The sequence below is a fragment of the Telluria sp. ZB4P36 genome (assembly GCF_059685865.1).
Genome location: NZ_JCASIE010000024.1, coordinates 1 through 57,671, shown reverse-complemented (window position 1 = coordinate 57,671; position 57,671 = coordinate 1). Strand labels below are relative to the sequence as shown.

46 protein-coding genes and 2 pseudogenes (1 of these 48 running past the window's edge) are annotated in these 57,671 nt (G+C 63.6%); 10 read left to right on the top strand and 38 right to left on the bottom strand.

Translation table 11 applies throughout. The features are described from left to right. Nucleotides 1–2,165, bottom strand: the 5' portion of a protein-coding gene (locus tag AC56LK_RS22480; RefSeq protein WP_497186694.1) for an EAL domain-containing protein. Its footprint begins 433 nt before the window's first position; only the first 2,165 of its 2,598 coding nucleotides appear in the window; the start codon lies at nt 2,163–2,165; its stop codon lies beyond the left edge, outside the window. Nucleotides 2,166–2,445: 280 nt separating this feature from the next. On the opposite strand from AC56LK_RS22480, the gene AC56LK_RS22475 reads away from it, so the two are divergent. Both AC56LK_RS22475 and AC56LK_RS22470 read left to right on the top strand, forming a co-directional pair. Continuing rightward, a complete protein-coding gene (locus AC56LK_RS22475) occupies nt 2,446–3,492 on the top strand; it encodes a M35 family metalloendopeptidase (protein WP_497186693.1) in 1,047 nt (348 codons plus the stop codon). 227 nt (nt 3,493–3,719) lie between these two features. Then, nucleotides 3,720–4,808 (top strand): M35 family metalloendopeptidase, encoded by a 1,089-nt coding sequence (locus AC56LK_RS22470; protein ID WP_497186692.1) that lies wholly within the window; start codon nt 3,720–3,722, stop codon nt 4,806–4,808. Nucleotides 4,809–4,852: 44 nt separating this feature from the next. Here AC56LK_RS22470 and AC56LK_RS22465 read toward each other — a convergent pair whose 3' ends face one another. The 6 genes from AC56LK_RS22465 to flhF are packed head-to-tail and all read right to left on the bottom strand — an operon-like array spanning nt 4,853 to nt 9,848. After that, nucleotides 4,853–5,347, bottom strand: coding sequence for a hypothetical protein (locus tag AC56LK_RS22465; RefSeq protein WP_497186691.1), 495 nt, complete (start codon nt 5,345–5,347; stop codon nt 4,853–4,855). 18 nt (nt 5,348–5,365) lie between these two features. Next, complete coding sequence (motD, locus tag AC56LK_RS22460; protein WP_497186690.1) at nt 5,366–6,094, bottom strand: flagellar motor protein MotD; 729 nt, start codon at nt 6,092–6,094, stop codon at nt 5,366–5,368. A gap of 10 nt (nt 6,095–6,104) precedes the next feature. Beyond that, nucleotides 6,105–6,848 carry a flagellar motor protein gene (locus AC56LK_RS22455; protein ID WP_497186689.1) on the bottom strand — a complete coding sequence of 248 codons (744 nt, stop codon included), beginning with the start codon at nt 6,846–6,848 and terminating at the stop codon, nt 6,105–6,107. Continuing rightward, a complete protein-coding gene (locus AC56LK_RS22450; protein ID WP_497186688.1) occupies nt 6,830–7,561 on the bottom strand; it encodes an RNA polymerase sigma factor FliA in 732 nt (243 codons plus the stop codon). The genes AC56LK_RS22455 and AC56LK_RS22450 overlap by 19 nt, the downstream gene beginning before the upstream one ends. A gap of 36 nt (nt 7,562–7,597) precedes the next feature. Next, nucleotides 7,598–8,419, bottom strand: coding sequence for a MinD/ParA family ATP-binding protein (locus AC56LK_RS22445; RefSeq protein WP_497186687.1), 822 nt, complete (start codon nt 8,417–8,419; stop codon nt 7,598–7,600). Further along, on the bottom strand, nt 8,412–9,848 hold the full coding sequence (gene flhF, locus AC56LK_RS22440) for a flagellar biosynthesis GTPase FlhF (protein ID WP_497186686.1): 1,437 nt from the start codon (nt 9,846–9,848) through the stop codon (nt 8,412–8,414). Before flhF ends, AC56LK_RS22445 begins: the two co-directional genes overlap by 8 nt. A gap of 433 nt (nt 9,849–10,281) precedes the next feature. Between flhF and AC56LK_RS22435 the strand changes: the two genes are divergently transcribed. Continuing rightward, complete coding sequence (locus AC56LK_RS22435; protein WP_497186685.1) at nt 10,282–10,434, top strand: hypothetical protein; 153 nt, start codon at nt 10,282–10,284, stop codon at nt 10,432–10,434. Between the two features lie 104 nt (nt 10,435–10,538). Here AC56LK_RS22435 and AC56LK_RS22430 read toward each other — a convergent pair whose 3' ends face one another. The 3 genes from AC56LK_RS22430 to flhB form a co-directional block, all read right to left on the bottom strand. Further along, on the bottom strand, nt 10,539–11,690 hold the full coding sequence (locus AC56LK_RS22430) for an MraY family glycosyltransferase (protein ID WP_497186684.1): 1,152 nt from the start codon (nt 11,688–11,690) through the stop codon (nt 10,539–10,541). 208 nt (nt 11,691–11,898) lie between these two features. Beyond that, a complete protein-coding gene (gene flhA / locus AC56LK_RS22425; protein WP_497186683.1) occupies nt 11,899–14,019 on the bottom strand; it encodes a flagellar biosynthesis protein FlhA in 2,121 nt (706 codons plus the stop codon). Continuing rightward, the gene (flhB, locus tag AC56LK_RS22420; protein ID WP_497186682.1) at nt 14,019–15,200 is read right to left on the bottom strand and encodes a flagellar biosynthesis protein FlhB; all 1,182 of its coding nucleotides are present in this window, start codon (nt 15,198–15,200) and stop codon (nt 14,019–14,021) included. Before flhB ends, flhA begins: the two co-directional genes overlap by 1 nt. Nucleotides 15,201–15,517: 317 nt before the next feature. On the opposite strand from flhB, the gene AC56LK_RS22415 reads away from it, so the two are divergent. Together AC56LK_RS22415 and AC56LK_RS22410 are read left to right on the top strand one after the other, a co-directional pair. Further along, nucleotides 15,518–15,832, top strand: coding sequence for a hypothetical protein (locus AC56LK_RS22415; protein WP_497186681.1), 315 nt, complete (start codon nt 15,518–15,520; stop codon nt 15,830–15,832). A 131-nt stretch (nt 15,833–15,963) separates the two neighbouring features. Continuing rightward, nucleotides 15,964–17,289, top strand: a pseudogene (locus tag AC56LK_RS22410) (IS4 family transposase). 81 nt (nt 17,290–17,370) lie between these two features. Here AC56LK_RS22410 and AC56LK_RS22405 read toward each other — a convergent pair. The 19 genes from AC56LK_RS22405 to AC56LK_RS22315 all read right to left on the bottom strand — a co-directional run bounded on the left by AC56LK_RS22405 (nt 17,371) and on the right by AC56LK_RS22315 (nt 41,798). Next, on the bottom strand, nt 17,371–20,175 hold the full coding sequence (locus tag AC56LK_RS22405; RefSeq protein ID WP_497186680.1) for a YjbH domain-containing protein: 2,805 nt from the start codon (nt 20,173–20,175) through the stop codon (nt 17,371–17,373). A gap of 141 nt (nt 20,176–20,316) precedes the next feature. Further along, nucleotides 20,317–21,489 (bottom strand): glycosyltransferase family 4 protein, encoded by a 1,173-nt coding sequence (locus tag AC56LK_RS22400; protein WP_497186679.1) that lies wholly within the window; start codon nt 21,487–21,489, stop codon nt 20,317–20,319. Between the two features lie 149 nt (nt 21,490–21,638). Continuing rightward, entirely contained in the window at nt 21,639–23,606 is a 1,968-nt protein-coding gene (gene asnB / locus AC56LK_RS22395) for an asparagine synthase (glutamine-hydrolyzing) (RefSeq protein WP_497186678.1), read from the bottom strand. Between the two features lie 12 nt (nt 23,607–23,618). After that, on the bottom strand, nt 23,619–24,752 hold the full coding sequence (locus AC56LK_RS22390) for a glycosyltransferase family 4 protein (RefSeq protein ID WP_497186677.1): 1,134 nt from the start codon (nt 24,750–24,752) through the stop codon (nt 23,619–23,621). Further along, complete coding sequence (locus AC56LK_RS22385) at nt 24,721–25,998, bottom strand: hypothetical protein (protein ID WP_497186676.1); 1,278 nt, start codon at nt 25,996–25,998, stop codon at nt 24,721–24,723. The genes AC56LK_RS22390 and AC56LK_RS22385 overlap by 32 nt, the downstream gene beginning before the upstream one ends. An 18-nt stretch (nt 25,999–26,016) precedes the next feature. Beyond that, complete coding sequence (locus tag AC56LK_RS22380) at nt 26,017–26,295, bottom strand: hypothetical protein (protein WP_497186675.1); 279 nt, start codon at nt 26,293–26,295, stop codon at nt 26,017–26,019. Beyond that, nucleotides 26,292–27,200 carry a glycosyltransferase family 2 protein gene (locus tag AC56LK_RS22375; protein ID WP_497186674.1) on the bottom strand — a complete coding sequence of 303 codons (909 nt, stop codon included), beginning with the start codon at nt 27,198–27,200 and terminating at the stop codon, nt 26,292–26,294. The genes AC56LK_RS22380 and AC56LK_RS22375 overlap by 4 nt, the downstream gene beginning before the upstream one ends. An 8-nt stretch (nt 27,201–27,208) precedes the next feature. Then, complete coding sequence (locus AC56LK_RS22370) at nt 27,209–28,711, bottom strand: lipopolysaccharide biosynthesis protein (protein ID WP_497186673.1); 1,503 nt, start codon at nt 28,709–28,711, stop codon at nt 27,209–27,211. Next, a complete protein-coding gene (locus AC56LK_RS22365) occupies nt 28,702–29,289 on the bottom strand; it encodes an acyltransferase (RefSeq protein WP_497186672.1) in 588 nt (195 codons plus the stop codon). Before AC56LK_RS22365 ends, AC56LK_RS22370 begins: the two co-directional genes overlap by 10 nt. A gap of 3 nt (nt 29,290–29,292) precedes the next feature. Next, a complete protein-coding gene (locus tag AC56LK_RS22360) occupies nt 29,293–30,405 on the bottom strand; it encodes a DegT/DnrJ/EryC1/StrS family aminotransferase (RefSeq protein WP_497186671.1) in 1,113 nt (370 codons plus the stop codon). Between the two features lie 47 nt (nt 30,406–30,452). Beyond that, a complete protein-coding gene (locus AC56LK_RS22355) occupies nt 30,453–31,472 on the bottom strand; it encodes an SDR family oxidoreductase (protein ID WP_497186670.1) in 1,020 nt (339 codons plus the stop codon). 16 nt (nt 31,473–31,488) lie between these two features. Further along, entirely contained in the window at nt 31,489–32,766 is a 1,278-nt protein-coding gene (tviB, locus tag AC56LK_RS22350) for a Vi polysaccharide biosynthesis UDP-N-acetylglucosamine C-6 dehydrogenase TviB (RefSeq protein ID WP_497186669.1), read from the bottom strand. Nucleotides 32,767–32,803: 37 nt separating this feature from the next. Next, nucleotides 32,804–33,700 (bottom strand): glucose-1-phosphate thymidylyltransferase RfbA, encoded by an 897-nt coding sequence (gene rfbA / locus AC56LK_RS22345; protein WP_497186668.1) that lies wholly within the window; start codon nt 33,698–33,700, stop codon nt 32,804–32,806. Further along, nucleotides 33,697–34,791 (bottom strand): dTDP-glucose 4,6-dehydratase, encoded by a 1,095-nt coding sequence (gene rfbB, locus AC56LK_RS22340; protein WP_497186667.1) that lies wholly within the window; start codon nt 34,789–34,791, stop codon nt 33,697–33,699. The genes rfbA and rfbB overlap by 4 nt, the downstream gene beginning before the upstream one ends. A gap of 128 nt (nt 34,792–34,919) precedes the next feature. After that, complete coding sequence (locus AC56LK_RS22335) at nt 34,920–36,116, bottom strand: GumC family protein (protein ID WP_497186666.1); 1,197 nt, start codon at nt 36,114–36,116, stop codon at nt 34,920–34,922. 38 nt (nt 36,117–36,154) lie between these two features. Continuing rightward, nucleotides 36,155–38,548 carry an SLBB domain-containing protein gene (locus AC56LK_RS22330; protein ID WP_497186665.1) on the bottom strand — a complete coding sequence of 798 codons (2,394 nt, stop codon included), beginning with the start codon at nt 38,546–38,548 and terminating at the stop codon, nt 36,155–36,157. A 301-nt stretch (nt 38,549–38,849) separates the two neighbouring features. Continuing rightward, nucleotides 38,850–39,395, bottom strand: coding sequence for a dTDP-4-dehydrorhamnose 3,5-epimerase (gene rfbC / locus AC56LK_RS22325; protein WP_497186664.1), 546 nt, complete (start codon nt 39,393–39,395; stop codon nt 38,850–38,852). Nucleotides 39,396–39,528: 133 nt separating this feature from the next. After that, nucleotides 39,529–40,446, bottom strand: a complete 918-nt coding sequence (gene rfbD, locus AC56LK_RS22320) for a dTDP-4-dehydrorhamnose reductase (RefSeq protein ID WP_497186663.1) — start codon at nt 40,444–40,446, stop codon at nt 39,529–39,531. A 200-nt stretch (nt 40,447–40,646) separates the two neighbouring features. Continuing rightward, nucleotides 40,647–41,798, bottom strand: a complete 1,152-nt coding sequence (locus AC56LK_RS22315; RefSeq protein ID WP_497186662.1) for an MraY family glycosyltransferase — start codon at nt 41,796–41,798, stop codon at nt 40,647–40,649. A 211-nt stretch (nt 41,799–42,009) separates the two neighbouring features. Here AC56LK_RS22315 and AC56LK_RS22310 point away from each other — a divergent pair, with 211 nt between their 5' ends. Continuing rightward, nucleotides 42,010–43,158, top strand: a complete 1,149-nt coding sequence (locus AC56LK_RS22310; RefSeq protein WP_497186661.1) for a hypothetical protein — start codon at nt 42,010–42,012, stop codon at nt 43,156–43,158. Between the two features lie 6 nt (nt 43,159–43,164). On the opposite strand, the pseudogene AC56LK_RS22305 reads toward AC56LK_RS22310, so the two are convergent. From AC56LK_RS22305 to AC56LK_RS22270, 8 genes and pseudogenes are all read right to left on the bottom strand, one after another. Continuing rightward, nucleotides 43,165–43,662, bottom strand: a pseudogene (locus tag AC56LK_RS22305) (fumarylacetoacetate hydrolase family protein); the annotation flags it as partial. A 55-nt stretch (nt 43,663–43,717) separates the two neighbouring features. Further along, a complete protein-coding gene (locus AC56LK_RS22300; protein ID WP_497186660.1) occupies nt 43,718–44,815 on the bottom strand; it encodes a phospholipase A in 1,098 nt (365 codons plus the stop codon). A 111-nt stretch (nt 44,816–44,926) separates the two neighbouring features. Then, nucleotides 44,927–45,640 carry a pseudouridine synthase gene (locus AC56LK_RS22295; RefSeq protein ID WP_497186659.1) on the bottom strand — a complete coding sequence of 238 codons (714 nt, stop codon included), beginning with the start codon at nt 45,638–45,640 and terminating at the stop codon, nt 44,927–44,929. A 166-nt stretch (nt 45,641–45,806) separates the two neighbouring features. Further along, nucleotides 45,807–46,304, bottom strand: a complete 498-nt coding sequence (locus AC56LK_RS22290; protein ID WP_497186658.1) for a hypothetical protein — start codon at nt 46,302–46,304, stop codon at nt 45,807–45,809. A 79-nt stretch (nt 46,305–46,383) separates the two neighbouring features. Further along, complete coding sequence (locus tag AC56LK_RS22285) at nt 46,384–47,403, bottom strand: S49 family peptidase (protein WP_497186657.1); 1,020 nt, start codon at nt 47,401–47,403, stop codon at nt 46,384–46,386. A gap of 30 nt (nt 47,404–47,433) precedes the next feature. Then, nucleotides 47,434–47,808, bottom strand: a complete 375-nt coding sequence (locus AC56LK_RS22280) for a Rieske (2Fe-2S) protein (RefSeq protein WP_497186656.1) — start codon at nt 47,806–47,808, stop codon at nt 47,434–47,436. 2 nt (nt 47,809–47,810) lie between these two features. After that, nucleotides 47,811–48,470 carry an HAD-IIIA family hydrolase gene (locus AC56LK_RS22275; RefSeq protein ID WP_497186655.1) on the bottom strand — a complete coding sequence of 220 codons (660 nt, stop codon included), beginning with the start codon at nt 48,468–48,470 and terminating at the stop codon, nt 47,811–47,813. 37 nt (nt 48,471–48,507) lie between these two features. Next, the gene (locus tag AC56LK_RS22270) at nt 48,508–49,497 is read right to left on the bottom strand and encodes an RluA family pseudouridine synthase (protein ID WP_497186654.1); all 990 of its coding nucleotides are present in this window, start codon (nt 49,495–49,497) and stop codon (nt 48,508–48,510) included. A 668-nt stretch (nt 49,498–50,165) separates the two neighbouring features. On the opposite strand from AC56LK_RS22270, the gene AC56LK_RS22265 reads away from it, so the two are divergent. The 4 genes from AC56LK_RS22265 to moeA all read left to right on the top strand — a co-directional run bounded on the left by AC56LK_RS22265 (nt 50,166) and on the right by moeA (nt 57,541). Further along, the gene (locus tag AC56LK_RS22265) at nt 50,166–53,180 is read left to right on the top strand and encodes an Rne/Rng family ribonuclease (RefSeq protein ID WP_497186653.1); all 3,015 of its coding nucleotides are present in this window, start codon (nt 50,166–50,168) and stop codon (nt 53,178–53,180) included. A 67-nt stretch (nt 53,181–53,247) separates the two neighbouring features. After that, a complete protein-coding gene (chrA, locus tag AC56LK_RS22260; RefSeq protein ID WP_497186652.1) occupies nt 53,248–54,561 on the top strand; it encodes a chromate efflux transporter in 1,314 nt (437 codons plus the stop codon). Further along, complete coding sequence (moaA, locus tag AC56LK_RS22255) at nt 54,554–55,660, top strand: GTP 3',8-cyclase MoaA (protein WP_497186651.1); 1,107 nt, start codon at nt 54,554–54,556, stop codon at nt 55,658–55,660. The genes chrA and moaA overlap by 8 nt, the downstream gene beginning before the upstream one ends. Nucleotides 55,661–55,669: 9 nt before the next feature. Next, nucleotides 55,670–57,541 carry a molybdopterin molybdotransferase MoeA gene (gene moeA / locus AC56LK_RS22250; protein WP_497186650.1) on the top strand — a complete coding sequence of 624 codons (1,872 nt, stop codon included), beginning with the start codon at nt 55,670–55,672 and terminating at the stop codon, nt 57,539–57,541. Between the two features lie 47 nt (nt 57,542–57,588). Here the strand turns inward: moeA and AC56LK_RS22245 are convergent. After that, a partial coding sequence (locus AC56LK_RS22245; protein ID WP_497186712.1) for an IS3 family transposase occupies nt 57,589–57,671 on the bottom strand: 83 nt, incomplete at its 5' end.

The window sequence follows — 57,671 nt, the reverse complement described above, 5'->3', positions numbered from 1 at the left end:
GGGTCGCAGCCGGTCTCCTGGAGCAGCGCGGCGACGCGCTGGGCCACGTCCTGGCCCAGGAACTGGCGCGCCGACAGGTTAATGCTGATGCGCAGCGGGCTCAGGCCGGCGGCGCGCCATGCCACCTGCTGGCGCATGGCGGTGGCCAGCACCCAGTCGCCGATCGGCACGATCAGGCCGGTCTCCTCGGCCAGCGGGATGAAGTCCGCCGGCGACACCATCGGCCGGCCGAGCGGCTGCCAGCGCAGCAGCGCCTCGACCCCGGTCACCAGGCCGCTGCCGATGTCCACCACCGGCTGGTAGTACAGCAGGAATTCCTCGCGCTGCAGGGCGCGCTGCAGGGCGCCTTCCATGCGCAGGTGCAGTTCCGCCTGCTCGCCCATCTCGGCCGTGTAGAAGGAATACTGGTTGCCGCCCTGCCCCTTGGAGCCGTACATGGCGCTGTCGGCGCACTTGAGCAGGGTGGCGCTGTCCTCGCCGTCGCGCGGGTACATCGCGATCCCGATGCTCCCGGAGGGGAACACTTCCTGGCCGCAAAGAAGCATGGGCTGGAACAGGTTGTCGAGCAGCTTGCGCGCCACCTTGGCCGCATCGTCCTCGCCAGCCAGGTCGGGCAGCACCACCACGAATTCGTCGCCACCCTGGCGCGCCACGGTGTCGCTCTCGCGCAGGCTGCCGGACAGGCGGCGCGCGATCTCGACGATCAGGGCGTCGCCGGCATCGTGGCCAAGGCTGTCGTTGACGTGTTTGAAGCGGTCCAGGTCGATGAACATCAGCGCCACCTGGCGCCCGGCGCGGTGGGCGTGCATGATGGCCTGGCCGAGCCGGTCCTGCATCAGGATCCGGTTCGGCAGTCCGGTCAGGGCGTCGTGGTTGGCCATGCGCAGCAAGGCCTCCTCGGCCTTCTTCTGGCGCTGGATGTCCTTGATGACACAGATGAAGCGATGGTTGCCGTTCGCGTCGCGCATGCTCGAGACGTTGACGCTGACCCAGACCCGCGCGCCGTCGCGCCGGATCAGGCGCTTCTCGCGCTGGTAATCGCTGATCTCGCCGGTCTTCAGGCGGGCGTTCAGGGCCAGTTCTTCCGGCAGGTCTTCCTCGCAGGTGAGCTGCTGGAAGAAGCGCTGCAGCAGCTCGATTTCGGAATAGCCGAGGATCTGCGACATCTTGCTGTTGGTGCGCAGCACGCGGCCGTCGGCGCCCAGCAGCACGATGCCGACCGCGGCCTGGTTGAAGGTGAGGCGGAAGAATTCCTCGCTCTCCTGCAGGCGCAGCCTGGCCTTGCGGCGGAAGGTGATGTCCTGCCCGATCAGCAGCAGAATATAACCGCCGTCCTTGCGCGTGCGGCGGATGTTGAAGTCGACGTAGCGCACGCCGTCGGCGCGGCCGTCGAGCGTGACCAGCACGTTGTCGTGCGGCGCCCCCGACGCCAGCGCCTCGGCGGCCCGGTTGACCAGTTCCGGACTGGGGATCAGTTCTTCCAGTTCCAGCCTGTTCTCGTGCAGCAGGCCGTCGGGCACGCCCAGCAGGTCGGCCATCATGCGGTTCATCGAGCTGACGCGCAGTTCGGCGTCGACCACCACCAGCCCGGCCGGCATGCCGTCGATGACCTGTTCCAGGTAGTTCTGGTTCTGCAGGCTGCTGCGCTGGCTGGCATGGAAATAGGTGTCGAGCGCCAGGCCCATGTCGAAGCAGACGATCTTCAGCACCGCGTCGACGGCGGCATGGAAGCGCTCCGGCTGGCCCTGCAGGCGGCGCTCCAGCATGCCGACCAGCTCCGACAGGTACTTCCGGTAGGCGCCGATATACCACTTCGGATCGAGCCCGATGCGCTGGTGGGTGGCGCCCACGCGCAGGCGCTCGCGCATGTAGTCCTCGCCGTATTCGCCCGCCGTCAGGCTGCTGAAGTAGCTGGCCTGCAGGTGCCGCAGGCGCGCCTCGGCACCGGTGCCCAGCATGTCGCGCAGGCCGGGGAAGGACATCAGGTGCGCATAGAAGCGGTCCGAGAAGGCATCGCGGTGGCACTCGAGCAGCTCGTGCACGTCGCGCAGGGCCGCGACGTCGGTCTCGCCCAGTTCGAGGAAGGCCTTGCGTGCCTCCACCTCCTCGCGGTCGATCCCGATCTCGCGGGCGAGTTCGTCGACGAAATCATGGAGTCTGTTCATGGCCGGCCTCCTGCGCGTCCGGATTGGGATCGATGCTGGGTAATCATGGAAGGCCTGCCGAAGAGGGAGATATTTACGCCTGGATAATGTCATTGCATGATAGCAATGGCCTTGTCCTGAATCGAGCAAATAATCACGCATTATCACATCTGTTGTTTATAAGCCATATCGCCAGTGTGGTTTTGTTGCCCACAGTAAATAGACGCTTGGGATAACGCAAAGGCAGGGGCGGCATGGCGGCGCACAGTAGGCCGGTCCATCATCTTCTTGAGGAAAACCCATGCGCCGCGCTTCCGTGCTTTCCTGCCTGCTGGCCCTGACCACCCTGCCCGCGCTGGCGCAGGACGTGAGCGTGACGATCGCGCCGGTGCGCGACAAGTTTGCGCGCAGCGACGAGGTACTGGTACGCGTGACCCTGCTCAACACCAGCACCACGCCCCAGTTCCTGCTCAAGTGGCATACCCCGGCCGCCGGCGTCGAAGCACCGCTGTTCGAGGTGCTGCGCGAAGGCCAGCCGGTGCGCTACCTCGGCATCAAGGTCAAGCGTGCCGCCTCCGGTCCGGACGACTACCTGCGGCTGGAGCCGGGCGCGTTCCTGAGCAGCACGGTCGAGCTGTCGGCGCTGTACGAGATGAACGTGACCGGACCCTACCAGTTGCGCTACCGCACCGCCTCGAGCGGCCTGTTCGCCGGCGCCGGGATGCGGCCCATGCCCGGCACGCTGGCCTCGAGCCAGGTCGGGATCTGGATCGACGGCCGCCTGCCGCGCGGGGCGCGCCCGCCGGCCAAGCAGGCCGCTGGCGGCGGCGGCCTGGAATTCAGCAAGTGCTCGAACGCGCAGCAGGAACAGCTGGCGGCGGCCGTGGACGCGGGCAAGGCGATGACGGTCGACGCCCACAACTACCTGGCGGCCGGGGCCGGCGGAAACCAGTACGGCGCACGCTACGCCAACTGGTTCGGCGTGTTCGACGCCGGCCGCGCTACCACCGCCAGCGGCAATTTCACGGCCATCCGCGACGCCTTCGAGAGCAAGCCCCTGAAGATCGACTGCGGCTGCAACGAGGATTATTTCGCCTACGTCTACCCGGCCCAGCCCTACGCCATCTACGTCTGCAAGGCCTTCTGGACGGCGCCGCTGACCGGCACCGACTCGCGCGGCGGCACCCTGCTGCATGAGCTGAGCCACTTCGACGTGGTGGCCGCCACCGACGACCACGTGTATGGCCAGCAGGGGGCGGCCGAGCTGGCGCGCGTGGATCCGGCGCGCGCAGTGCGCAATGCCGATTCGCACGAGTATTTTGGTGAGAATTCGCCGCCGCAGCAGTAAGCTGGCCCCTGCCTGAATTTCTAGCACTTGTGTATACAAATTGCCAGCGCACGATTGCCGATTTTTGCGTTTTGTTGACACTTCACAAAAATTGTCACGCTCGCTTCAATTCAACTTTACACATGCCCATGTTTCCGTAAATATTCACTTAAGTTATCTCATGCCTCACGGATAACTCGATAAGGCTGGAGTAAAGCCGCATAAAAATTTTCATACGGAGAATGAGCATGAGCTTGAAAGGCAACTGGAAGTCGGCATTGGGCATGGCTGCGCTCGCGGCAGCATGCAACGCACAAGCGGCGCCGAAGGGCGTGGCGGTCACCGTGGTCCCCGAAAAGCAGGCGCTGGGGCAGAACGACGATGTGGTGGTGCGCGTTACCATCACCAATAACTCGGGCGCGCCACAGTACATCATGAAGGCGCGCACCCCCTTCGAAGGCATGGAGGAAGCGCTGTTCGACATCAAGCGCGACGGCCAGCCGGTGCCCTACCTCGGCGCCCACATCAAGCGCGCCGCCCCGACCCGGGCCGATTACTTCCTGCTCAAGCCGGGCGCCTCGCACAGCGTCAAGGTCGAACTCTCGGCCATGTACGACATGAGCGTCAGCGGCGACTACCAGATCAGCTACAAGCAGGTGTCGCCGCAGCTGTTCCTGGACGCCCCGGGCGACGCCGGCGGTGACGACGCCACCCTGGTGTCCGCGCCGGCCTCCGTGTGGATCGACGGCCGCGTCGCGCGCGGCCAGAAATCGCAGGTGATGCTCGACATCGAAGCGATGAAGCAGGCCGCCATCCAGCCGTCCGCCGCCAGCCTGAGCTTCAGCAGGTGCAGCACCACCCAGCAGACCACGATCACCCAGGCCATGTCGGCCGGCTCCGCCATGGCGAACGACGGCGACGCCTACATGCAGCGCGGCGTGATCGGCACCCGCTATACCAAGTGGTTCGGCGCCAACAACAGCACCCGCGTGGCCACCGTCAAGTCGCACTTCGCGGCCATCAAGGACGCCTTCGCGAACAAGCCCGTGACGGTCGACTGCGGCTGCAACAAGACTTACTACGCCTATGTGTATCCGACCCAGCCGTACAAGATCTACGTCTGCAAGGCCTTCTGGGCCGCGCCGATGACCGGCACCGATTCGAAGGGCGGCACCCTGGTGCACGAGATGAGCCACTTCAACGTGGTGGCGGGTACCGATGACCACGTGTACGGCCAGTCGGGCGCGGCCAACCTGGCGATCAGCAATCCGGACCTGGCGGTGCAGAACGCCGACTCGCACGAGTACTTCGGCGAGAACACGCCGGCGCTGAACTAAGCTGATACCCGCAATGACGACGGGCCGGAAATACCGGCCCGTTTTTATTTGCCGAAGCTGAACCTGACCGGCGCCGCCGGACTGCTCCTGACGGCCTCGAGCTGCGCGACATCCGCCAGCCACGGGCCGTCGTAGCGGATCTCGTAGCTGTGCTTGCCCTTCGCGAAGGCATACGAAGGCGTGATGTCGATGGTGTTCATGTGCATGGTGTGCGGCGCCACCGCCTGGTAGTCGCTGGCCGTGAGCGCGCCGCGCTTGACCATCATGCCGGTGTAGCCGACCGGCTTGCCTTTGGCATCGCGCAGGTCGAAGCGCCGTCCGGTGATCTCGTCGCCGGCGGCGACTTCGCGCGGGACGTAGATGGTGGTGTCGCCATGGTTCTCCACGATCAGGCGCACTTTGACCTTGCCCTGCGCGGTCTCGATTTCGAGCTGGTGGCGCACCTGCGCCTCCTTTTCCACCGCGCCGGCGGCGCCGGCCGTGCTCACCAGGCCTCCGAGGACCAGCAGCAGCGCTGGGGGAATACGTTTGACATGCATGGAATCTCCCGAAGTTTGTTATGGCATGGACGCCAGGATCATCACCGCCACGCGCCGGTTGCGCGCCTGGTTGGCCGGCGTGTCGTTCGGCGCCACCGGGCGCGTGGCGCCGTGGCCGATGGCGGACAGGCGCGCATCCTGTACCCCGTTCTCGATGAACAGCCGCACCACGCTGGCCGCGCGCACCGCCGACAGTTCCCAGTTCGAGGCGAACTTGTCGTTGGTGATCGGCAGGGTATCGGTATGGCCTTCGACCTCGATCCGGTGCGGGCCGTTCTTCAGCAACCCCGCCACCTCGCCCAGCACCGCGCGCGCATCCGGCTGCAGCACCGCTTCGCCCTGCGCGAACAGCACGCTGGCATTCAGTTCGATGCCGATGCCGCGCGCGTTCTGGGTCACCCTCACCTGGCCCGATTTCACCAGCGGCATCAGGGTCGAGGTCAGGTCTTTCGCCAGCACCTCCATGCGTTCGCGCTCGCGCCGCGCCGCTTCCTGTCGCTTGCGGTTGACGATGTGCGACAGCGGCAGCGCCGGCTCGACGCTGGTATGCGCCTGCGGCGCCACGCTGCGCCCGCCGAAGGCGTCGCCCAGCGCTTCGGACAGCACCGCGTACTTGCCTTCGTTGACGATCGAGATCGCGTACATCACGACAAAGAAGGCGAACAGCAGCGTGATGAAATCGGCGTAGGAGATCAGCCAGCGCTCGTGGTGTTCGCCGGGGCCGTCGTCGTAGCGTTTGCGCGCCATGAGCGGTGACCTAGTGGCGCGCCAGCAGGCTCGCCACCCGTTCGTCGACCACGCGGGTGTGGTCGCCGCTGGCGAGGTCGTGGAAGACTTCGGCGAGGATTTCGTACTGGGCCACCTTGTCGGTGACGATGGCCTTCAGCTTGTTCCCGACCGGGTAGAAGAACAGGTTGGCCAGCCCCACGCCGTAGACGGTGGAGACGAAGGCCACCGCGATGCCGGAACCGAGGCGCGACGGATCGGACAGATTTTCCATCACGTGGATCAGGCCCAGCACCGCACCGAGGATGCCGATGGTGGGCGCATAGCCGGCCGCCGACTCCCAGATGCGCGCCGCCTGGCGCTGCGAGAATTCATAGGCGCTGATCTCGCTCTCGAGCAGGCTGCGGATCTTGTCGGGGTGGATGCCGTCGACCACCAGGCGCAGGCCCTTCTGGATGAATTTGTCGGGGGTGGCCATGTACTGCTCGAGCGAGAGCAGGCCGTCGCGCCGCGCGGACAGGCTCCACAGTGCGATCTCGCGCGACAGCTTGTCGCGCCCGGACTTCGGCGGGAAGAACACCCAGCGCAGCATGCGCAGGCCCAGCATGAAGCTGCGCCGCTCGCTCTGCAGCAGGGTGGCTCCTAGCGTGCCGATCACCACGATCGCAAAGGCGGCCGGCTGCACCAGCGACGCGAACTTGCCGCCGTCCAGCGTATGGCCGACCAGCACGCCCGCGAGCGCGAGCGCCAGGCCGGCTACGCTTGCCCAGTCCACAACTGCTCCTTGAGGGCGGCGCGCAGGCGCGACACGGCCTGGGTGTGCAGCTGCGACACCCGCGATTCGCTCACGCCCATGACGGCACCGATTTCCTTCAGGTTCAGCTCTTCTTCGTAGTACAGGCCCATCAGCATCTTCTCGCGCGGCGGCAAGTTGTCGATGGCGTCGATCACGGCCTGGCGGAAACCGGTATCGAGCAGGCTGCGCAGCGGGTCGCTGTCGTCCACCGCATAGCGGTCGAGGAAGCCGTCACTGCCTTCTTCGGTGTCGTGGAAATCTTCGTAGTACAGCAGCTGGTGGCCGCCGCCGTCGCCCAGCATCTCCTGGTAGTCGGCGAGCGACATCTTGAGCGACTTGGCGATCTCGGATTCGCTGGCCGGGCGGCCCAAGCGCTGCTGCAGCGCCTCCATCGCGGCCTCGACCTTGCGCATGTTCTGGCGGGTACTGCGCGGCATCCAGTCGCTGTTGCGCAGCTCGTCCAGCATGGCGCCGCGGATGCGCAGCACGGCATAGGTCTCGAACTGGGCGCCGTGGTTGTCTTCGTAGCGGTTGATCGCATCGAGCAGGCCCATCATGCCGGCCTGCACCAGGTCATCGACTTCCACCGAAGGCGGCAGCTTGGCCTTCATGTGGTGGGCAAGACGCTTCACCAACGGCATGTGCTCCGTCAGCAAATGGTTCTTGTCCGCTTTCCCTTTGACCGTGTACATGCGCTCTGCTTATCTTTCCCGCTATTCGTGTTCTTATCAATGCCCGAGGTGAACGCTGCCTCCCCTGCTGCCCAGGCCCGGCATCGCGTGCAGCGCGAACCTGCCGGCAAGGCGGCGGAAGGCGACCGAGGCCCCCGCCAGCGGGAAGGCATCGACCACCGCCCGGCCCAGGCGCGCGGCGCGGTGCAGGTACTCGTCGGCCGGCACCGAACCCATGGCGCTCAGGCTGACCGCCAGGTAACGTGTTGCCGCGGTTGACATATTATCGTATACAAGCTTGGCCTCCGCCTCCGTCGCGCCGGTCACCAGGATGCCGAAGGGACGGCGGCCCAGCTGCTGCGCCAGGCGCTTGATCAGCGCATAGGCATTCGTGATCGAGGCGGCCGAGGTCCCGACCTGCACCACGATCTCCGAACTGGCCATCAGCGACAGCGGGAATTCCCCGCTTGGCCCGAGTTCGCCGTCGACCATTACGATGCCGGCCTGCTTGACCAGCACGTCGAAGGTCTTGGCCAGGCGGCGCATGTCCGCGCTGCCCTGCGGATGACCGAGCGAAGCGACCGAGAAGCCTTGCGGGACCTGGTGGATCACCTGGTTCAGGCCGCATTCCTGGCGCGCCACGTCCGCCAGCGTGGCGGCGCGGCTCAGGCCCAGGCGGCGCGCCACGCCGTAGTCGCGTTCGCAGGCGTCGACGATCAGGACTTCGTTCCCTAGCTGGGCCAGCGACGCGCCCAGGTTGACCAGCATGGCGCCCTTGTCGTCTTCAGGCGTCGCGGAGAGGAAGGTGACGATGCGCGGGCGCGGGCCCTGCAGCATCCGGCGCAGGCCTTCGGCCTGGTCGAAATCGAAACTAGCCAAGCTGCACCTCGCGCAGGTTGCGGTCCTGGCCAGCTGCGGCCATCATCATCGGCAGGTCGGCGTCGCCGAACTGGGCGGAGGCGTTACGGGTATTGCGGAAGGCGCGATCGATCAGCATGGCGCGGTCGGCCAGGTGCAGGTCTTCCGGGACGCGCTGGCCGTTCGAGATGTAATGCAGGTTCAGCTTCTGGCGGATGACCACGTCGAGCACGTTGCCGATCGAAGCGGCTTCGTCCAGCTTGGTCATGATGCAGCCGGCCAGGCCGCTGCCCTGGTAGGCGCGCACCACTTCGTTCAGGGTCTCGTTGGTCGAGGTCGCGTTCAGGCACAGCAGGCGCTTCACGTCGGCGCCGGATTCGGACAGCATGGCCACCTGTTCCGTCACCATCTGGTCGCGCTGCGACATGCCGATGGTGTCGATCAGGACGGTATGCTTGTTCTTGAGTTCTTTCAGGGCGATGCGCAGGTCGGCCTCGTCCTTCACCGAGTGCACCATCACACCCAGGATCTTGCCGTAGATGCGCAGCTGCTCGTGGCCGCCGATACGGTAGGCGTCGGTGGTGATCAGAGCCAGCTTGTCCGGGCCGTGGCGCATCACGCAGCGCGCCGCCAGCTTGGCGGTGGTGGTGGTCTTGCCGACGCCGGTCGGGCCGACCAGGGCGAACACGCCGCCGCGCGCCAGCAGGTCGTCTTCGTTGGCGATGGTGGTCAGGTTACGGGCCAGGACGGTCTTGATCCAGCGCAGGGCATCGGCCGCGTCCTTGGTGGCCGGCATCTTGTCGATCAGGTAGCGCGCCAGGGTGGCGGAGAAGCCGGCTGCCAGCATCTCGCGCAGCACGGCGGCCTTCTGCGGCTCGCGCTGCGCCGTGGCGTTCCAGGACAGTTCGGCCAGCTGGGTTTCCATCAGGCCGCGCATGGCGCGGATCTCGCTCATCATGCCGCTCATCTCGGCGGCGGCCGATTCCTTGGCCTGGGCGATGGCGGCGCTCATCATCTGGGTCATGGCCGCCATGTCGATCGCCGGCTCCTGGGCCGGGGCGCGGCGGTTGACATAGGTCGGCGGGACTTCCGGCTCGGCGGCCGGGGCAGTGCGGCGCTCGACGTAGGGCTGGCGGGCGAACGCATCCAGCTTCGGAGCGGCGGCGCGCGGCGCCGGCTGGCGTGGCTCGGGGGCCGCCGGGACGCGGGTGAAGACCGGTTCCGGGTCGAAGTCGCTGTCGAAGGCCTGGAAGCCCTGGAAGGACGGCTGCTGCGGCTCTTCGATGGCGGGGGAAGCCAGCGAGGCGACATCGTCGTTGTCCAGTGCCAGGATCTCGACCACGCCGTCGACCGGGCGGTTGGAGAGGATGACCGCGTCAGGGCCGAGCGCCTCGCGCACCTTGCGCAAGGCATCACGGGAAGTAGCCGCTGTAAATTTCTTCACGTTCATCATCGTTCTCCGCACTTCAACTGTACTGTTCTATTTGCGATGGGCACAATTGCCCGTCCATAGGCAGCATTATTGGCGATGCCGTGGGGAAACGATGCAGAGAACAGAAGCGGGAAAAGGACCTTATTCACTACAGCAGAAGCGCGACACCCTCCGCGGTTGTATGAGACTATGACAACTTAATTAATATCAACACCATTTATTTTCTAAATGCAACTATAACGTGGCGTGATGTCGTATATAAACGTCCCAAAAGTCTCACTAATTGTAACCAAATGCAATTTAGGTCATACTCTGTTCATGTTGTTCATGTACACGACTTCCGGCATAGATTGAGAGGCCCGCAATGAAGTTAAGATTACCGAAACGGCAGGCTGGAATCTCTGGTGGAGAAGCGCTCCTGGTGCACTGCTGCAGAACACTCGACAGCAGCATGCCAATCCTCAGGACGGCTTTCTTGATTGCGGGCGTGCTCGCGGCGGGTTTGCAACTCGGCCGCTCCGCCGACTTCCTGTTCGGCACAGGCCTGGTGCTGCAACTGTCGATCTGGTTCGAGAGCTGGTGGCTGAGGCGCCGGGCTCGTTGACCACCCTGCCCGCGCTCATCGGCAAGCTGCTTCAGTAGAATGAAACGACAACGCCGGCTGCACTACCTGTTCGGTAGTACGCGCCGGCGTTTTGCCATTGTAGATCAGGAAAGTTTTGCGTCGGTCGAAATGACGGCACTGCCGCCGGTACGGGTCTCTGCAAACCAACGCCCTCTCACCAGGCGGCCATATACGGCAACGTAGAGCAGCACCTGGGCAAGAACGATAGCAAGGCTGACCGGTGCCGAGGCTCCGACCAGTACGCTGACAGCCACGCACAGCGCCACCGCCGGCGCGATGAAGCACACCACGCCCGCATTGCGGTTCCACGGGCGGCTAGAGTCGCGGCGCACGTGTTTGAAGACCAGGCGGCGGAACACGAGCGTATGCAAGTGCAGGGCGTCCGGCTGCCCGGGGCTGACGTTCTGGATGACGCGGCGGCGGTAGATGCTGAACAGCACTTCGATGACCGGATACCCGCAGATCGCCAGCACCTGCCATGCGTTCACCTCCGGATTACGGACGAGCAGCAAGACTGCCATTTCCGACACCAGGAAACCGAGGAAGTAGGCTCCACCGTCACCCAGGAACAGCTTCCCGAACGGATAGTTAAACGCCAGGAAGCCCAGGGTCGCGCCAACGGTCAGCGCGCCCAGCGCCACGACCAGTCCGTCACCGTTCTGCATGGCGACCGCAGCCAGGCCGCCGGCCATGATGACGATGGTGCTGCCCGACAATCCATTGAAGCCGTCGATGATATTGATCGCATTCGAACCGCCCGATACGACCACGGCGGTAACGACAATCGCGAATGGCGTAAATGCCAGCAGTGCATCCACACCCCACAGGTCGAGCTCGCTGACGGTCGCGCCCAGCAAGGCACTGGCGATCATGGCGCTCAGGGCGGTGGCCACCAGGCGTACCCGAACGGACACGCGTTTCGTCACGTCCTCGATCACGCCAGCCAGGAAAGCCGGCAGGCTGGCGGCGAACAGAAGACCGAGCTCGGCCGAATGCACCAGACCCGCATCCTGCGCGAACGACTGGTATGCCAGCAGACCCAGCATGACACCGGCGATGACGCCGATACCGCCGATGCGCGGAACGGCGGTGGTATGCACTTTCTGCACGCCGCTCAAGTCATGATCGTGCGACAGCTTGCCATGCCACTTCTGCGATGCAACGATCAGCAAGCAAAACGCGAAACTGATGGCCAAAGCGGCTGAGCCGAGCTCAAGTAAATAAAATTCCGACATTGTTTAGTCAATTCGCCGAACTGTTCAAGCCAACTGAACAGTTGGTTGAGCGGATGGATGGTGATGCAACCGTGGTGCTTTTTGTTGCGCTTCAATTATTGGAGCAAGGCAAGATGTTATCACAACTGATTATCAACAGCTGAGTTCGTGCACCAAAATGGCAATGAATCTCATTTTGCTGCGATAAAACCACACGTGCTTATGCAAGCTACATTGGCACGCCAACCAGGCTGGTCACCCGGATCGTCTTGGTTTCCGGGATCTCGTTATGCGACAGCACCTTCAGGTTCGGCACCGCGCGGCGCAGGAAGCGCGACAGCAGCACGCGCAGCGGGGCCGGCACCAGCAGCACCGGGCTCAGGCCCATCTCTTCCTGCTGCGCCGCCGCATTGGCGGCCTGCTGGGCGATGGTATCGGCCAGGCCCGGCTCGATGCCGCTGCCGTCGCCACCGTTGCCCATGGCCTGCATCAACAAACGCTCGAGGCGGTTGTCGAGGGTCACCACCGACAGCTCGTTGGTGCCAGGGAAAAGCTGCTGCACGATCGCCCGGCCCAGCGCCACCCGCACCATGGCGGTCAGCTCGCCCGGATCCTGGGTCTGGTTGGCGTATTCCGACAGCGACTCGATAATGGTGCGCATGTCACGGATGTGCACGCCTTCCTGCAGCAGGTTCTGCAGCACTTTCTGCAGGGTCGACAACGACACGACCTTCGGCACCAGGTCTTCCACCAGCTTCGGCGTCTCCTTGCCCAGGTGATCCAGCAGGGCCTGCACTTCCAGGCGGCCCAGCAGTTCCGACGCATGGGTGGTGATCAAATGGTTCAGGTGGGTCGCCACCACGGTGCCGGCGTCGACCACGGTGTAGCCCATGCTCTGGGCTTCGTCGCGCAGACTGGCGTCGATCCAGGTGGCCGGCAGGCCGAAGGCAGGATCGACCGTCACCAGGCCCGGCAGCGTGCCGCTGGCCATGCCCGGGTTGATCGCCAGGAACTGGCCGTTCATGGCTTCGCCGGTGCCCACTTCCACGCCCTTGAGGGTGATGCGGTAGGCCGAGGGCTTGAGTTCCAGGTTGTCGCGGATGTGCACCGGCGGCGCCAGGAAGCCGACTTCCTGGGCGAACTTCTTGCGGATGCCCTTGATGCGCTTGAGCAGCTCGCCGCCCTGGGTCTTGTCCACCAGCGGGATCAGACGGTAGCCTACTTCCAGGCCAAGGGTGTCGACCGCCATGACGTCCTGCCAGGTCGCTTCTTCCGACTCGGCCGGGGCGGCTGCGCCGCCGGCAGCGGCCGTTGCCGCCGCTTCCGCCGCCGCGGCCGCTTCCTTGGCCGGGCCCTCCTTCTTGCGCTTGGCAATCATGTAACCGCTGCCGCACAGGGCGCTGCCCAGCAGCAGGAACACCAGGTTCGGCATGCCCGGGATCACGCCCAGCGCGAAGATGATGCCGCCGGTGATGTACAGGGCTTCCGGGCGGGCGAACAGCTGGTTGGTCACCTGGCTGCTGATGTCGTCCTCGTTGGCCACGCGCGACACCACCATACCAGCCGCGATCGAGATGATCAGCGAAGGAATCTGGGCCACCAGGCCGTCACCGATGGCCAGCAGCGTGTACACCTCGGCGGCCTCGCCGAAGCTCAGGTCGTGCTGCACCACGCCGATGATCAGGCCGCCGATGACGTTGATCAGCGTGATCATGATGCCGGCGACCGCATCGCCCTTGACGTACTTGGACGCACCGTCCATCGCACCGTAGAACTCGGCTTCCTGCGCCACTTCGTTGCGGCGCTTGCGGGCGTCGGCTTCGCCGATCAGGCCGGCATTCAGGTCGGCGTCGATCGCCATCTGCTTGCCCGGCATTGCATCCAGGGCGAAACGCGCGCCGACTTCGGCGATACGGCCCGCACCCTTGGTCACCACCGAGAAGTTGATGATGGTGAGGATGATGAACACGACGATACCGACCGTGAAGTTACCGCCGATGAGGAAGTGGCCGAAGGCTTCGACCACTTTACCGGCAGCGGCGCCGCCGGTGTGGCCTTCGGTCAGGACAATGCGAGTAGAAGCCACATTAAGCGCCAGGCGCAACATGGTGGAGATCAGCAGGATGGCCGGGAAGGCCATGAAGTCGAGCGGCTTGACCGTGTACAGGGCGGTCAGCAGAACGATGACGGACAGTGCGATGTTAAAGCTGAAGAACACGTCCAGCACGAAGGCCGGCAGCGGCAGGATCATCATCGCCAGCAGGACGATGATGAAGATCGGTGCGGCGAGCGCGCTGGCGCCCTTTGCCGCGAGGCCGCCCGCCCATGCCGGCAGTTTCATGCTGTTCATCAATGCAATGCTCCGTTATTGGTTCCTGCTCCCGGTCCCTTGTAGGCCGGGTCGTTCGGGTCCATCTCCGCCGGCACCGCCAGTCTGGTCGGGCGATCCGGGTACATTCCTTCGCCCTTCTTGTAGGCGCGCAGCTGGTAGACGTAGGCCAGGACTTCGGCCACGGCCGAGAACAGCTTCTCCGGGATCTCTTCGTCGATGTCGGTGTGCTTGTAGAGCGCACGGGCCAGTGCCGGGGCTTCCAGCAGGGTCACCTTGTGCTCGGCGCCGAGTTCGCGGATCTTGGCCGCCACGTCGTCGATACCCTTGGCCACCACGCGCGGCGCGCCCTTCTGGCCGTCGGCGTACTTCAGCGCCACCGCGTAATGGGTCGGGTTGGTGACGATCACATCCGCAGTAGGGACATTCTGCATCATGCGGCCGCGCGCCATTTCGCGCTGCATCTGGCGAATCTTGCCCTTAATCTGAGGATTGCCGTCCGACTCCTTCGACTCCTGGATCATTTCCTGGCGCGTCATCTTCATCTTGTCGTGGTAGTGATACAACTGCCACGGGCCGTCGATGGCCGCGATCACGCCCAGGGCGCCGGTGATGAACAGGAAAGCCTTGGCCACCAGCTCGCCCACGTGGGCGGTGCCGGAGACCAGCGGTTCGACCGCCAGGCCGATCACCGCTTCCTTCTGGCCCATGATGACGACCCAGGCCACGGCGCCGACCACCAGGGTCTTGGCGACGGCCTTCAGCAGTTCGATCAGGGCATTGGTGGAGAACATGTTGCCGATACCCTTGATCGGATCCAGCTTCATGAAGTTCGGGACGAAGGCCTTGGCGGAGAAGTTCCAGCCGCCGATCAGCAACGGCGAAGCGAGCGCGACCAGCATGATGAGGCCGGCCAACGGCAGGCAGGCGATCAGGACCGCCACCAGGTCGGCCGTGACGCGTTCGATCAGGACATTGGGGTTGTAGACCTGGTCGCGGCTGAGCGAGAGGCCGGACTGCATGGCCTGCTCAAGCTTGCCGATCAGCGAGCCGCCGCTCATCCACAGGCCGGCGCCCGCGGTCATCAGGACGGTGAAGGTGGCGATTTCGCGCGAACGGGGGACGTCGCCATCTTCGCGGGCTTTCTCGAGCCGCCTGGGTGACGCTGGTTCTGTCCGTTCTGCGTCGCTGTCGTCTGCCATCTTGCTTTCCCGTTCCGTGCGTGAGCTCTACCAGTCCAGCATTGTCGCTGATATTGCTCTACGCCTATAACCTGAATAGAGGAGGAATCCTCCCCGTATTCACAGGCCCGGGCAGGGCTGCCCTCTCTCGTCCGGAATAGGCCATCCCATGCCAGCCGCATAGACATCGGGGACTACATGCGCTAACGTGGGCTAGTTTGTCGGAACGACACGACTAATTCCCTCTTTTTTTAATGAGAGGAAATGTTTTGGTAATATAATGTGCTTGCAATTGATGCACTTGCACTTCTGTAATTTGAACAAATCAAGGACCCAACATGAAAAAGCTTCTCGTTGCTAGCGCTATCCTGAGCCTGCTGTCGACCCAAGTGCTCGCCCAGAGCACCACCACGACCCCGGCAACCAGCACCACCGGCGCAACCGGCACCACCGCAACCGGCACCGCTACCGGCACCACCGCTACCGGCGCCGCTGCCGGCACCGCCAGCACCGGCGGCCTGCTGGGCGGCACCGCCCTGGCTGGCCTGTCGACCACCACCCTGGTCGCGATCGGCGCTGCTGTTGCCGCCGTCGGCGTTGCCGCTTCGGACAGCGATTCGAGCACCAGCCACGCGGCTACCACCCACCACTAATCCGGTGGACGCTCGTCGTCCTGCTGTACATGAAAATGGCCGCTTCAGCGGTAATGCCGTTCAGTTAAGACTGAACGGCATTTTCATTTTGTGGTTGTAAACGTCGCACATCGCTGTTAACCTTCGTCGCCATGTTCGACGACACCCTGCATTTCCTGGCAAACCATCTTGAGTCTCCCGATTGGGCAAGGCTGGGAGAGCATTTGCCGTATGAATGGGTCGAGCAGGCCGTCCTGAGCACGGAAGCGACGAGTATCCGGCATCGGCGTCTGCCGGCTGAGCAGGTGGTATGGCTGATGGTGGCGCTGGCTTTGTACAGACACAAATCCATCAGCGAAGTGCTGGACGATCTCGGCTTGGCGATACCGGATTCACAAACACCGTTCGTCAGCAAGAGCGCTGCGGCGCAAGCGCGGCAACGTCTTGGATCAGAGCCGTTGAAGTGGCTATTCGAGCGCTCTGCAAGGCACTGGGTGGCGCAGGACAGGAAAGCCTACCTGTTCAAGGGGTTGCAGCTGTTTGCCATGGACGGAACGACCTTGCGCACCCACGACACGGCAGAAAATCGTGAGCACTTTGGAGCGCAAAGCTACGCCAGCGATACGGTCGCAAGCTATCCTCAGGTGCGAGGTGTCACCCTGACGTCACTTCCTACGCACCTGGTGCATAGCGCCGCGTTCGGACCATACTCGACCAATGAAATGCTGTATGCAAAGCAGCTTGTCGAGGCTATTCCGGACGAATCGCTGACGGTCTTCGACCGAGGCTTTCTGTCAGCCGAGATTCTATGCGGCCTGACCGGCAACGGCGCCGAACGGCACTACATCATTCCGTCCAAATCGAACACTAAATGAGAAGCGCTCGAAGCCGAAAGCGATGACATGCTGGTGCGCATGCGTGTCTCGCCACCGGCCAGGTCCAAGTGTCCAGAGTTGCCCGAGTTCTGGGAGGCGCGTGCAATTACCGTCGTCGACGCACAGGCCCGCAAACGCATCCTGCTGCCTTCGCTGCGCGACCGTCACCGCTACAAGCCAGCCGATATCGCCGCCTGTTATGACAAGCGCTGGGGAATCGAAACGAGTTACCGGGAGCTCAAGCAGACAATGCTCGGCACAGCGCTGACGCTGCGCTCGAAAACAGTGGATGGGGTATATCAGGAAATCTGGGGCACGCTCATTGCCTACAATCTGATCCGCCTCGAAATCGCCAAGGCCGCACTGGTGGTTAAATGCGGGCCGACCGAGGTGAGCTTCATTCGGGCCTTTCACCTGATCCAGTTCGAACTGCCTTGGGCAGGCGTCACCAGGTCATACGGAAAATTGCCCGCCTCGATGAAGCATTTGCGAGAAAGGCTGGTTAGCCTTCTGAAAGACGAACGGCCCGGCCGCAAATGCGACCGGGCCGTCAAGGCAATGCCGAAACGTTATGCCGTCCGGAAGGTCAAGAAACTACCTTAACTGAACGGCATTACCGCTTCAGCGGCCATTTTTTTTGTTCCACCACTGGAACCAGCTGTGGCGCCGACGGCGCCACCAGCATCAGTAGCTGCCGCTCCAGGTGACGGCAATCTGTTTCGCCCCCGGTACGACAGCAAAGCTCGACCTTGCATCGTCCCGCTGGGCCTGCCACAGCCAGCTGCCGATCGCATACCCCACCACCCCGCCGGCGACGACGTCCGACACCCAGTGCTTGCGGTCCGCCACGCGTCCCAGCGAGCCGACCGCCGCCAGGCCGTACAGCCATGGCGCATCGTATTCCTGGGCGAAGGGCGTGACGGCGGCAAAGGCAACGGCCGCGTGGTTGGACGGGAAGGAAGCGTCGGAGCGCTTGCCGCTGCGGCTGAAGGCGCCCAGCTCTTCGTCGGGTCGTGCGCGGCCGACGATGCGCTTGCTCACCATCGACACCCCGGCAGCGCCGGCGATCGACTGCAGCGAGATGATGCCCATGTTCTGCATCCGGCTGTCGCCGAAAGCGACTGCGGCGCCAGCGGCGCCGGCCAGCAGCACCGGCGCGGCCTTGCCAACATTACCCCATGCATCGACAACCCGTGACTCCTGGCGCGGACGCATCAGGCGGTCCACTGGTTTGTCGAGCAGCGCGCCGGCAGCGACGGCGCCACCGGCCAGCAAAGTCCCCTGCGCCCACTGCGGCAGGGTCGGCGTGGTCGATGCCGCCTGCTCGAGGCGCCAGCGGAAGTGCTGCCAAGCGCTCGGCAGCGGACGTACCGGCTGCGCGATGACGTCGAGGTGCTGCTCGTCCTTGCGCTCCGCGAAATTACCCAGACCATCATAGGCACTCAGGTCGCGGCGTGGATCCTCGAACAGCTCGTACAGGTCACCCGGGCTGCCCACCATCTGGCCGACGTCGCGCGTCCATGGCGAGATCGCAAACCCGGCGATGGCCTGGCTGTCCGAAGGCAGCATGATGTTCAGCGGGATCGACAGGAAGATACCCTTGTCGTTGTAGGGATCGGACGGCGTGCCGGGATTGGTGATGTCCTTGCCGTTGGTCTTGGTAAACCATGCGCCGACTTCCACGCCCGAACGGAAGCGCCGCTTGAATTCCAGGCGCACACCCTCGTCCTTCGCCAGGAAGCGGCCGGCGCGGCCGGTGACGGTCACGCCGTAGGGAAGCTGGTAATGCAGGGCGCCCAGCGCGGTCACGGTCTTGTAGTCGCGCGCACCGAGCCAGCCCTTGACGTCGCGCTGCTGGAGCGCGTCCACGGTCAGGTCGGCGGCCCAGCGGCGGTCCTTCGGCAGGTACAGGACCTGGCCGCCGGCGCCGCGGAACATCTCTTCGTACAGGCCGACCGAGGCACGCGCATACCAGTGCTCGTCCAGGGTCATGTACTTGTTGAGCAGGGCGCGGTTCAGCTTGAAGCGGCTGCCGCGCTTGTACTCGGCGATATCGGTTCGCACGTGCGGCAGCACGCTGTTCGACGGCTGGGTCACGCCCGATACGTTCTCGAGCAGGTTCAGCTTGAAGGCGCTGTTGAAATACAAGCCCTCCCCCACGCGCTTGTCGTAGTTCGCCGCGACCGAGGTCTCGTAGCGCAATGCGCCGCTCGGATCGTTGAAGAAGAACGACACCTTCGGCTGCAGCTTGAAGCGGTTCGCTTCGCGGTCTTCCGAGCTGACCTGCACGATGCTGCCTTCGTGGCCGACACGCACCCCAAGCGCTTCACCCTCGTCGCGCAAGGCGGCAAGCATACCTCGCTGGTCGTCCCCGACCTTGTCGCCGGGGTTGGAGTAGCGGACCAGCACGGTCTGCAGGAAGGTTTCGCGATCGCCCACACCGGTCAGGTAATCGGCCAGGCTCGGGAGATCCAGGAACTCGTAGGTCGCCAAGGGCTGTTCGAGTTTGGTGTAAGTGATATGGATCGACTTGGTCCCGGTAGGGGCAAACGCCAGTGCGGTACGGCTCGCTCGCCCTATTGCCCGCCCAAGCTCCGAAATACGGTTGTTGGTCAGCGTCAGGCGCAGCGTCGTACCGTTCATTTCGGCACGGATATGCTGGAAATTTTGCTTGACGAGAGCCTGCACGAGCTTGGCGCCGTGGCTGCCGTCCTGCTGCCACGCTTCGATGCTCACGCGGGCGGGAGCGGATTTTGCCTGGAAGTAGGCTGGCTCGAATAGCTTGGGAATGAATTCGCGTTCAGAAAACGGGAATGTGATGTAAGCATTCGCACTGAAGTGGTCACGGTGTCGCGCGATTTGGGCGCCGAGCCAACCCCAACGATACTCTGCAGCGAGGACAGGTCCCTTTCGCCTTTTCCCGGCGTCAGTGTCAGCCGCGCGGAAATCCCTGCGATAGTCGTTGGCATCGTACTCTGCAACAAGTGCCAGGGCAGGTGCCGACTCCGGCACCCAACGAACACCCGCGAACACGCCGGATGGCCGCCTACGGCCGAAACCCAGGCTGGCTTCGATGTTCTTTGCCTTGCCAAACGTCTTCGACGCTACGACATAGTGTCCCTGGAACAACTCAGTACCGAACAGGTCAGTCGCACCCACTGCGATAGCCGGCAACCATGTCGACTCGCTCAGCAGGCCAAATTTTGCGTCGACGACTTTGTCTTTGTAGCGGCCGTACTCGCTGCCATACTCGCCTTTGTTACGGTTAAAACCTGGAATGCCGGTGATCGAAACATAACGACCGGTCATCTGGAGGAACGGCAGCGGTGTCACCGTAGCCCAGAAACTGCCGTAAGGGCTGTCGTAACTATATCCAGCGGTAAAGGTCGCGTCGGTTTCGATGACGGCACTAGGCATGTTGACATACCCCGACTGGCCTTGCACGGTCGGAGCAGCTGCGAAGGCATTGGCAACGGCGAGCGTCAGCATGCCGCCCAAAGACAATTTAAATGGTGGACGAAATTGGACTTGCAATTGAAGCGACCTGTGGTGTGAATCGATAGCAAAAGCCGGTGGGCGAGCCCACCGGCCTGGTAGATATCGACAATTCTTAATCGGAGCGAATCGGGTTCAGGAATTAATCTGTTCGGGCAGGAAGTCAGCCAATTCAGACTGTGCCGTGAACGGCTTGGCGACAGCGTTCAATGCCTGCAGATACTTCTGGATGACGATCTGCTCATCGAACTTCTCTTCGACCATGCGTCGTCCCGCCGCGCCCATCGCCGCCCTGTCTGACGGAGGCAAGGCCATCATTGCCTGCATTTTTCCCGCCAGCGAGGCCGGCGATTTCGCTTCGCACAGCATGCCGGTCAGCTTGTCCTGGACCGCGTCACGGCAACCCACGACATCGGTTGCGATGATCGGGCGGGCCATGGCGGCCGCTTCCAGCAGCGAGCGCGGCACGCCTTCACGGTACGAAGGCAACACGACGCAGTCGGCTGCCGACAGATAGGGACGCACGTCGTCGGTCTTGCCGTGATAGACCACCAGGCCCTCGCTTTGCCAGGCAGCCATCGTGGCGGCAGGTATACCGTTCGGATTGTTCCTGCCATCGGCGCCGAGCAGATGGAATTCCACCGCCGGGTTCTCGCGTCGGACCAGGCGCGCGGCTTCGGCAAATTCTTCGATGCCCTTGTCCTTCAGCATCCGGGCAACCAGCAGGAAGCGGAACGGGCGCTGCGGCGCTGTGTCGACCGGCGCCGGCACATACTGGTCCAGGTTCAGACCCGACCCAGGCAGCAGGCCGATCGCGGCCTGGGGCACGAGGCCGGCCTCGGTGAACAAGTCCAGGTCGTCGGCGTTCTGGAAAAACACCTTGTGCGAGCGCTTCAGGGCAGTCTTGTACAGCGCCTTGACCACCTTGGTAATCAGGCTGTCGCGAATGAAAGTGGCCCCGAGTCCGGCGATATTGTTGACGACCGGGATGCCCAGGGCATGCGCGGCGAGCGAACCATAGATGTTCGGCTTGATGGTATAGCCAAGGAATGCGTGCGGGCGCAATGCGCGCAGCACCGAATAATAACGGGCCAATAGCAGCAGGTCGCGGCCGGGATGGGTGCCGTTGCTGTCCATCGGAAGGTCAATCACCTTGCAGCCGAGTTCCTGGAGACGCTGGGAATACTGGTCGTGGGGCGCAAGCGCAATGACTTCATACCCTGCTTCGATCAGCGCCTGGATCAGCCCGGCGCGAAAGTTATAGACATTCCAAGCAGTGTTAATCGAAATGACAATCTTGCGCTTCATTGGTTTTACCACCATGCAAGTTGCGGCATGCGCCGCCGAATGAGTACACATGAAAATCCGCGCCATGTGGACGCGGATTGTTTTCCGGGGACAACAGAATAACGCAATAGCGAGCTGTTCGCTAACGCAGCGTTATCAACTGTTGCAAATTAACGGTTCTCTTCATACCAAAGTTGGAACATCAGCACGTTCCACAACTGATGTTCCCAGTTGCGCTGGCCACTGAGGTGCTCGTTCCACTTTTGCCGGATCAGGGCCGGGTGGAAGAAACCTTCTTCACGCAGGCGGCCTTCATCGAGCAGGGCCTCCGCCCACTCGCGCAGCGGACCGCGCAGCCATCTTCCGATCGGCACGCCGAAGCCCATCTTGGGACGCTCGATTAGGGCCCGGGGCACGTGGCGGAAAAGGACTTCCCTCAGTACCCATTTGCTCTTTCCGTCGCGCAACTTGAGCGATTGAGGCAAGCGCCAGGCAAACTCGACAACACGATGGTCGAGGAAAGGCACCCGGGTCTCAAGCGAGACTCCCATCGCGGCGCGGTCCACCTTGCAAAGGATATCGTCCGGCAGGTAGGTGAGCATGTCCATCGCCATCATGCGCTCCACGCCCGACAGCTTGTCGAGGGCCGGGGCCTTGCCGTCCAGCAGGGTCGGCGGCAGTTTCGCACCGATCACCACGGAAGCCGGATCGCGCCAGAACGAGACCAGGTTCAGGTACAGCTCGTCGATCGACTTGCTGGACAGGACAGCCGCGCCCTTGTGGATCTTGTCGCCGACGTTGGCATAGCGCGGGGTGCCGCCGCTGATGCGGCGCACGCCGCCCGCCAGCTTGTTCCAGGTGTCCGGCGACAGGGCCATCAGCGAACGGGCCGCCATCTTGCGCAGCGGGACCGGGACCGCGGCAATATTGCTCCACATTTTCTCGGTCATCTGGTAGCGGTTATAGCCGCAGAACAGTTCATCGCCCGCATCGCCGGACAGCGACACTGTCACTTTCTGGCGCGCCAGCTGCGACACCAGGAAGGTCGGAATCTGCGAGGAATCGGCGAAGGGCTCGTCGTACAGCTTCGGCAGGCGCGGAATGACCGCCATCGCCTGCTCGGCAGTCACGTACAGCTCGGTGTGCTCGGTACCCAGGTGGGCCGCGACGCTCTTGGCGTGCTCAGCCTCGTTGAACTCGTCTTCGTGAAAACCGATCGAGAAGGTTTTCACCGGGCGCGCCGATTGCGCCTGCATGAGTGCCACGACGGTGGACGAGTCCACGCCGCCCGACAGGAAGGCGCCCAGCGGCACGTCCGCCATCATCTGCTGGCCGATGGCATCCTTGAGCAAGGCTTCGAGTGCATCGACCGCCTGTTCCGGCGTACCGGCGAAGGGCTCGCGCACGCCTGCCTCGGCCACCGCCGCGGCCGACCAGTAGGCCTCCACCTTCGGCTCCGGCGCCGACAGCGAGATGGTCAGCAGGCTTGCCGGCGGCAGCTTGGCGATGCCCTCGTAGATCGAGTAGGGGGCCGGAATGTAGTTGTGACGCAGCTGCAGCGCCAGCGCACCGCGGTCGATCCGGTTCTCGAAAGCCGGATGGGCGCGCAAGGCCTTCAGTTCGGAGCCGAACAGGAATACCGCATCGGCGCCCTTGCCCTGCCAGCCGTAGTACAGCGGCTTTTCACCGAGCCGGTCGCGCCCCAGTACCAGCACGTTCTGGTCGCGGTCCCAGATGGCAAAGGCGAACATGCCGATGGCGCGCCTGGCCGTCCCTTCGATTCCCCAGGCATCGAAACCGGCCAGCAGGGTTTCGGTATCCGAATGACCGCGCCATGCCGGGGCCTGGCCGGCGGCCTGCAGCTCCTCGCGCAACAGCATGTGGTTGTAGATTTCGCCATTGAAGGCAATGACATAACGTCCCGAGGCCGAAGGCATCGGCTGATGACCGGCCGGCGACAGGTCGACGATTGCCAGGCGGCGGTGCCCGAGGCCGATATGCTGTTCAGGATCGTTCCATGCGCCGCCATCGTCCGGTCCGCGTGTCACGATCGTGTCCGTCATGCGATTAAGCATGGCCTGATTGTCGGCCGACCCGTCTTTGCCATTGCCACCTAAGAAACCTACAAATCCACACATGCGCTGCCCGCTCTATCGATTATTTAAGACACGTTGATAAACTGCTTCGAATCGTTCGCGAGCACGATCGATCGTGAACTCCGCGTTGATCCGTTCCTTGGCCTGCTGCCCCAGCGCGGCCCGGTCGGCTGGCGCAAGCGCCAGCACCTTTCCCAGGCCATCGGCCAGCGCGGCCTCATTTTCCTTGGGTACGACGACTCCGGTACTTCCCACCAGCAAAGCCGCATCGCCCACATTCGTGACCACGCACGGCACGCCGACCGCCATCGCCTCGCCCACCACGTTCGGGAAACCCTCGGTGCGCGACGAGAGGCAGAACACGTCCATCGCTGCCAGGCAGGCTGGCACGTCGCTGCGTTCGCCGAGCAGCGTGAAGCGGGCAGCATAGCCGGTCTGCGCGATCCAGCCCATCAGTTCCGCATTGGCACCGTCGAGGCCGCGTCCGACCATCAGGAAGCGGACCTTCGGATGGCGCGCTGCGAGCAGTTCCGCCGCGCGGACAAAATTACGGTGATCCTTGGCTGCGTTGAAGCGGCCGACCGTCCCGACCACGATCTCGTCGCCTGCAAACGCACAGGCTGTCCTCACCTGCCGCCCCATCTGGGCGCCGGCCCGGAAGTGATCCAGATCGAAACCGTTGGGAACGACAACCATCTTGGCGGCGTCGTAGCCGACCGCCACATGAGCATCGCGCGAGGCCGCCGCCGCACAGGCAATGGCGTCGGGAATGCGGCGTGACAGCCGGGCGCACAGCCGCATGACGGCGACCGTGCTTCGGCTGTTGCCAGCGCCCACATCGGTGGTACGGATCCCCCAGATGACCTTGCGCTGCCCCGCAAGCCATGCCGCCAGCCCGCCCAGCAGGTCGGCGTGGTACATCCAGGTCTGCACGATGTCGGGCTGTCTTGCGCGGAATATGCGGATCAGCGCCAGGATGATCCGCGGGGCGTCTAGTACCGACTTCATACCCAGGGCATCGACTTCGATACCGGTCTTGCGCAGTTCCGCGCCGATCGGGCCGAGCCCGGTGAGGGACACGACCGAATGCCGCGGAGCCTGTCCTGTTTGGGGAGCCGAGACCAGACGCTTGAGCATCAGCTCGGCGCCGCCGACATTAAGCCCTACTATTATATGAATTACGCGCATTGCCCTGCCGACTCAGTAAGACCATTGCTGCGCCGGATAGCAAGAAACAGACGCGGGCAGCAAAGTTTTGATATAAAAAAGGCTCTTTGACCTCGACGATGAACATGAAGACCAGGATCGAACCGGCCAGCCAGGAAAAGCGGGGATCGATCTTCCTTAGTTTCAGCAACATATTCGCCAGCAAGCCGTACAACAACATACTGCCGATCAAGCCAACGGTCATGATCGATTTGACGTAACCGGAATCGCTTCGTGGATACAGCCGGCCATCGCCTTCGAAGTAGCCGATCCCCAAGAATAAATGGGCGACGTTGTCGGGAAGAAACAGCATGGTTCCCAGGTCGTCCGAGGACGTGGAACTGACTTCCCCCGACATCAGGCCGTCAACCCACTCGAAGGCCCAGAGGGCGGCCTCCGGATCCAGTTCGAAACTGATCGCATACTGCAGGAACAGGCCGAACGAGAAGATCAGGAGGAGCGAGGCGGTGAGGCCCTTGATCCCGCTGCGCATGAACCTGGTCAGGACCATTCCCAACAGTACGGCGAAGAAGACAAGGCCGAAGATCAAGCCTGTTCGTCCGGTGAAGATGTTGGACAACACGATGAGCAGCGCCATCAGCACCGCCGTCACCGCGCCCAATTTCCTTGAATGGAACAGGAAGATGATCAGCAGGACGCCGATGGCGTTCACGATCGACAAGGCTGCTCCACCCGCGGAAGCCAGGCCGCGCAGGCGGAACGGGTGGTCGGCATAATTGATGTTGGCCGCGGCGTCGATATACAGGAGCGACTCGATCGCGTCTTTCACTGGCGGAATGAAGTACTCGAGGGCGATGACCAGCGAGTTGAAAAAGATGGCGCTGACGATCAGGCCGATGATGAAAAAGACCAGATCCTTGCCGACCACATTGTTTTTCACGAGCAATTCAGCGAAGAACCAGGTGCAGACGATGCTGACCGTGACCGAGATGCAGATATTGACAAAATAAATCGGATCATGGTCGTAGAAAACTGCCAGCACGGCGCTGTACATGGCAAAACAGGTAAAGATAGCAAACAGGTGCAGCAAAGGCCGTGGAACCGTCAGGCTACCACGCGCCTTGATTGCCAGGACCGACACGCACAGGACGACCACCATCCCCATGCTGACACCGCCGGCGACATTCAGCCGTGGAGCAAAGAGGAAGAAAAAAACCGCCAGGAAAGCCAGAGCGGTCCTGAACGGGGACATGGAGTGACTGATCATTTCCAGCTCTCGGGCGTCTCAGGACAAACGTGCGGGCACGGCCGTCCGCTCGTAGCGTGCAAGCTGCTTACCGGACGCGGCATGACTCATCACGGACGCGTGTTCGCGCAATACGTGCAGGTGGCCTTTCGCCAGATTGCGGTAGCGCCTGGCCATGCCGGCGCTCGACGACAGACGCGGGTGGTGACTGCTATAGCAGCCCCGCACGGCCAGATGTTCCAACTTCGCTACCTCTTCTTTCGCTGCGTGTGCGCCGACTCTCCGTACTGCGTCGGACTGCGACGTCTCGTTGCTCATGTTTTCGATGGCCCTTGCAAGGGGGAGCTAAACATCCTGGCATAACGCAAGGCCGCCAGAAAGTCGATGAAACACATCGGGGTGAATACGGTGGCAAAACCGCGCATGGATTGCTTCAGGGTCGGACGGCGATAATATATGTCGCCTAGCATCAGGCGCAGCATGTGCGCCGCAATCGCCCGGCGACTGCGCGGGAAGCGCTGGGCCAGGGTCGTCAGGTTGCTCAACAGGATGCTGCGCGTTTTGAAGCCGGCACTGGATATGCCGACGTTTGCGCGGTACACGCCGTGAACACCGGGCAGGTGTCGACCGGTGCCGAAAGCGAGCTGGTGAGCGTCAATGAAATAATCGAGAAACTCCGGCTCGCTTGTCTCGTCGAATTTGTGTTGAGCACGGTACATCTTGGAACTATGGCAAGCGACCGAACCGATTGACAGCAAATCGCCTTGCGTGATCCCGGCAGCAGGAAGCAGCTTGACGTCGATCAGATCGTCGGCCAGGCGGCCCTTGCTATCGTCGAGAAACTTCATCCTATGCCAGACAATCGCGCATTCCGGATGAGCGTCCAGAAAATCGCTTTGCGCCTGCAGCTTTCCAGGCAAGGCGTAATCGTCGCCGTCGACATGCGCGATGTACTGCCCCTTGGCTTGCGCATGCACCGCCAGGTAATTCTGGTAGGGACCCAGGTTTTGCGGCGGATAGACTGGCTTGACCAGGCCGACATAGCGCTCCGTGAATTCCCGGACGATGTCGCGGGTGGCGTCGGTGGAACAGTCGTCGGCGACAAGGATCTCGAAGTCGAAATCGGTCTTCTGGTCGACTAGGCTTTGCAGGCAATCGCGGATGTATCTTTCGTGATTGTATGCAACGACGCACACCGACACTTTTGGAAAATTAACTTTCATGTTTCTCTTCAGATGGCAGGACACAGTTTTTGCATAAAGCGCTGACGTACGCTGGCGATACTCGACAGCGCGACGAACAACACGATCGTACTGATCACGGCGATTTCCAGGGCCACCAGGAGCCTGTCGGCCGGCCAGTGCGACAAGAGGCTTGCCGCCACCGTTCCGGCAATCGAACACAGGGCAGTCACACCCACGTACTTCGACAGCCATGCCGCATGCATGCCGGTAGCCAGTCGGCTATGGACCAGCGGCACCCACGCCACGAAATAGATCAGGTTCGCGCATAGCCATACATAGCCGGCGCCCGTCATGCCGTAGCTGGACGTCGCCAGCACCAGGGCAGGGATAAGGAACAGGACGAACAGCAGATTGCCGATCAGGTGCAGGCGCAGCCTGCCTTTGGCGAACTGCAGGTAATATGGAAACGCCCCGAGCGCCAGTACGCCATTTCCCAGTGCATAAAGCCGCAGGACGCCAGCGGCGCTTTTGGCGATTTCGCGGTCACCGGTCCATGCCCACAGCACCTGTTCTGGGAAGAATGCCAGCACCAGGGCCGCGGGAATGGCAATCGCGGTGACGAATTGCGTGGCTTTACAATAGAGTTCGCGCAGACCGGATTCGTCCCCTTCCGCCGCCAGTTTGGTCAAGCGCGGCAACAGCGCGCCACTGATCGGCCCACTGATGATGCTGACCCCGCTGGCGACGAGAACGGCCAGTGTGAAGTGCGCGTAATCCGATAGCGACAGGAACTTGGACAGCAGCAGTTTATCGGTTTGCGTAACAAGAATCCACACCGAGCCCGTGAACGCAATATTCAAGGAAAACCCTAGCACCTTTTTCAGCTCGGTCCATTGGGCGGCATCCGCCTGGCGCCCTGATGCTTTCGGGAACAGGGCGTAGGTTTTTTGTATCAGCAGCAGCAACTCCACCACTGCGACGGCCAGCTGGTAGCCGAAGAATTCGACGGGACTCGTTCCCACATAAATGAAGAACGGGACGACGAGGACGAAGCGCAGGGTCGCGAAAACGATGTTAAAGCCACTCAGCCATACCAGCTGCTCGAAGCCGTTGATGGCGCCACGGTACAAGCCGGCCATCCAGCGCAGGGCCACGATCAGGCCCATCAGGGCAATGGACGTCGCCACCTGGTCCATCGGCAGCGTTTCAACCTTTAGCCAGGTCGTCGCCAGCATTTGCGCGGACAACATGATCGCAATGGCGCCTAGGGCGGCCAGCGCGACGAAAATCATTTCCAGTGCGCGCAGCAGAGCACGCAGGTTATCCCCGCCGATGGCCCCGCCACGGAAGCGGGCACTTTCCCGCGACATGGTAGGCGTCAGCCCGAGGTCGAGCAGCTGGAACCACACCTGCAACATGGCGAAAAACCCGACCAGGCCATACGCCTCCAATCCCATGTAGCGCACATACATGGGCACCATCACGATGCCGATGAGGGTTACATAGATCTGGCTTGCGTAGCTGGAAAGGATGTTGCGTTTCAGAGACATTCTGTTTGCCCGGTTCCGCGTGTTTCGTGGAAACGGCGCTCCAGGTCGAGGAGATCGCGTTTTCGCTCGCGTATCCGTCTGGCCGGACTACCGGCATAGATTCCGAATGCCGCACAGTCGCGGTTGATCAGGCTGAGTGCTCCGACTGCCACGCCCTCCTCCAGCGTCACGCCGGGAAGGACGACACTCCCACTGCCGACGATGACATGCTTTTCCAGCACGACATCCGCTTGGAAAACGGCAGTGTACTCGGCCGGCAACGTCGGATTAGTCATCGCCGCGCCGGAATAATCGTCGCTACTCGAATAAATGGATACCCGCGACGACACATTGCAGAAATCGGCGAGCGAGATGCGGCCTGCGCCGATCATGGACGAATAGACAGCGATGTGGACGTGATCGCCGATGCGGATGCCGCCGGTGCCGGCCGATAGGACGCAAAAGTCGTCGATCCGTACATTGTTGCCGAGTTCAATCGCGGCGCAGTTGTAGAACGACGCACGGTCGGAAATGCGGACGTTGTCGCCGACGCTGCGAAACCCCATTTGTTCAATTGCCGCACGGCTCAGGATGGCCATCGCTTATACCTTCCTGATCAAGGACGCAATGCGTTCGACGTCTTCGAACGGCAAGGTCGGATAAATCGGCAGGCACATCACGCGCGAGGCCGCCTGGGACGCGACCGGCAAATTCTCCGGGCGTGCCGACGGCAAGCCGCGGTACATGGGGAAGTCGCTGATCAAGGGATAGAAATAGCGCCGCGCGAACACGTTTTCCTCACGAAGCCTTGCATACAGCGCGTCGCGGGACAACGGGAATTCCGAACCGACCAGGATCGGGAAATACGAATAGTTCGCCACTTTCTCGCCCGCATCGTCCAGGCATTCGATGCCCTTGATGCCGGCAAGCTGCTTGCGGTAGAGCTGGTCGATGTCGCGGCGGCGTGCGATCGCGTCGTCGACCTCGCGCAGCTGGAGCATGCCGAAGGCGGCGTTGATCTCGCTCATCTTGCCGTTGATGCCGGGCGCGACCACCGTGGTCTCGTCCACGAAACCGAAGTTCTTCAACTGGTCGATGCGCAGCTTCGTCTTCGCATCCGGGCAGATGATCGCGCCGCCTTCGAAGGTATTGAAGACCTTGGTTGCATGGAAGCTCAGCACGGACAAGTCGCCGTAGCGCAGGATGCTGCCCTTGTCGTTGTGGACACCGAAAGCGTGGGCGGCGTCGTAGATGACTTTCAGGTTGTAGTTGTCGGCGATTTTCTGGATCGCGTCGACGTCGCAGGGGTGGCCGTAGCAGTGCACCGGCATGATCGCCGTCGTCTGCGGGGTAATCGCCGCCTCGATCCTGGCCGGATCCAGGTTCAGCGTGTCTGGATGGACGTCAGCGAAGACCGGCTTGATGCCGTTCCACAGCAAGGAGTGAGCGGTGGCGACGAACGAATAAGGAGTCGTGATGACTTCGCCCGTGATGCGCAGCGCCTGCAAGGCCGTTACCAGTGCGATGGTCGCATTGCTGAACAGGGCAAGGTGCTCGACGCCGAGGTATTCGCACAGGGCTCTTTCCAGCTGCTGGTGGAAGGGCCCGCCATTGGTCAGGATCTTGTTATCCCAGATTTTTTGCAGGTAGGGATAAAAGTCTTCCAGCGGCGGCAGGCTCGGCTGGGTCACGTAGATGGGTTTGTTATCGCTCATGGTTACTCAATTCGTCGTAAGTGCATCGCTACGGGCCGGCGCGCCGCTCAGCGGTTCGCCACGTACCAGGGCATGGCTTTCTCGAGGCCACTGCGGATGTCGTGGCTCGGAGCGTAGCCGAGACGCTGCGCCGCCTTGGAAATGTCAGCCTGCGAATGGCGGACGTCACCGGCGCGGAAGTCGCCGTACACCGGCGCCTTCGCATAGTCGACGCCGAGCTCACCGAGAACCTCTTTCAGGTTCTTGACCAGGTCGTTCAGGGTGGTAATGCCGCCCACGGCGACGTTGTACACCTCGTTCCTGTCGGCGTCGTCCGCAGTCGCCGCCAGCAGGTTGGCCTGCACCACGTTCTCGATGAAGCAGAAGTCACGGCTGGTTTCACCGTCACCATTGATGACGATATCCTCGTTGGCCAGCATCGCCGCGACCCATTTCGGGATCACCGCGGCGTAGGCGCCGGCCGGGTCCTGGCGCTTGCCGAAGACGTTGAAATAGCGCAGGCCGATGCTCTTGAAGCCATAGCTGCGTGCGAAGACATCCGCATACACCTCGTTGACGTACTTCGTCACGGCGTAGGGGGACAGCGGCTTGCCGATGTGCTCCTCGACCTTCGGCAGCGCGGGATGGTCGCCATAGGTCGAGCTCGACGCGGCATACACGAAGCTCTTCACCCCGGCGTCGCGCGCCGCGGTCAGCATGTTCAGGAAGCCGGTGACGTTGACTTCGTTGGTCGTCAGCGGATCCTTCAGCGAGCGCGGCACGGAACCGAGCGCGGCCTGGTGCAGCACATGGTCGACGCCGGCGGTGGCGGCCTGGCAGGCCACCAGTTCGCGGATATCGCCTTCGATCAGCTTGAATCGCGCCCAGCGCTCGGCGCCGACGAGCGTCGCCACTTCGTCGAGGTTGCGGCGGTGTCCCGTAGCGAAGTTATCCAGGCCCACCACGACCTGGTTTAGCATCAGCAGGGTCTCGACCAGGTTCGAGCCGATGAAACCGGCGCAGCCGGTCACCAGCCAAGTACGCGGCCCTGCGGCCAGCTCTTGTCGCAGTTGTTGGTAAGGGTTCATGCTTTCACCGATCGGCTTAGAGACGGATATCCGCTTCGCCCTTCGGCAACAGATACTTGAGGTCGAACAGGATGTGTTCGTCCTTGCCGAAGGCGCGCAGGCCCGCTGCGCCGATCTCCGCGAATTCGCGGTGCGCCACGGCGAGGACGATGGCATCGTACTTGCCGGCCACCGGTGCGCTGACCGGGGTGATGCCGTACTCGTGCTGGGCGCCCTCGACGCTGACCCAGGGGTCGTAGACGTCGACGTTGACGTCGTAGTCCTTCAGCTCGTTGATGATGTCGATCACCTTGGTGTTGCGCAGGTCCGGGCAGTTTTCCTTGAAGGTCAGGCCCATCACCAGCACGTTGGCGCCGTCGACCTGGATGCGGCGCTTCAGCATCTGCTTGACCAGGCGGCTGACGACGTGCGCGCCCATGCTGTCGTTGATACGGCGACCCGCCAGGATCACCTGCGGATGGTAGCCGATCGACTCGGCCTTGTGGGTCAAGTAGTAGGGATCGACGCCGATGCAATGGCCGCCGACCAGGCCGGGACGGAATGGCAGGAAGTTCCACTTGGTGCCAGCCGCTTTCAGCACGTCTTCGGTATCGATGCCCATCTTGCCGAAGATGATGGCCAGTTCGTTCATCAGCGCGATGTTCAGGTCGCGCTGCGTGTTTTCGATCACCTTGGCCGCTTCGGCGACGCGCACCGACGAGGCCTTGTGGGTGCCGGCAGTGATGATGCTGGCGTACAGGGCGTCGACGAAATCGGCAATTTCCGGGGTCGAGCCGGAGGTAACCTTGGTGATGGTCGTCAGGCGGTGCAGCTTGTCACCCGGGTTGATGCGCTCGGGGCTGTAGCCGACGAAGAAGTCTTCGTTGAACTTCAGGCCCGACACGCGCTCGATGACCGGGACGCAGTACTCTTCGGTCGCGCCCGGATACACGGTCGATTCGTATACGACGACGTCGCCTTTCTTGATCACCTTGCCCAGAGTTTCCGACGCCTTTTGCAGCGGCGTCAGGTCCGGTTGCTTGTGCTCGTCGATCGGGGTCGGCACGGTCACGATGTACACCTGAGCGTCACGCAGATCTCCCGGATTGGTCGTGTAACGCAGGTGCACGGCTTCGCGCAGCTCGTCCGCATCGGTCTCGAGCGTGTGGTCGACGCCACTCTTCAGTTCCGCGACGCGGGTCTGGTTGATGTCAAAGCCCGTGGTCGGGAATTTGCGGCCGAATTCGACTGCCAGGGGCAGACCGACATATCCAAGGCCAATGATTGCGATGCGAGTATCGACGGAAAGTTTCATGACAAAAGCTTTATAAAGGTAATGGTTCTGCTCGTATTCAGAACAGTTTTTCATTCAGGAGGCGCAGCAGGTACTGGCCGTATTCATTCTTGCGCAGTGGCTGGGCGAGTGCCTCGAGCTGGCTCGCATCGATGTAGCCCTTGCGGAATGCAATCTCTTCGGGACACGCCACTTTCAGGCCCTGGCGGTGCTGGATCGTGGCGATGAACTGGCCTGCCTCGAGCAGCGAATCGTGGGTGCCGGTGTCGAGCCACGCCATGCCGCGGCGCATGAGTTCCACATTGAGCTGGCCCTGCGCCAGGTAGGCGCGGTTGAGGTCGGTGATTTCGAGTTCGCCGCGCGCCGATGGCTTGACGTCTGCGGCGATATCGCACACCGTGTTGTCGTAGAAATACAGGCCCGTCAGCGCGTAATTCGACTTGGGCTGCTGCGGCTTTTCTTCGATGCTGATGGCACGTCCCTCTGGACCGAATTCCACCACGCCATAACGTTCGGGATCGTGCACATGGTAAGCGAACACGGTCGCTCCCTGTGTCCGGTCCGCGGCGACGCGCAATTGCATTTCGAAATCATGGCCGAAGTAGATATTGTCGCCCAAAATCAGCGCCGACGCCTGGTTGCCGATGAATTCGCGGCCGATGATGAACGCCTGCGCCAGCCCGTCCGGGCTGGGCTGCACGGCGTAGCTGAGGCTGAGGCCCCACTGGCTGCCGTCACCCAGCATTTCCTGGAATCGCGGGGTGTCCTGGGGCGTGGAGATGATCAGGATATCGTCGATACCCGCCAGCATCAGAGTCGTCAGCGGATAGTAGATCATCGGCTTGTCGTACACCGGAAGCAGCTGCTTCGAGACCGACATCGTAACCGGGTACAGTCGCGTGCCCGAGCCGCCCGCCAGGATGATGCCTTTGCGCCGGATTGCCTGGGCGTTCATGTGCCCTCCCCGTGCCGGCGCCCGGCATAGTTCTTTTCGACCCACTTCAGGTAGTCGCCGGACTGCACGTTGCGCACCCATGCGTCGTTGGCCAGATACCATTCGACCGTCTTGCGGATACCGGTTCCGAAGGTTTCGGCCGGTTTCCAGCCCAGCTCGCGCTCGATCTTGCGGGCATCGATCGCATAGCGGCGATCGTGGCCGGGGCGGTCCTGCACGAAGGTGATCTGGCTGCGGTAGCTGGCCGGAGTTCCGTCCGCATTCGCCGCCTTGGGTGCGAGTTCGTCCAGGATGTCGCACAGCGTGTGCACGACCTCGAGATTGGCCTTTTCGTTCCAGCCGCCGACGTTGTACACCTCGCCGACACGGCCGTCCGCCAGCACGCGACAGATCGCCGCGCAGTGGTCGCCAACGTACAGCCAGTCGCGCACCTGCTGTCCGTCGCCATAGATCGGCAAGGGCTTTCCTGCGCGCGCATTGGCGATGACGAGCGGGATCAGCTTTTCCGGGAAATGATAGGGGCCGTAATTGTTCGAGCAGTTGGTGGTCAGCACCGGCATGCCGTAGGTATGGTGGTAAGCCCGGACCAGGTGGTCCGAGGCGGCCTTGGAGGCCGAATACGGGCTGTTTGGTGCGTACCGCGTGGTTTCGGTGAACGGCGCATCGTCCGGCCCCAGAGTGCCGTAGACCTCGTCGGTCGAGACGTGCAGGAAGCGGAATGCTGCCTTGTTGGCCGGTTCCAGGGCCGTCCAGTAGGCGCGCGCCGCTTCCAGCAGGCTGAAGGTGCCGTTGACGTTGGTCTGGATGAAGGCAGCGGGACCGTGGATCGAACGGTCCACATGGCTTTCGGCGGCAAAATGCACGATCGCGCGTGGCCGATGTTCCGCCAGCAGGCGCGCCACGTGTTCGGTGTCGCAGATGTCACCCTGCACGAACAGGTGCGCCGGCGTGTTGTCGAGTGCTGCCAGATTGTTGAGATTGCCCGCGTACGTGAGCTTGTCGAAGTTCAGCACCGGCTCAGCGGATTGCGCCAACCAGTCCAGTACGAAGTTCGATCCGATAAATCCGGCTCCGCCAGTAACAAGAATCATTGTATTTATAAGCTAGAGATGACGCCCAGAAGGCGCCGGGAATATGTGCCTGTAGCAGCTATACGTTTGTCTGCCTGCCGGCGGCAGTGAGTGAGACCGCTGTGCGCGCCCCAAGCATGACCAATGTCTTATCTGACCGCCAGATACGATTTCAACGCAGCCATTTTTGCGAAACCATCCGGAGAGGCTGCTGCACGCTGCTTTGCCTCACGGAAGAATGCCCACAAAACAGCAAACATGAAGGCCACGAAGGTCGTCAGCATCACGATCAGGGCGCGGCGCGGCTTGGAACGGCGTTCCGGATCGATGGCCGGGTCCAGTACCTGGATGATCGGCGGGTCCTTGGCTTCATCCAGGCGCGCGACTTCATACTGCTTCGCCAGCAGCTCGTACAGCATCTGATAGTACTTCAGGTCACGCAGGATCTTGACACTCTCTAGGCCGCCCTGGCCGGCACTCGATTCCGTCGAGACAGCGCCTACCCTGCCGTTTTCCAGCTTGGAAATCTCTGCACGCAATCCGGCCAACTCCTGCTCGGCACGGCGGAATTCAGGGTTGCTGGAAGTGAAGAATGAACGCATAGAGCTCAGCTGGATTTCCTTGGCCGATGCCTGGGCCCTCAGCCTGGCAACGGTCTCGACGATAGCGCGGCTCTCCGCGTCGACACTGATCACGCCACGGGCATCGAGGCCGCCCTTGAGCGCACGCTCGGCTTTCGCCAGCTGGTCCCGTGCCGTCTCGAGCTGACGTTCGAAGAACACGCGCCGCTGCGCCGCTTCGGTCACTGCGAGCACCTTGGTCAGGCTGAGCAGCTCGGTGACATAGGCATTGGCCATCGGTGCGACGAGCTTCTGGTCGCGTCCTTCGACGGAAATGGTGATCAGGCCATCCTTGCCTGCAGAAATGGTAGTCGACTCGGCCAAGTGCGTACGTGCTTCATCCTGCGACGTGGTGTCATAGACCTGTTTCAGCTTGAAGCGGTCGACCAGCTTGTCGGCGACGGTCCGGCTACGCAACATGCCCACGTACAAGTCGTTCGGGTTCTTCAGGCCTGCAATGCCGCCGGCAGCGCCTACGATGCCGCCCAACTGCGACAACAGCATCGACGCGCTCGACTGGTTCTGCTGCGGCGGCATGACCCGGGTGCTCGCCTCATAGGTGCTCGGCAGAACGAGGCTCACGACGATGGCAAGCACGGCCGCGCTGAACGTCAGCCAGAAAATGGATTTTTTGCGCTTGGCGAGAACGATCAGGATATCCAGAACGTTGATTTCGTTGGCGTGCGCCACCTGGCCTTCATCAACCGCCGTTGTTTGCTGTTTCATGCTGTTGGTTCGCTCATACGAATTGGCTTCGGGTGACATCAATCACGCAGCGTCTTGATCGCCGCTGCACCAAGGCCGAAGTTTGCAAAAATCTGCGCCCACTCACGTGTGCCCTTCATGAATTTCGTCCATTTTGTTTCGCGGTCGAATTTCTCGGGAATGACAACACTGTCGCCCGGCATGACTTCCAGTCCGCCAATACTGTCAAACAGCCAATTACCCGATTCGCGCGAAACGACGCTACCGTCGGCTCGGATAACGAACGTCTCATCGATATCTGCGTCCGAAGTTACCCCTGCTACTTTTAAGTAATCCTTGATGCGTGCATTCGGCTTCCACAGCGCAGAAGACTCCGCGTTGACTGCGCCAAATACATGAACGAAAGCCGGCGTTGCTGGCACAATCAGACGGTCGCCGTTTTCAAGCTTTACTTGTGGAATACGGCTGAACGAACGTTCCTTCGGATCCAGATTGAAGGCAATCCGGCCAGTAGGCTTCAACTGGCGGAACTGCTCGATTCTCTGACGGGCCAGTGCGGCCTGGGCCTGCTGCTGTGCTTCAATCATTTGCGGGTTGACCGTGGCAAGTGCCTGTTGGTTTGCAACCGCTTGGCTCTGCTCGCTCGTGAGCTGGGCCTCGAGGCGGCGCGCCGCTTTTTCCAGGTTGATCTCCTGTTCCTTGCGCACGGTCTCACGGTGAAATGCAGTCCCGAACAGGTAGGCGTTCGCGGTTGGGCCGCCAGCCTTGGCCAACAAGCTTTGCAGCGTGTCGCCCGCGCTCATCTGGTAGACGCCCGGAATCTTAACTTCACCCTCGATGCGCACTAGTACGCGTCGTTTGTCCATGGGTACGGCCACATCCTGCTGCGAGAAGACTGTGACGGTGTCGCCCGGCTGGAGCTCGATGTTGTCCGCACCTGCGGGGTTGGCGAATACGTTGCCCAAGTTGAATGGAACCAAGGTAACCGAGAGATCGCTACGGTTGATGCGCTCGACCACCGCATAATCCCAGTTCACTTCGTCGACCAGGTTCCCCACGCTTGCCGCAATGGTATCGACGCGTTCATTCGTCACCTGCTCGTCCTGGCCGGTGGAGACGACCTCGTTCTGCCGCTTCACCGATGCACGGGTGATCAGGTAATCCCGGCTCGGAATCAGATCACTCACGCGCATGCCCTGCTTGAATGGTGCGCGGACCGGCTGGTCTACATTACCTCGCAGGATCACCGCGTTCGAGAATTCCGGCGTGATGGAGGTGATGTTCAGCACATCGCCATTTTTCAAGGGACGCTTCAGGTTGGCAGAGTCGAGCGCGAACTGCTCGACGCTGCGAGGGCGACTCTTGGTCGGGTCGATGCGCTCGAGGAAGGCGCGGCGCGGGTCGGCAACCACCGGCATGCCACCGGCGAAATCGAGCATCGATTCGACGGTGTCACTGCCGGTCTTGAGTTCGTACACCGCGGGGCTGTTGACCTTGCCGACGAGTGCGACATAGCCGGAGACCGGCGGAATGTAGATCGAATCGCCGTCCTGCAGCTTGACATCGGCCGACTTGTCGCCTTTCGCAATGAAGGCATACAGGTCGAGCTCGGTGACGACGCGGCCGGCCCGCTTCACCTGGACCCGGCGCATGCTGCCGTTGGCGTTCGGCCCGCCGCTGGCGAACAATGCGGTCACGAGGGTCGACAGGCTCGATACGGTATAGGTACCCGGACGGTTGGCTTGGCCGACCACATACACCGTGATTGCCCGCAGCTGACCAAAGTTCACGCTGACGGTGACACCTTTGTACAGCCTGGCGATGGCGCCGCGGATGACGCCATCGGCGTCACCCGCCTTCACGCCAGCCAGCACGACCGCGCCGATGGTTGGGATCGTGATCGTGCCATTACGGTCGATCGTCGCGCGGAAGTCGATGTCGATGGTTCCCCAGCCGCGGATCAGGAGCTCGTCGCCCGGGCCGAGCACGTACTCGGATGGAACCGGCGCGTTCAGGATCGGGGCGAAGGTCGACGGGGCGTTCGCAAAGAAATTGGCACCGAAAATGGGAAGATCCTGACCAACGCTGTCGAAAATAAATTTCTGGAATTCGGTCTGAACCCCTGTCTGCTCCTTGTCCTCGACAGGCTCACGGCCCGGCACCTGGCGCCCTCGCGGCGCACCCTCCGGGTCCTGCACCTGCAGCCCCCGAGAAATCCGGGACGCCTGGCGCGTCTGCACGGGTGACGGGGACGGCGCAACCGACGCGGTCGCGGGAGTAACATTGGTGATCGACAATCGACGCGACTGGGGCGGCGTGGCGGTAGACGGAGCTGCGGTGGCCGGCTCTTGGCCAAACATCTCGTCGGAGCGCGCCGACGACTCTTGAGCAGATGCAATGGTCGAAGCGGCGCTGATAGCCAGCGCAACAGCGCGGAGCAAAATCTTGGACATATGATACTCGGGAAAGAAGAACGGTAACAGTCGGATAACCTAGAATTATATCCTCCTTGCGCGTCTCCTGCACAGTAAGAAATTGTCCGCGCCAAATAAAATCGCTGCCGCACAACAATCAATCTCCCTTGAAAGCACACGTAACGCCTGTACGATATTGATCAAATAAGAGTTGCTTTAGGTTGATGCGCGACAAATGGTTTTTTTTGTTACATTGTGTGAAAATCCGATAATTTAAGGTTTATCCATAACAAAGGGTTATAGACCAATTGTCGTAAAACTGTAAGCCCACTGCGGGGATTCAGGGAAAAACCTCGGCGTCTTGCAGGCACAGGCCCTGCCCGTCCTTGGCCGATACCAGTGGCGCGTGTGCAAGAGGCCAGTCGATATTCAATGCCGGATCGTTCCAGGCGATGCAGCGCTCGTTCTCCGGGGCGTAATAGTCGGTCAGCTTGTAGACGACCTCGGCCGAGTCGGACAAAACAAGGAAACCATGGGCGAACCCTTCGGGAACCCACAGCTGCGCCTTGTTCGCGGCGCTCAGGATCTCGCCAGTCCACTGGCCAAAGCTCGGCGAGGATCGGCGCATGTCGACCGCCACGTCGAAGACGCTGCCCCTGACAACCCGTATCAGTTTCCCTTGCGACTGCCGCACCTGGTAGTGCAGGCCGCGCAGCACGTTGTGCAACGATGTCGAATGGTTATCCTGCACGAAGCTCACCCTGCGGCCGACCGCTTCCTCGAAGCGCGCCTGGTGGAAGCTCTCGTAGACCTCGCCGCGCGTGTCACTGAACACGCGCGGCTCGATTCGCAGGACGTCGGGAATGGAAAGACGGGTGAAGCGCATCAGTACACCGCCTTGCCGGCTCCGGCGAGCATCGGCTGTTTCGACACTGCCTGCCTCACGGGGTAAGGATGCCTCGCGCTACCGCCTCCCGTGATGACGCCCTCGCGCCTTGCAGATTCATTCATGGATACCCTCATAGTTTGCCGCCCGCCACCAGTTCGGCGACCAAGCGGTTGACGTCGTCGCGCCAGTCCGGCACCGCCAGTGCGAAGCGGGTCCGGAACTTGGTGGTGTCGAGCAGCGAACTGGCCGGGCGCGCCGCCGCGGCGCCCCAGTCCGCCGCCGCGACAGGCATGATGCGTTCGGGCGACAGCGCCAGCCGCGCACCATGAGCCAGTGCCTGCTCGACGAGGTGACACGCATAGGCGTGCCAGTTGGTGCGGCCGGATGCCGCCACGTGGTAGGTACCCGACCATCCTTCCGCAGCTCCGGGCTCCAGGGCGATGCGGTACAGCGCCAGCGCGCTTAGGTCCGCCAGCAAGCCGGCACTGGTCGGTGCACCGACCTGGTCGGCGACGACCTCGAGCTGCGCGCGTTCCTTCGCCAGGCGCAGGATGGTCTTGGGGAAGTTTGCGCCGTGCCGTCCGAATACCCAAGAGGTGCGCAGGATGAGATGGCGCACGCCGCTCGCCCGGACGCGATCTTCACCCTCGAGCTTGGTGCGGCCGTAGGCAGACAGTGGGCCGGACGGGTCGGTCTCGCTCCAGGCGCCGCCCGCTCCGCTGCCCTGCCCGCCGCCGAACACGTAGTCCGTCGAGTAGTGCACCAGCCAGGCGCCGCAGGCGCAGGCCTCTTCCGCCAGCACGCCCGGAGCCAGCGCGTTGACGGCACGTGCGCCCGCTTCATCGGTCTCGGCACGGTCGACCGCCGTATAGGCCGCTGTATTGACGATGATCCCGGGCCGCTCCCTGCGCACCCAGGCACGCAGGGAGGCAGGATCGGAGAAGTCGGCTTCGGCCCGGCCGAGTGCGCGCAGTTCGCCCAGCGGCGCCAGCGCACGCTGCAGTTCCCAGCCAAGCTGCCCGTCCTTGCCGAACAGTAGGATCTTCATGGTGCCGTAGACTTGCCTGCGTAGTGCTGCGCGAACCAGTCGCGGCGGGAGCCGCCGCTCACGCTCTGCACCCCACGAAATGAGAACCAATGAAGCCGTCGCCACCAGTCACGAGAATGGTCATACCTTACCCGGGTGAGTTGAATTTGGGCACGCGCCCCAACCCGAATTATGGCGCTTTTAGGCTTGCAGCGGGAAGCTCAGAGTCCGCGCCGAACCAACGGACTGTCCGGCTGCCCCAGCATCGCTTCCGGCAGCGCTTCGCTGCGCTTGATGCGGCGGCGGCGCGCCCACCATGCGGACACCACGAAGGCATACACCGACAGGTACAGCAGGAAGCCGGCAAGCACACCCTGGAGTAGCGCTTCCGGCACGGCGGAGAAGCGCACCGCCATCATGGCCGGCACCAGCGCCACCAGCCAGGAAACCGACGACACGCAGGAATTGCGCAAGGGCGCCGGCAGCGCCCGCAGGTAGCGCGCCACGAGCGCCGTCTTGACCAGGCTGTGCAGGTGCCAGCTGTCCGGGTGGCCAGGATGGCGGCGGCACCACAGGCGGCGCACGATGGTGAACACGGTTTCGAAGATCGGATAGCCGCAGGCCAGCATCGGCGCCCATGGCGACACCAGCGGGTTGCGGTAGACCAGCATCACCGACAACCAGGCCAGCAGGAAGCCGAGCAGATAGGCGCCGCCGTCGCCGAGGAACAGTTTGCCAAACGGGAAATTGATCACAAAGAAGCCAGCCGTCACGGCGCAGACCACGAAGCACAGCTGGGCCAGGGTGGCGTCGCCGGCGTCCTGGGCGATGACGCCGAGCGCGGCCATGCCGATCAGCACGGTGCCGCTCGCCAGGCCGTTGAAACCGTCGATGATGTTGACCGCATTGGCCACGCCGCCCACGGCGACGGCGGTGAACAAGACCGAGGCCGGCAGCCAGGCCAGCATCATGTCGATCGGTGCGACACCGACGCGCAGCAGGGTGACACCGGTCAGGCCCCAGCAGCACACGCCGCTGGCGACGGTGGCGAACAGGCGCGCGCGCACCGAGACCTTGCGGGTCAGGTCTTCGGCCAGGCCGAACACGAAGGCCGGCATGGCAGACACCAGCACCGGCAGCAGCAATTCCTGCTGATCCGACGGCAGCACGCCGAGCGACAGCCACAGGCCGAGCATGATGGCGGCACCGCCGATGCGCGGCGTCGGGGTGATATGGAATTTCTGCACACCATGCGTCGCGTCCAGCGAGTAGCGGCCGTGCCAGCGCGTCGTGAGGACGAGCAGCAGCGAACACGCTAGCGACACGGCAAAGCCAAGCTCGAGGCCGGCAAATGGCAAATTAATAATACTCATAGAACCACTTTGTTAACCCGTCAATTCTATCGCATTTCAATTTAGCCAACGCTGAAACGTGTTACAGACTGTTTCCCTGCCGGCTAGCGCAAGTCCCTGATCTTGCAAGGACAAGTTGGCGATTCTAGGGAGCTTGACATCTCGCAATCAATCGCCCTGAAACTTCTCCTACCATTTCTCGACAATTCATTACAGTTATTCGAAGGAATCCTTGCCGCGCTTCCTTGCACTCCTTATCCTGCTCGTCACGCTCGCTGCGCCGGCCCATGGCCAGTCCTCAGGCGAGCAGGCCGAGCTGCGCGTCCGCCAACTCGAGGCCGAGGCGCGCCAGGCCCTGGCCGAAGCCGAGCGTGCCGAACTGCTGGCGCGCCTGCCGCCGGCCCAATCGAAAGCACTGGCCGGCAGCATCGATACGCGCCAGTTCGGCGCGGCCGGCCTGGTACGCGCCTTCGACCTGGCGCGCGAACTCGCGGCCGGGCTGTGCGCCCGCCTGCCGCCCGGCCGCTCCGCCGCCCTCTACGATCCGGCCACGGCCCAGGGCATGGTGGCGGCGCGCACCGTGGACGGCGCCGTCGCCCGCCTGTCCAGCGACATGGCCGACAGGAACAAGGCCTTGCAGCGCTACCTCGATACACACCGACCGCCCGGCTCCGGCGCGGCCGCCCTGCCCCTGGCTGTGTTGACGGTGGTGCCGGCCACCGTGCGCGCCGGCGCCGACCTCGCCGCCCTGCTGCGCAGCGACGTGACGGTGACGGGGATCGGCTATGGCGAAGGCGCGCGCAGCCTGTTCGCCAGCGCCCTGGCCCAGGCTTGCCCGGAGCGCGTCAGCGGGCTCGGGTCCGGCTACCTGGGCGAACTCGACTGGGCGCGCTACGACAGGCTGCTGGGGCGCCTCAAGGCCCTCGCCGAGCACCGGGCCGGCTACGCCCAGCGCATCGCCGAGCTGCAGGCGCTGATCGACGACGCCAAGGGCGAACAGAAGAAAGAATTCGCGGCGGTCGCGGCGGCGGCACTGGCGCAGCTGAAGCTGGTGGATGCCTTCGTGGAATCGCTCAAGGCCGGCGAAGCCAGCGACAGAAGCCCGCTGTTCAATGCCGCGCGCTACCTCGGCTACAGCGAGCGCACCGCGGGCAGCCTCTTGCTCGACGTCGAGCTGCGGCTGGAAGGCATGAGCATCGTGAAGGAAAACCTGTTTACCGGACAGCAGCTGCGCCTGTCGGGCGTGGCCTTCCTGTGGTACCGGCTGCACGAAGCGGACGGGCGCCTGCTGGCAAGCGAGGTGCTGCGGCGCATCAGCCGGCCGGTCGAGGTCGACCTGCGCGGCAGCGGCGCATCCGATACCTTCTGGTCGGGGCAATAGCGGCCCTCAGCGCTCCAGCCGCTTGAGCGCCTGGTCGATCGCGCCGAAGATCGACTTCCCCTTCTCGTCCAGCATCTCGATGCGGATGGTGTCGCCGAAACGCATGAAGGGCGTGCTGGCCGCGTCGTCGGCGATCATCGCCAGGCAGCGCTGCTCGGCGATGCACGAATAGCCCCTGCTGCTGTCCTTGTTCGAGACCGTGCCCGAGCCGACGATGCTGACGGCACGCACATTGCGGTTCTTGGCCAGGTGCGCGACCATCTGCGGAAAGTTGAACACCATGTCGGTCCCGGCGTCCGGCTGCCCGACCAGGTGGCCATTCCAGCTCGATCGCAGCGGCAGGTGCAGCTTGCCGCCGCGCCAGGCTTCGCCCAGCTCGTCGGGCGTGGCGCCGATCGGCACGTTACCCGTGACCACCGCCACCTCGGCCTCGAAATCGATGCCCCATTCTTCATGCGCCAGCACGATGTCGTCCATCGGGCCGAGGAAATCGTCGCTGCCGCCCTACTAGCAGCTGGCCGTCGCGGGTACCGTCCTTGAGGGTGGCAAGCTTCATGGATCAGTACCGGACCACCACCCCTGCGCCGATGCTGCGCTGGAAGTAGTTGTAGTCGATCAGGCTCTGGCCATAGCCCGAGAACCACTGCACGTAGCCCTTCAGCGGCCCCGCCAGCGGGAAGGCCCAGCCGAGCTGGGTCGCACCCTTGTTGGTCGAAAAATTATGGCGCAGCAGGGCCGAGAACTCGTGTCCATCCATCCGGTAGTTACCGGCCAGTTCGGCGCGGCCCAGGTAGTCGACGATGTCCGGATTGTTGTCATCCTCGAGCGATTCGTTGATGCGCTTCCAGACCCGCGCCGTCATGGACAGGCGGCCGCGTTCCAGGCCGACCTGGGCATAGATCCGGTTCCAGCTGCGCGACAGGGTCGAGGACTGGCCGTTCGACTGGTGATTGAAGCCCAGGTTCAGGAACTTCAGGTTGGCGCCGAGCACGCTGAAGTTCAGCGGCGTCACCAGCATGACTTCGGGCTGGTAATTGGTTTCGCGGAAGGGGCTTGAGGCTTCGCGGTTGCCGGCCTGCCAGAAGCTGTTCTGGGTATAGCCGAACCAGACGTCGACCGGCAGCTCGAAGGCCGTCTCGACCACCTTCATCTTGAAGCCGAGCTGGTATTGCAGCTCAGCATGCGACAACTTGCCGGTGAAATCCGCCGCGCGGAGGGGTTCGTAGGGCGCCTCGTTGGGGCGGTAGCTGCGGGCCGCGATCAGGTAGTTCGCACGGTGCGGGCGGAACACGAAGGTGCCGCGGCGGTGCTTCGCGTTGAGCTCCCAGTGCCCGTCCATGGTGTATTCGGCGGCGGCTTCGACGGCCGGATCGGTGGATGCGGCCGGGTTGGGCCGGACCTTGGCCGGGAAGGCGGACGGCTGCAGGGCGGGCATGGCGGCCGCCACATCGTTCGTGGCCGCAGGCGAAATGACGGGTACGGCGGTCGCGGCGGGCGTGGCGCCATGGGCGGCGGCCAGGCGGTCGAAACAGATCAGGCGCTGGCTGGTGTCGGCGAATTTGGCGCAATCGGCCAATTGCTGCGGGAGTTGCTGGGCGACGACGGGATGGGCGAACAGGAGGGGCAGCAATGCTGCAGGGATCTTCTTTAAGTGCATGGGCTTTCTTCGGAAACGGCTGTGCGGCCGCCAGGCTCATGGACATGAGCGTCCATGACATGGCGGATTGTCAACGGCAGTGTCGCGGAAAAGCCCGTTTAATGGCGCACTTCAGGGAACCAGCAGCGCCAGCTGCTCCTGCTCGAGGAAGCACCACTCCCCTTCTTTCAGCCCGAGGGCCTCCAGGGTGAGCCCGCCGATCTGCGAGCGGTGCAGCGCGCTGCAATGGTTGCCGGCGGCGGCCAGCATGCGCTTGACCTGGTGGTACTTGCCCTGCTCCAGCACGATCTCGAGCTGGTGCTCGCCGCGCTGCACGCAGGACAGCGCCCTTAACGGGGCCGGCTCGTCGTGCAGCTGTACGCCCGCCAGCAACTGGTCCACCAGTGCCTGCGTCACCGGCTCGGCGGTGGTGGCCTGGTAGACCTTGGGCACGTGGCGCTTGGGCGAGGACTGGGCGTGGATGAAGGGTCCGTCGTCCGACATCAGGAGCAGCCCGGTGGTGTCGTGGTCGAGACGGCCGACCGGCTGCACCTCGCGCCAGCCGAACTGCTCGGGCAGCAGGGTCAGCACGCCGGGATGGTGGCTCGGCTTGCGCGAGCATTCGTAGTCGGCCGGCTTGTACAGCGCCAGGTAGACGCGCTCGCGGTAGCGCCATTCCTCGTCGAACACCGTCAGCACGAGATTGTCGGTATCGAAAGTGGCCTTGTAGTTGTCTTCGACCGCGCCGTTGACCAGCACGTCGCCGTCCTCGATCAGGGCGCGGCAGTATTTGCGGGTGCCGAATCCCTGCGATTGCAGGAGTCGGTCCAGGGAAAGTTTGCTCATGGGGCGCCACTTTAACAGAAGGGGCAGCCTCGACAAAGCGCCGGCACCACTGCCCTCGCCCGCGCATGCATCTATTCATTTGACGAGCGTCAAGCCTAGGAACTTTCCTATTGATAGACTTCAACGCGTTAGGAATCCGCCTAACGACGCGAGGACATCTTAACAGTCAACTCCTCGCATAGACCAATAGGACAAGACCGTGCACACCGACGCGCAACCGACCGATGGACCGCTCCCGCTTGCAGTTGATCCTGCCGAGCGGCGCCAGATTGCCCGACTTCATGCTTCCCTGTTTCCCACCCAGCTCGCCCTGGCGCGCTGGCAGCATGGCGGACATATTCCCCACCTGCATCATGGGGCCCCGGCCCTGCGTGCTGCCTGGTATGCAAATGCCCGGCGCGATTTCCAGGCCTGGCTCGACCGCGGTGGCTTCAGCCAGGTCGAGGAAGCGACTCAAGCTCGGATCACCAACTGCCAGCCGGTACACGATGGAGATGCCCAGCAGGTCGGCACCTGCACCTGAGCTTCCTCGCTCGGGAAATGAAAACGACGGCCAAAGCCGCCGTTTCCACTTCCTGAGAAGGAACACAACCGTGAGGAATTGAATTCTCTCGAAGCTGCACCACTGGTGCAGTGGGGGCGGCTTTCGATCCGGTTCGGTCATGACGTGTGTGTCGTGGCCGGACCGCCCTCAAGCCGCTACACCCAATATAGAACATGTTCCGCAGGATGCAAGCAAATTGTCATCTTAATTGCGGCACGGCTCCCTTGTAGACGGCGCTGACGGCACCATTCCCGACCGCCGCACCGAATTTCTTCAGCACACGTTCCGGCAGGCCTTCGTGGGCGGTGTAGTCGACGATGTCCTCGGCCTTGACGATGTCGCGCGCCACGGAGTCGACCGTGCCGAAGCCGTCGGCCAGGCCCATTTCCACCGCCTTCGCCCCGGTCCAGTAGAGGCCGGAGAAGGTTTCAGGCGTTTCCTTCAGGCGCTTGCCGCGGCCGGCGCGCACCACCGAAATGAACTGCTGGTGGATTTCATTGAGCATCGCCTGGGCGTGCGCCTTGTGCTTGTCGGACTGGGGGCTGAACGGATCGAGGAAACCCTTGTTCTCGCCGGCCGTGAGCAGGCGCCGCTCGACGCCCAGCTTTTCCATGGTGCCGGTGAAACCGAAGCTGTCCATCAGCACGCCGACCGAGCCGACGATCGAGGCCTTGTTGACGTAGATGCGGTCGGCCGCCGAGGCGATGTAATAGCCGCCCGAGGCGCACATCTCGTCCACCACGACGTACAGGGGCTTGTCCGGGTAGCCGCGCTTGAGGCGTTGGATCTCGTCGACGATGATGCCTGCCTGCACCGGACTGCCGCCGGGGCTGTCGATGCGCAGCACCACCGCGGCCGAGCCGGCATCGGAGAAGGCCTTGTTCAGCGAGGGAATCACGGTGTCGGCCGCGCCGCTGCCTTCGGACTCGATCTCGCCATTGATTTCGATGAGGGCGGTGTGGCGGCCCAGGTTCTCGTCGCCGCCGAGGCCGACAGCGGAATCGTAATAGGTCAGCAGGGCCAGGATGGCGACCAGCAGGAAGCTCAGCTTGAAGAAGATGCCCCAGCGGCGCGCGGCGCGGCGCTCCTGCACGGTGGCAAACACCAGCTTTTCCAGCGTGGCACGCTCCCAGTTGCTGACGCTGGGGTCGGAGGCAAGCCGTTTGTCGGCCGGATGTTCGCCTGCAGGATCGTGGTCGTGACTCGTTTGGTCGCTCATATTTTCCGCTTTGTTGTTCCGGACGGATACCTAGGGTGCCGGTGCCCGCACCATCTCGTCGGGCTGCCACCAGATGCCACCGTCGTGTTCGCTGACCGCGATCGGGCGCAGCTTGCCGCCGCGGCAAGGTCCGCCGGCGCACCTGCCGGTATCCGGCTCGTACACGGCGCCGTGGGTCGCACACATCAGGTACAGCCCGCTCGACTCGAAAAAGTCGCCCTGCGACCAGTCGAGTTCGATCGGCACGTGGGCACAACGGTTCAGGTAAGCAAATGGTTTACCGCCATACCGTACCACAAAGCCGGTGGTTGGGTGCCCAAAAGCAATTACTGGGAAGCGGACGCCCTTCCCGCCGTCGAGCAAGGCTGCGGCTTCGCACACGAACAGCCCGCGATCTTCCCCCATTCTTACGCGTTCTCCAGCAACCAGGTGTGCAGCTCGGGAATCGTGCGGGCCGAGAAGATCGGCTTGCAGGCCTGCAGCTGATGCACCGGATGGGCGCCGAACTCGACTGCAATACCGGCCGCGCCCGCGTTGTTCGCCATCATCAGGTCGTGGGTCGTATCGCCGATCATGACGGTGCGGCGCAGGTCCTGCCCCAGCTCGCGCGTCAGTTCCTGCAGCATGGCCGGGTGCGGCTTGGAGAAAGTCTCGTCGGCGCAGCGGGTGGCGTCGAACATGGCCAGTAGCCCGGCCGCGTTCATGGCCCGGTTCAAGCCCACGCGGCTCTTGCCCGTGGCCACCGCCAGGAAATAACCCTGTTGCGAAAGATCGCTCAACATCTCGCGAACTCCCTTGAACAGCACCAGTTCGTGGTCTTTCGTCAGGAAGTGATAGCGGTAGCGCTCGACCATGCGCGGGTACAGCACCGGGTCGATGTCCGGCAGCACGGCCTGCATCGCCTCGGACAGGCCGAGGCCGATGACATGCGAGGCCGAGGCGTCGCTCGGCACCGGCAAGCCCAGGTCGCGCGCCGCCGACTGGATGCAGCGGACGATCGCCGCCGTGCTGTCCATCAGCGTACCGTCCCAGTCGAAAACGATCAGGTCAAATTGCTTTCTTGGCATTGTAGTGTCATGTGCACGGCGGGTAGCCGCCATGCCTTTATGTTAATGGTTGTCCCAAGCTTACCAAGAATCGGTCGCACTCGGCCGGCAAGGGCGCGCGCAAGGTCATCGGCTGGCCGGTGTCGGGGTGCGTGAAGGTGATTTGGTAGGCATGCAGGAACATGCGCTTGAGCGCCCCGCGCTCGGCAGTTGCCTTCTGAAGCTGCTTGTTCAAGGCAAAATCGCCGTATTTCTCGTCACCCAGGATAGGAAAGCCGCTCGACGCCAGGTGCACGCGGATCTGGTGGGTGCGGCCGGTTTTCAGCTCGGCTTCGAGCAGGGCGAAGTCCTTCCACTTGCGCTTCAGATTGAACACCGTGTGCGCTTCCTGGCCGCCGGCCTGTACCACCACGCGGCGCTCGCCGTCCGGGGTCGTGAATTTATGTAAAGGGAGCTTTACATGCTGGCGCTTGTTGGTCCAGTCGCCGACCACGGCCGTGAGGTAGCGCTTGTCGGTCACGCCGTCGCGCATCTGGTCGTGCAGGTTGGTCAGCGCCGAGCGTTTCTTGGCGATGAGCAGCAAGCCCGAGGTCTCGCGGTCGAGCCGGTGCACCAGTTCCAGGAACTTGGCCTGCGGGCGCGCCGCGCGCAACTGCTCGATGACGCCATACGACACGCCCGAGCCGCCGTGCACCGCCACCCCGGACGGCTTGTCGATGACGAGCAGGTGGGTGTCTTCGAACACGATGGCGAATTCGGCGCCGGGCGCCGCCTGCGCGCTGGCCTTCTCGGCGATGCGGATCGGCGGGATGCGCACCAGGTCGCCCTCGACCAGGCGGTAGAGCTGGTCGATGCGGCCCTTGTTGACCCGCACTTCCCCCGAACGGAGGATGCGGTAGATGTGGCTCTTGGGGACGCCTTTGCACACACGCAACAGATAGTTATCGATGCGCTGGCCGGCTTCTTCCTCGGTGATTGTCACAAACTGCGCCTGGATCGTTGGCTGTGATGAAGGGGGAACAACATCGTTCTGTACCACTGTTCGCATTGTCTTCCCAGAAATTCTCTCTAAGTCCTTCATTTTGAATATATAATCGACAGGCGGCGGTCAAACCTCTGCTGGTGTAAGAATTAAAACGATATTTTACACAGGGGCGCGCTCCACCGGCCCTGCCATGAGCAAATTCGGTGGAAAAAAACGTGTACGCACATTCAGGCGCCGATCAGGGTTGCACCTGCAGTTGCAATCGGGTTGCGTGGCTGAGTGCCGGATTGGATTGTTTGGATTTGTATGGATAAGTACCGGAAAGCCGCTGATTGGCGGCTCGCCGGTTGATGGTGTCGATAACGCTTGTCGTTTTCGCCCGACCCGATGTAAGCCTCACCTGAAGGCTCGAAAGTAGTAAAGGCTGTTTGTTCGCCTCGACGTCTTGGTTGTATGCTGGCTACGGTTTGGCTCGTTGTTGCACACCGCCCCGCTGTCCCCGCCGTGCCCACCCCAACGTGGTGGCAGGCGGACCAGTTGCTTGGTTGCGGCGTGCGTAGACAATGACGTTCGACACCACTGCGCCCCGTGCGGCAGCGATGCCTTGCATCGCCCTGCCCCGTCCCGGGTATTCCCCCCTCCAACATCCCCTCTCCGCGTACATCCCATGTACTTCGCCGCGTCTTACAAACGCGGCATGACACGGCCTTCGGGCCGCGGAGTTAATAAAAATGAAACGTATGTTGTTTAACGCTACGCAGCAAGAGGAGTTGCGCGTAGCGATTGTCGACGGCCAGAAGCTGATCGACATCGATATCGAGACCGCCGGTCGCGAGCAACGCAAGTCGAATATCTACAAGGGTGTCATCACCCGCATCGAACCCTCCCTCGAAGCCTGCTTCGTCAGCTACGGCGAAGACCGCCACGGTTTCCTCCCCTTCAAAGAAGTTGCCCGTACCTATTTCCGCGATGGCGTCGACGTGCGTAACTGCACCATCAAGGAAGCCCTGCGCGAAGGCCAGGAAATCATGGTCCAGGTCGAGAAGGAAGAGCGCGGCAACAAGGGCGCGGCCCTGACCTCGTTCATCTCCCTGGCGGGCCGCTACCTGGTCCTGATGCCGAACAACCCGCGCGGCGGCGGCGTGTCGCGCCGTGTCGAAGGCGAAGAGCGCCAGGAACTGCGCGAGACCATGGACAAGCTCGACCTGCCGCAGGGCATGTCGGTCATCGCCCGCACCGCCGGCATCGGCCGCAACGTCGAAGAACTGCAGTGGGACCTGAACTACCTGATGCAGCTGTGGCGCGCGATCGAAGGCGCCGGCAAGTCGGCTTCGGGCCCCTTCCTGATCTACCAGGAAAGCTCGCTGGTGATCCGCGCGATCCGCGACTACTTCCAGCCGGACATCGGCGAAGTCCTGATCGACACCGACGAGATCTTCGACCAGGCGCAGCAGTTCATGTCGCACGTGATGCCCGACATGGCGCACCGCGTGAAGCGCTACAGCGACGACGTGCCGCTGTTCTCGCGCTTCCAGATCGAACACCAGATCGAAACCGCCTACGCGCGCACCGTGCCGCTGCCGTCGGGCGGCGCGATCGTCATCGACCACACCGAAGCCCTGGTCTCCATCGACGTCAACTCGGCACGCGCCACGCGCGGCTCGGACATCGAGACCACCGCCTTCAACACCAACTGCGAAGCGGCCGACGAAGTGGCCCGCCAGCTGCGCCTGCGCGACCTGGGCGGCCTGATCGTGATCGACTTCATCGACATGGAAGTGGCCAAGAACCAGCGCGAGGTGGAAACGCGCCTGAAGGAAGCCCTGCACCACGACCGTGCACGCGTCCAGATGGGCAAGATCTCGCGCTTCGGCCTGATGGAACTGTCGCGCCAGCGCCTGCGTCCGTCGCTGTCGGAAGGCTCGCACGTGACCTGCCCGCGCTGCTCGGGCACCGGCCACATCCGCGATACCGAATCCTCGGCCCTGCAAGTCCTGCGCATCATCCAGGAAGAGGCCATGAAGGAAAACTCGGCCGCGATCCACGTGCAGGTGCCGGTGGACGTTGCCGCCTTCCTGCTGAACGAGAAGCGCGGCGAAGTGCTCAAGATCGAGAACCGCCACCGCATCACCGTGATCCTGATCCCGAACAAGCATCTGGACACCCCGCACTACAAGCTCGAGCGCATCAAGCACGACGACCCGCGCCTGGAAGACGCCGCCGCCAGCTACACCATGGCGGAATCGGCCGAGACCGACATGGGCTTCGCCAAGCGCCAGAAAGAAGAAGCCAAGCCGCGCCAGGAAGCCGTCGTCAAGACCATCACCCCGGCCCAGCCGGCCCCGATGGTGGACCGTAGCGAAGCCGCCAAGCCGGCCAAGACCGCGCCGATGGCTGCACCGGCACCGAGCGCGCCGGCCGCGCCGGCCCCGGCCGAACTGGGCTTCTTCGCCCGCATCAAGAACTTCTTCATGGGCGCACCGGTCGCACCGGCGCCCGCACCCGCACCGGTCGTGGCTGAAAAGCCGGCCGCACCGGCTGGCGAGCGTGGCGAACGCGGTGGCCGCGGCAACCAGCAGCGCACCCGTAATGGCCGCGGCGCCAAGGGCGGCCGCGACCGCGACGAGCGCGACCTGAGCGTCAAGTCTGATGACGGCGTCAAGCCGCTGGAAGCCGAAGGCAAGCCGGCACGTCCGCCGCGCGAAAAACGCGAACCGCGCGCACCGCGCGAGCCGCGTGAGCAGCTGGATGCCGCAAGCGGCGCACCGGCCGCACCGCGCGCGGAACGTGGCGAGCGCGCCGAGCGTGAGCCGGGCGAGCGCAAGGAACGTGCACCGCGCCAGCCGCGCGAGCGCGGCGAGCGCAGCGCCCAGCAGCCAGTCGAGGCCAAGGCGGAAGAGCTGAAGCTCCAGGCCGTGCCGGCCCCGAGCGAGGAAAGCGAGCTGGCCACCACCACCCCGCACGGCGACGTGCTGGAGCATGCGGTGAAGGTCGCTTCGACCGGCCCAGCCGGCGAGGAACTGGACGGCGAAGGAGACGAGCCGCGCCGCCGCCGCCGCCGTGGTGGCCGCAACCGCAACCGCCGCGACCGTGAAGCCGAAGGCATCGAATCGGTGGACGGCGTCGAAGGCGCACCGGCCTTCACTCCGGTGGCCGACGAGGAAGCCGCGAAGGTCGCGGCCGAAGCCAAGTCCGCACCGAAGAAGACCGCTCCGGTCGAGCCGGGTCCATGGCCCTTCCCGACCGCCGCGTCGGTGGCTGCCAAGGCCCAGGCCGACGCCGCCGCCGCTGCACCGGTTGCGGCTCCGGCTGCTCCGGTCGCTGCTCCGGTCGCTGCCCCAGTGGCTGCCCCAGTGGCTGCGGCGCCGGCCGTGACGGCAGAGCCGGGTCCGTGGCTGTTCCCGACCGCGGCATCGATGGCTGCGGCCAAGGCACCGGCAGCTCCAGTGGCTCAGCCTGCTCCGGTTGCCGAAGCTGCACCGGCGCCGGTGGCTGAAGCACCGGCCGCTCCGGTTGCTCCCGCTCCCGTCCCTCCTGTCGCGCCGGCGCCTGTCCAGGCACCAGTGGACATGAACGAGGTGCTGTCCCAGGCCGGCCTGCAGCTCGCGTCGACCGACCCGGAAAAGCTGCGCGCCGCCCAGGAAGCCGCCGCCCAGGCCAACATCGCACCGCGCATGGGCCGTGCCCGCAAGCCGGTGCAGGCGCCGGTCGACGAGCCGCTGGTTCAGGTGGATACGCGTCAGTAAACTGCTGACTGCAAAGTAGAAAGGGAAGCTCCGGCTTCCCTTTTTTATTGATGGGTTACGATACCGCATGCCTCACCAAGTCACTCTCCGCGAAGCCCTGCTCTACTGGTTCAAGCTCGGTTTCATCAGCTTCGGCGGCCCCGCCGGCCAGATCGCCCTGATGCACGCCGAACTGGTCGAGCGGCGCCGCTGGATCTCCGAGCAGCGCTTCCTGCACGCCCTGAACTACTGCATGCTGCTGCCCGGCCCGGAAGCGACCCAGCTGGCCGTCTACATCGGCTGGCTGCTGCACCGCAGCGTCGGCGGCATCCTGGCCGGGCTGCTGTTCATCCTGCCTTCGCTGGCGCTGCTGATCGGCCTGTCCTGGATCTACCTGGCCTGGGGCCACCTGCCCGTGATCGCCGGCATCATGGCCGGCATCAAGCCGGCGGTGGTAGCGATCGTCATCGCGGCCGCCTGGCGCATCGGCACGCGCACGCTGCGCAACGGCGCCCTCGCTACGATCGCCGCGCTGGCCTTCATTGCCATCGCCGTGCTCGACGTTCCGTTTCCCCTGATCGTGCTGGCCGCCGCGCTGGCCGGTTTCATCGGCGGCCGCCGGTGGCCGCAGCGCTTCCAGCCCGGCGGCGGCCACCCGGCCGACCGCAAGCACTACGGGCCGGCCCTGATCGACGACGACACGCCCACCCCGGCGCATGCCCGGTTTTCGCTGCGCGGCCTGCTGAAGGCCTCCTTCATCGGCATCGGCCTTCTACTTGGTGCCTGGCTGGCGCTGGCCGCCGTTTACGGCGTGGATGCCACCCTGAGCCGGATGGGCTGGTTCTTCACCAAGGCCGCCCTGATGACCTTCGGCGGCGCCTATGCCGTGCTGCCCTACGTGGTGCAGGGCGCGGTCGAGAAGTACGGCTGGCTCAGCGCCACCCAGATGATCGACGGCCTGGCCCTGGGCGAGAGCACGCCCGGTCCCCTGATCATGATCGTCGCCTTCGTCGGCTTCGTGGGCGGCTGGACCCAGGCGCTGTTCGGCCCGGCCGCGCTGCCGCTGGCCGGCATCGCCGGCGCCCTGGTCGCCGCCCTGTTCACCTTCCTGCCCTCCTTCGTGTTCATCCTGGCCGGCGGGCCGCTGGTCGAGTCCGGGCGTGGCAAGGTCAGGCTCACCGCGCCGCTGACCGCGATCTCGGCCGCCGTGGTCGGCGTGGTCGCCAGCCTGGCCGTGTTTTTCGGCCAGCACGTGTTTTTCGCCGGCGGCCAGGTTCAGCCGGCGGCGATCGCCATCGGCGCCGCCGTCAGCATCGCCCTGTTGAAGTATAAGGTCGGGCCGATCAAGCTGATCGCCGCCTGTGCACTGGCGGGCATCGTGCTATCGTACTGGCATGCCTGAAAAAATCATCCTGCTGAATGACCTGCGCTCGCCGGCGCTGGCGGTGCCGCCGCAGCCGGAAGCGCCCACCGGCCTGCTGTCCGACACCCTCGGCAGGCCGCTGCACGACCTGCGCATCTCGGTCACCGACCGCTGCAACTTCCGCTGCGTCTACTGCATGCCGAAGGAAGTCTTCGACAAGGACTATGCCTACCTGCCGCACGGCGACCTGCTGTCCTTTGAAGAGATCACGCGCGTGGCGCGCATCGCCATCGCCCACGGCGTCGAGAAAATCCGCCTGACCGGCGGCGAACCCCTGCTGCGCAAGCACCTCGAGCGCCTGGTCGGCATGCTGCGCGCCCTGCCGACGCCGAGCGGCCGTCCGCTCGACCTGACCCTGACCACCAACGGCTCGCTGCTGGCGCGCAAGGCGCAAGCCCTGCAGGATGCGGGCCTGGACCGGGTCACCGTCTCGCTCGACGCGCTCGACGACACGGTGTTCCGGCGCATGAACGACGTCGATTTTGCGGTGGCCGACGTGCTGCACGGCCTCGACGCCGCCCATGCGGCCGGGCTGGGACCGATCAAGGTCAACATGGTGGTCAAGCGCGGCACCAACGAGGACCAGATCCTGCCGATGGCGCGCCACTTCAAGGGCTCGCCCTATATCCTGCGCTTCATCGAATACATGGACGTGGGCGCCTCGAACGGCTGGAACATGGACGAAGTGATTCCCTCGGCCGAGGTGATCCGGCGCATCGGCGCCGAGCTGCCGCTGGCGCCCGCCGCCGCCAACTACACGGGCGAGACTGCCGCGCGCTGGCGTTACCTCGACGGCAGCGGCGAAGTCGGCGTCATCTCCAGCGTCACTCAGGCCTTCTGCCACGACTGCAGCCGCCTGCGCCTGTCCACCGAGGGCAAGCTCTACACCTGCCTGTTCGCCACCCGCGGCCACGACCTGCGCACCCTGCTGCGCAGCGGCCGGACCGACGCCGAGATCGCGGGCGCGCTGGCCCTGCTGTGGCGCGGTCGCGGCGACCGCTATTCGGAAACGCGCACGGTCGACACTTCCGGGCTCGCGCGCGGCAAGAAGGTCGAAATGTCGTATATCGGCGGCTAGCACACACTCATGGACAAGAAACTCATTACAGGATTGATCCTGGCGGGCGGGCGCGGCTCGCGCATGGGCAATGTCGACAAGGGCCTGCAGCCCTTCCGCGGCAAACCGATGGCGCAGCACGCGATCGAGCGCCTGATACCGCAGGTCGGCTCGGTCATGGTCAACGCCAACCGCAACGTCGACGCCTGGCTGGAACTCGCCGCGCCCGTGTGGCAGGACGAGACGCCCGGCTTCGCCGGTCCGCTGGCCGGCCTCGAAGCCGGCCTGCGCCACTGCGTCACGCCCTGGCTGCTGGCGGTGCCCTGCGATTCGCCCTTCCTGCCGCCCGACCTGGCCGCGCGCCTGGCGGCGGCCGCCGAAGAGGCGGACGCCGACCTCGCCTTCGCCGTCACGCAAGAGCCGGGCATGCGCCCGCAGCCGCACCCGGTGTTCTGCCTGGTGAAGACGAGCCGGCTGCCGGTGCTGTCCCGTTACCTGGCCGAGGGCGGACGCCGCATGGACGGCTGGTACAAGGATCTGAAAGCGGTCGAGGTACTGTTCGAAGATGCCGAGGCCTTCCGCAACATCAATACGCTGGACGAGCTGCAGGACCTGGACGACACGCTGCCGCCCTCGCTGGCGAAGGTGACCGGCTGCCTGTCCGGCTACGACCCGGACGCCCTGCCCGTGCGCGACGCCCAGCGCATCATCCGCGAATTCACACAGCCTGTCCGCGCCGTCGAGAAAGTGGCGCTGCGTTCCGCGCTCGGCCGCGTGCTGGCCGCGGACGTGATCTCGCCGATCGCCGTGCCGGCCCACGACAATTCGGCAATGGACGGCTTTGCACTGCGCGGCGCAGACCTGCGCAGCGATGGGCCCGTGTCCCTCCGCGTGATCGGCACGGCCTTCGCCGGCAATCCTTCCGGGCTGGTTCCGGCCGCCGGCGAATGCGTACGCATCATGACGGGCGGCGTCATGCCCGAGGGCTGCGACAGTGTGGTGCCGCAGGAATTCGTCACGCAGGAGGGCGACAACATCCTGCTTCCCGCCGGCGTGATCCGCGCGGGCGACAACCGCCGCTTCGCCGGCGAAGACCTGAGGGCCGGCAGCGCGGCCTTGACGGCTGGCCGCGTGGTGCGGCCGCCCGACCTTGGCATGCTGGCCTCGCTCGGCATTCCCGAAGTCGCGGTGCAGCGCCGCCTGCGGGTCGCCTTCTTCTCGACCGGCGACGAACTGCGCTCGGTCGGCGAGGCGCTCGACGAAGGCTGCGTCTACGACAGCAACCGCTACACCATCTACGGCATGCTGCAGCGCCTGGGCTGCGACATCGTCGACATGGGCGTCGTGCGCGACGATCCGCAAGCGCTGGAAGACGCCCTGCGCAGTGCCTGCGAGAATGCGGACGCCATCATCACCTCGGGCGGCGTGTCGGTCGGCGCGGCCGACTATACCAAGCAGATCATGGCGAAGCTGGGCGAGGTCAGCTTCTGGAAGATCGGCATGCGCCCCGGGCGGCCGCTGGCCTTCGGACGCGTGAACTCGAACGGCCGCAGCGCCTTCCTGTTCGGGCTGCCGGGAAATCCGGTGGCGGTGATGGTGTCCTTCTACTTTTTCGCCCGCGAAGCGCTGCTGCGCATGATGGGCGCCGAGGCCCCGCTGCCGCTGCTGCGCGCAAGGTCGGGCGGCGCGATCCGCAAGAAACCCGGCCGCACGGAATACCAGCGCGGTATCCTGGCGCGCGGCGAAGACGGCCAGCCGGAAGTGCGAATTACGGGTTCGCAGGGCTCGGGCATCCTGCGCTCGATGTCGGAGGCGAACTGCATGGTGGTGCTGCACGACGAACAGGGCAATGTCGCGGCCGGCGACATGGTCGACGTGCTTGTATTTGAGGGTTTGATGTAGGGTGGACGGCTATGTGAACTGACCCCAAATAGTTGGACGTTAAGTCGTTAAGCGCCCATGGCCTGGGTCCTGTACTGCACGGGACTCAGGCCTTTTAGTTTGAGTTTGATGCGGTCATTATTGTAATACC

Bases quoted from the DNA above. Each gene is read 5' to 3' on its own strand.
- AC56LK_RS22385 (WP_497186676.1), bottom strand. From the start codon at position 25,998: ATGATCAGTCACTCCATGTCCCCGTTCAGGACCGCTCTGGCTTTCCTG.
- AC56LK_RS22335 (WP_497186666.1), bottom strand. From the start codon at position 36,116: ATGAAACAGCAAACAACGGCGGTTGATGAAGGCCAGGTGGCGCACGCC.
- moaA (WP_497186651.1), top strand. From the start codon at position 54,554: ATGCCTGAAAAAATCATCCTGCTGAATGACCTGCGCTCGCCGGCGCTG.
- AC56LK_RS22400 (WP_497186679.1), bottom strand. From the start codon at position 21,489: ATGAAGCGCAAGATTGTCATTTCGATTAACACTGCTTGGAATGTCTAT.
- flhF (WP_497186686.1), bottom strand. From the start codon at position 9,848: ATGAACGTGAAGAAATTTACAGCGGCTACTTCCCGTGATGCCTTGCGC.
- AC56LK_RS22275 (WP_497186655.1), bottom strand. From the start codon at position 48,470: ATGCCAAGAAAGCAATTTGACCTGATCGTTTTCGACTGGGACGGTACG.
- AC56LK_RS22475 (WP_497186693.1), top strand. From the start codon at position 2,446: ATGCGCCGCGCTTCCGTGCTTTCCTGCCTGCTGGCCCTGACCACCCTG.
- rfbA (WP_497186668.1), bottom strand. From the start codon at position 33,700: ATGAACGCCCAGGCAATCCGGCGCAAAGGCATCATCCTGGCGGGCGGC.
- AC56LK_RS22435 (WP_497186685.1), top strand. From the start codon at position 10,282: ATGCCAATCCTCAGGACGGCTTTCTTGATTGCGGGCGTGCTCGCGGCG.
- AC56LK_RS22380 (WP_497186675.1), bottom strand. From the start codon at position 26,295: ATGAGCAACGAGACGTCGCAGTCCGACGCAGTACGGAGAGTCGGCGCA.
- asnB (WP_497186678.1), bottom strand. From the start codon at position 23,606: ATGTGTGGATTTGTAGGTTTCTTAGGTGGCAATGGCAAAGACGGGTCG.
- chrA (WP_497186652.1), top strand. From the start codon at position 53,248: ATGCCTCACCAAGTCACTCTCCGCGAAGCCCTGCTCTACTGGTTCAAG.
- rfbC (WP_497186664.1), bottom strand. From the start codon at position 39,395: ATGCGCTTCACCCGTCTTTCCATTCCCGACGTCCTGCGAATCGAGCCG.
- AC56LK_RS22360 (WP_497186671.1), bottom strand. From the start codon at position 30,405: ATGAGCGATAACAAACCCATCTACGTGACCCAGCCGAGCCTGCCGCCG.
- AC56LK_RS22470 (WP_497186692.1), top strand. From the start codon at position 3,720: ATGAGCTTGAAAGGCAACTGGAAGTCGGCATTGGGCATGGCTGCGCTC.
- AC56LK_RS22450 (WP_497186688.1), bottom strand. From the start codon at position 7,561: ATGTACACGGTCAAAGGGAAAGCGGACAAGAACCATTTGCTGACGGAG.
- AC56LK_RS22390 (WP_497186677.1), bottom strand. From the start codon at position 24,752: ATGCGCGTAATTCATATAATAGTAGGGCTTAATGTCGGCGGCGCCGAG.
- AC56LK_RS22405 (WP_497186680.1), bottom strand. From the start codon at position 20,175: ATGCTGACGCTCGCCGTTGCCAATGCCTTCGCAGCTGCTCCGACCGTG.
- AC56LK_RS22270 (WP_497186654.1), bottom strand. From the start codon at position 49,497: ATGCGAACAGTGGTACAGAACGATGTTGTTCCCCCTTCATCACAGCCA.
- AC56LK_RS22315 (WP_497186662.1), bottom strand. From the start codon at position 41,798: ATGAGTATTATTAATTTGCCATTTGCCGGCCTCGAGCTTGGCTTTGCC.
- AC56LK_RS22370 (WP_497186673.1), bottom strand. From the start codon at position 28,711: ATGTCTCTGAAACGCAACATCCTTTCCAGCTACGCAAGCCAGATCTAT.
- AC56LK_RS22430 (WP_497186684.1), bottom strand. From the start codon at position 11,690: ATGTCGGAATTTTATTTACTTGAGCTCGGCTCAGCCGCTTTGGCCATC.
- AC56LK_RS22365 (WP_497186672.1), bottom strand. From the start codon at position 29,289: ATGGCCATCCTGAGCCGTGCGGCAATTGAACAAATGGGGTTTCGCAGC.
- flhA (WP_497186683.1), bottom strand. From the start codon at position 14,019: ATGAACAGCATGAAACTGCCGGCATGGGCGGGCGGCCTCGCGGCAAAG.
- AC56LK_RS22375 (WP_497186674.1), bottom strand. From the start codon at position 27,200: ATGAAAGTTAATTTTCCAAAAGTGTCGGTGTGCGTCGTTGCATACAAT.
- AC56LK_RS22280 (WP_497186656.1), bottom strand. From the start codon at position 47,808: ATGGGGGAAGATCGCGGGCTGTTCGTGTGCGAAGCCGCAGCCTTGCTC.
- motD (WP_497186690.1), bottom strand. From the start codon at position 6,094: ATGGCGCGCAAACGCTACGACGACGGCCCCGGCGAACACCACGAGCGC.
- AC56LK_RS22355 (WP_497186670.1), bottom strand. From the start codon at position 31,472: ATGAACCCTTACCAACAACTGCGACAAGAGCTGGCCGCAGGGCCGCGT.
- AC56LK_RS22415 (WP_497186681.1), top strand. From the start codon at position 15,518: ATGAAAAAGCTTCTCGTTGCTAGCGCTATCCTGAGCCTGCTGTCGACC.
- tviB (WP_497186669.1), bottom strand. From the start codon at position 32,766: ATGAAACTTTCCGTCGATACTCGCATCGCAATCATTGGCCTTGGATAT.
- AC56LK_RS22290 (WP_497186658.1), bottom strand. From the start codon at position 46,304: ATGACCGAACCGGATCGAAAGCCGCCCCCACTGCACCAGTGGTGCAGC.
- AC56LK_RS22300 (WP_497186660.1), bottom strand. From the start codon at position 44,815: ATGCACTTAAAGAAGATCCCTGCAGCATTGCTGCCCCTCCTGTTCGCC.
- AC56LK_RS22285 (WP_497186657.1), bottom strand. From the start codon at position 47,403: ATGAGCGACCAAACGAGTCACGACCACGATCCTGCAGGCGAACATCCG.
- rfbD (WP_497186663.1), bottom strand. From the start codon at position 40,446: ATGAAGATCCTACTGTTCGGCAAGGACGGGCAGCTTGGCTGGGAACTG.
- AC56LK_RS22265 (WP_497186653.1), top strand. From the start codon at position 50,166: ATGAAACGTATGTTGTTTAACGCTACGCAGCAAGAGGAGTTGCGCGTA.
- flhB (WP_497186682.1), bottom strand. From the start codon at position 15,200: ATGGCAGACGACAGCGACGCAGAACGGACAGAACCAGCGTCACCCAGG.
- AC56LK_RS22295 (WP_497186659.1), bottom strand. From the start codon at position 45,640: ATGAGCAAACTTTCCCTGGACCGACTCCTGCAATCGCAGGGATTCGGC.
- rfbB (WP_497186667.1), bottom strand. From the start codon at position 34,791: ATGATTCTTGTTACTGGCGGAGCCGGATTTATCGGATCGAACTTCGTA.
- moeA (WP_497186650.1), top strand. From the start codon at position 55,670: ATGGACAAGAAACTCATTACAGGATTGATCCTGGCGGGCGGGCGCGGC.
- AC56LK_RS22465 (WP_497186691.1), bottom strand. From the start codon at position 5,347: ATGCATGTCAAACGTATTCCCCCAGCGCTGCTGCTGGTCCTCGGAGGC.
- AC56LK_RS22330 (WP_497186665.1), bottom strand. From the start codon at position 38,548: ATGTCCAAGATTTTGCTCCGCGCTGTTGCGCTGGCTATCAGCGCCGCT.